The 57072-nt window shown below is 75.0% G+C and carries 49 protein-coding genes, 2 rRNA genes and 5 pseudogenes (2 of these 56 cut by a window edge); 38 read left to right on the plus strand and 18 right to left on the minus strand.

Translation table 11 applies throughout. From position 1 onward, the window contains the following. The 16 genes from AC1VL8_RS12420 to AC1VL8_RS12495 all read left to right on the plus strand — a co-directional run. Window positions 1-1140, plus strand: a 23S ribosomal RNA gene (locus AC1VL8_RS12420) (it extends 1972 nt beyond the left edge of the window). A gap of 101 nt (window positions 1141-1241) precedes the next feature. Beyond that, window positions 1242-1358: ribosomal RNA gene (gene rrf / locus AC1VL8_RS12425) — 5S ribosomal RNA — on the plus strand. 2233 nt (window positions 1359-3591) lie between these two features. Further along, a complete protein-coding gene (locus AC1VL8_RS12430; protein ID WP_483075362.1) occupies window positions 3592-4539 on the plus strand; it encodes a hypothetical protein in 948 nt (315 codons plus the stop codon). Continuing rightward, window positions 4536-5588: an HAD-IIA family hydrolase gene (locus AC1VL8_RS12435; RefSeq protein ID WP_483075363.1), complete on the plus strand. Its 1053-nt coding sequence runs from the start codon at window positions 4536-4538 to the stop codon at window positions 5586-5588. The genes AC1VL8_RS12430 and AC1VL8_RS12435 overlap by 4 nt, the downstream gene beginning before the upstream one ends. A gap of 125 nt (window positions 5589-5713) precedes the next feature. After that, window positions 5714-5857, plus strand: coding sequence for a hypothetical protein (locus tag AC1VL8_RS12440; RefSeq protein ID WP_389227902.1), 144 nt, complete (start codon window positions 5714-5716; stop codon window positions 5855-5857). Between the two features lie 5 nt (window positions 5858-5862). Then, window positions 5863-6675: a TlyA family RNA methyltransferase gene (locus tag AC1VL8_RS12445; protein ID WP_483075364.1), complete on the plus strand. Its 813-nt coding sequence runs from the start codon at window positions 5863-5865 to the stop codon at window positions 6673-6675. Further along, the gene (locus AC1VL8_RS12450) at window positions 6672-7574 is read left to right on the plus strand and encodes an NAD kinase (protein WP_389227908.1); all 903 of its coding nucleotides are present in this window, start codon (window positions 6672-6674) and stop codon (window positions 7572-7574) included. The genes AC1VL8_RS12445 and AC1VL8_RS12450 overlap by 4 nt, the downstream gene beginning before the upstream one ends. A 5-nt stretch (window positions 7575-7579) precedes the next feature. Further along, on the plus strand, window positions 7580-9313 hold the full coding sequence (gene recN, locus AC1VL8_RS12455; protein WP_483075365.1) for a DNA repair protein RecN: 1734 nt from the start codon (window positions 7580-7582) through the stop codon (window positions 9311-9313). Between the two features lie 6 nt (window positions 9314-9319). Next, a complete protein-coding gene (gene steA, locus AC1VL8_RS12460) occupies window positions 9320-10510 on the plus strand; it encodes a putative cytokinetic ring protein SteA (RefSeq protein ID WP_389227914.1) in 1191 nt (396 codons plus the stop codon). Between the two features lie 76 nt (window positions 10511-10586). Then, window positions 10587-11666, plus strand: a complete 1080-nt coding sequence (locus tag AC1VL8_RS12465) for a copper transporter (protein ID WP_483075366.1) — start codon at window positions 10587-10589, stop codon at window positions 11664-11666. Further along, a complete protein-coding gene (locus AC1VL8_RS12470) occupies window positions 11663-12613 on the plus strand; it encodes a hypothetical protein (RefSeq protein ID WP_483075367.1) in 951 nt (316 codons plus the stop codon). The genes AC1VL8_RS12465 and AC1VL8_RS12470 overlap by 4 nt, the downstream gene beginning before the upstream one ends. Continuing rightward, complete coding sequence (gene murJ / locus AC1VL8_RS12475) at window positions 12610-14376, plus strand: murein biosynthesis integral membrane protein MurJ (RefSeq protein ID WP_483075368.1); 1767 nt, start codon at window positions 12610-12612, stop codon at window positions 14374-14376. The genes AC1VL8_RS12470 and murJ overlap by 4 nt, the downstream gene beginning before the upstream one ends. Beyond that, window positions 14373-15470 (plus strand): glycosyltransferase, encoded by a 1098-nt coding sequence (locus tag AC1VL8_RS12480; protein WP_483075369.1) that lies wholly within the window; start codon window positions 14373-14375, stop codon window positions 15468-15470. Before murJ ends, AC1VL8_RS12480 begins: the two co-directional genes overlap by 4 nt. Before the next feature lie 73 nt (window positions 15471-15543). Next, a complete protein-coding gene (locus AC1VL8_RS12485) occupies window positions 15544-17241 on the plus strand; it encodes a CTP synthase (RefSeq protein WP_483075370.1) in 1698 nt (565 codons plus the stop codon). Then, a complete protein-coding gene (locus AC1VL8_RS12490) occupies window positions 17238-17858 on the plus strand; it encodes an NUDIX domain-containing protein (RefSeq protein ID WP_389227934.1) in 621 nt (206 codons plus the stop codon). The genes AC1VL8_RS12485 and AC1VL8_RS12490 overlap by 4 nt, the downstream gene beginning before the upstream one ends. 412 nt (window positions 17859-18270) lie before the next feature. Continuing rightward, window positions 18271-18933 carry a GGDEF domain-containing protein gene (locus AC1VL8_RS12495; RefSeq protein ID WP_483075371.1) on the plus strand — a complete coding sequence of 221 codons (663 nt, stop codon included), beginning with the start codon at window positions 18271-18273 and terminating at the stop codon, window positions 18931-18933. Window positions 18934-18973: 40 nt separating this feature from the next. Here the strand turns inward: AC1VL8_RS12495 and AC1VL8_RS12500 are convergent, their stop codons facing one another. The 3 genes from AC1VL8_RS12500 to AC1VL8_RS12510 form a co-directional block, all read right to left on the minus strand. Beyond that, window positions 18974-19780: an ABC transporter permease gene (locus tag AC1VL8_RS12500; RefSeq protein ID WP_389227940.1), complete on the minus strand. Its 807-nt coding sequence runs from the start codon at window positions 19778-19780 to the stop codon at window positions 18974-18976. Further along, on the minus strand, window positions 19780-20760 hold the full coding sequence (locus tag AC1VL8_RS12505; protein ID WP_389227943.1) for an ATP-binding cassette domain-containing protein: 981 nt from the start codon (window positions 20758-20760) through the stop codon (window positions 19780-19782). Before AC1VL8_RS12505 ends, AC1VL8_RS12500 begins: the two co-directional genes overlap by 1 nt. Before the next feature lie 88 nt (window positions 20761-20848). Continuing rightward, on the minus strand, window positions 20849-21217 hold the full coding sequence (locus AC1VL8_RS12510) for a DUF4406 domain-containing protein (RefSeq protein WP_389227946.1): 369 nt from the start codon (window positions 21215-21217) through the stop codon (window positions 20849-20851). 66 nt (window positions 21218-21283) lie between these two features. Between AC1VL8_RS12510 and AC1VL8_RS12515 the strand changes: the two genes are divergently transcribed. Then, a complete protein-coding gene (locus tag AC1VL8_RS12515; RefSeq protein ID WP_483075372.1) occupies window positions 21284-22042 on the plus strand; it encodes a DeoR/GlpR family DNA-binding transcription regulator in 759 nt (252 codons plus the stop codon). A gap of 24 nt (window positions 22043-22066) precedes the next feature. Here AC1VL8_RS12515 and AC1VL8_RS12520 read toward each other — a convergent pair whose 3' ends face one another. From AC1VL8_RS12520 to AC1VL8_RS12530, 3 genes are all read right to left on the minus strand, one after another. Continuing rightward, entirely contained in the window at window positions 22067-22999 is a 933-nt protein-coding gene (locus tag AC1VL8_RS12520; RefSeq protein WP_389227952.1) for a COX15/CtaA family protein, read from the minus strand. A gap of 79 nt (window positions 23000-23078) precedes the next feature. Next, window positions 23079-23849, minus strand: coding sequence for an ABC transporter permease (locus AC1VL8_RS12525; RefSeq protein WP_483075373.1), 771 nt, complete (start codon window positions 23847-23849; stop codon window positions 23079-23081). Next, window positions 23846-24805: an ABC transporter ATP-binding protein gene (locus AC1VL8_RS12530; RefSeq protein ID WP_483075374.1), complete on the minus strand. Its 960-nt coding sequence runs from the start codon at window positions 24803-24805 to the stop codon at window positions 23846-23848. The genes AC1VL8_RS12525 and AC1VL8_RS12530 overlap by 4 nt, the downstream gene beginning before the upstream one ends. 141 nt (window positions 24806-24946) lie before the next feature. On the opposite strand from AC1VL8_RS12530, the gene AC1VL8_RS12535 reads away from it, so the two are divergent. From AC1VL8_RS12535 to AC1VL8_RS12570, 8 genes and pseudogenes are all read left to right on the plus strand, one after another. Next, on the plus strand, window positions 24947-25708 hold the full coding sequence (locus AC1VL8_RS12535; protein ID WP_483075375.1) for a helix-turn-helix transcriptional regulator: 762 nt from the start codon (window positions 24947-24949) through the stop codon (window positions 25706-25708). Between the two features lie 42 nt (window positions 25709-25750). Continuing rightward, a complete protein-coding gene (gene sufB, locus AC1VL8_RS12540) occupies window positions 25751-27193 on the plus strand; it encodes a Fe-S cluster assembly protein SufB (protein WP_483075376.1) in 1443 nt (480 codons plus the stop codon). Beyond that, window positions 27193-28536, plus strand: a complete 1344-nt coding sequence (gene sufD / locus AC1VL8_RS12545) for a Fe-S cluster assembly protein SufD (RefSeq protein WP_483075377.1) — start codon at window positions 27193-27195, stop codon at window positions 28534-28536. Before sufB ends, sufD begins: the two co-directional genes overlap by 1 nt. After that, a complete protein-coding gene (locus AC1VL8_RS12550; protein WP_389227967.1) occupies window positions 28533-28865 on the plus strand; it encodes a non-heme iron oxygenase ferredoxin subunit in 333 nt (110 codons plus the stop codon). Before sufD ends, AC1VL8_RS12550 begins: the two co-directional genes overlap by 4 nt. A gap of 18 nt (window positions 28866-28883) precedes the next feature. Then, window positions 28884-29649 (plus strand): annotated as a pseudogene (sufC, locus tag AC1VL8_RS12555) (Fe-S cluster assembly ATPase SufC). Between the two features lie 77 nt (window positions 29650-29726). Beyond that, a pseudogene (locus AC1VL8_RS12560) lies at window positions 29727-31039 on the plus strand (SufS family cysteine desulfurase). Between the two features lie 31 nt (window positions 31040-31070). Further along, complete coding sequence (sufU, locus tag AC1VL8_RS12565) at window positions 31071-31571, plus strand: Fe-S cluster assembly sulfur transfer protein SufU (RefSeq protein ID WP_483075378.1); 501 nt, start codon at window positions 31071-31073, stop codon at window positions 31569-31571. Beyond that, a complete protein-coding gene (locus AC1VL8_RS12570; protein WP_389227979.1) occupies window positions 31568-31906 on the plus strand; it encodes a metal-sulfur cluster assembly factor in 339 nt (112 codons plus the stop codon). The genes sufU and AC1VL8_RS12570 overlap by 4 nt, the downstream gene beginning before the upstream one ends. A 141-nt stretch (window positions 31907-32047) precedes the next feature. On the opposite strand, the gene ypfJ is transcribed toward AC1VL8_RS12570, so the two are convergent. From ypfJ to AC1VL8_RS12595, 5 genes are all read right to left on the minus strand, one after another. Beyond that, window positions 32048-32947 carry a KPN_02809 family neutral zinc metallopeptidase gene (gene ypfJ / locus AC1VL8_RS12575; RefSeq protein ID WP_483075379.1) on the minus strand — a complete coding sequence of 300 codons (900 nt, stop codon included), beginning with the start codon at window positions 32945-32947 and terminating at the stop codon, window positions 32048-32050. Between the two features lie 54 nt (window positions 32948-33001). Further along, the gene (locus AC1VL8_RS12580; protein ID WP_483075380.1) at window positions 33002-33811 is read right to left on the minus strand and encodes a hypothetical protein; all 810 of its coding nucleotides are present in this window, start codon (window positions 33809-33811) and stop codon (window positions 33002-33004) included. Between the two features lie 127 nt (window positions 33812-33938). Then, window positions 33939-34541 carry a CbiQ family ECF transporter T component gene (locus tag AC1VL8_RS12585; RefSeq protein ID WP_483075381.1) on the minus strand — a complete coding sequence of 201 codons (603 nt, stop codon included), beginning with the start codon at window positions 34539-34541 and terminating at the stop codon, window positions 33939-33941. Beyond that, window positions 34538-35248: an energy-coupling factor ABC transporter ATP-binding protein gene (locus tag AC1VL8_RS12590; protein WP_483075382.1), complete on the minus strand. Its 711-nt coding sequence runs from the start codon at window positions 35246-35248 to the stop codon at window positions 34538-34540. Before AC1VL8_RS12590 ends, AC1VL8_RS12585 begins: the two co-directional genes overlap by 4 nt. Next, window positions 35245-35868: a biotin transporter BioY gene (locus AC1VL8_RS12595; RefSeq protein WP_389227991.1), complete on the minus strand. Its 624-nt coding sequence runs from the start codon at window positions 35866-35868 to the stop codon at window positions 35245-35247. The genes AC1VL8_RS12590 and AC1VL8_RS12595 overlap by 4 nt, the downstream gene beginning before the upstream one ends. A gap of 266 nt (window positions 35869-36134) precedes the next feature. Between AC1VL8_RS12595 and AC1VL8_RS12600 the strand changes: the two are divergent. Then, window positions 36135-37734 (plus strand): annotated as a pseudogene (locus AC1VL8_RS12600) (ABC-F family ATP-binding cassette domain-containing protein). A 155-nt stretch (window positions 37735-37889) separates the two neighbouring features. Next, window positions 37890-39101 (plus strand): acyltransferase family protein, encoded by a 1212-nt coding sequence (locus AC1VL8_RS12605; RefSeq protein WP_483075383.1) that lies wholly within the window; start codon window positions 37890-37892, stop codon window positions 39099-39101. Between the two features lie 13 nt (window positions 39102-39114). Here AC1VL8_RS12605 and AC1VL8_RS12610 read toward each other — a convergent pair whose 3' ends face one another. From AC1VL8_RS12610 to AC1VL8_RS12620, 3 genes are read right to left on the minus strand one after another with little or no spacing between them, the layout of a single operon-like run. Then, on the minus strand, window positions 39115-40017 hold the full coding sequence (locus AC1VL8_RS12610) for an SURF1 family cytochrome oxidase biogenesis protein (protein WP_483075384.1): 903 nt from the start codon (window positions 40015-40017) through the stop codon (window positions 39115-39117). After that, on the minus strand, window positions 40014-40316 hold the full coding sequence (locus AC1VL8_RS12615; RefSeq protein ID WP_483075385.1) for a hypothetical protein: 303 nt from the start codon (window positions 40314-40316) through the stop codon (window positions 40014-40016). The genes AC1VL8_RS12610 and AC1VL8_RS12615 overlap by 4 nt, the downstream gene beginning before the upstream one ends. Further along, a complete protein-coding gene (locus AC1VL8_RS12620) occupies window positions 40313-40675 on the minus strand; it encodes a DUF3099 domain-containing protein (protein WP_483075386.1) in 363 nt (120 codons plus the stop codon). The genes AC1VL8_RS12615 and AC1VL8_RS12620 overlap by 4 nt, the downstream gene beginning before the upstream one ends. A 140-nt stretch (window positions 40676-40815) precedes the next feature. Between AC1VL8_RS12620 and fabG the strand changes: the two genes are divergently transcribed. The 3 genes from fabG to AC1VL8_RS12635 are packed head-to-tail and all read left to right on the plus strand — an operon-like array spanning window position 40816 to window position 42898. Next, on the plus strand, window positions 40816-41550 hold the full coding sequence (gene fabG, locus AC1VL8_RS12625) for a 3-oxoacyl-ACP reductase FabG (protein ID WP_389228006.1): 735 nt from the start codon (window positions 40816-40818) through the stop codon (window positions 41548-41550). A 39-nt stretch (window positions 41551-41589) separates the two neighbouring features. Continuing rightward, window positions 41590-42357 carry an enoyl-ACP reductase FabI gene (gene fabI / locus AC1VL8_RS12630; RefSeq protein WP_483075387.1) on the plus strand — a complete coding sequence of 256 codons (768 nt, stop codon included), beginning with the start codon at window positions 41590-41592 and terminating at the stop codon, window positions 42355-42357. A gap of 19 nt (window positions 42358-42376) precedes the next feature. Further along, window positions 42377-42898 (plus strand): SixA phosphatase family protein, encoded by a 522-nt coding sequence (locus tag AC1VL8_RS12635; protein ID WP_389228012.1) that lies wholly within the window; start codon window positions 42377-42379, stop codon window positions 42896-42898. Window positions 42899-42913: 15 nt separating this feature from the next. On the opposite strand, the gene serB is transcribed toward AC1VL8_RS12635, so the two are convergent. Both serB and AC1VL8_RS12645 read right to left on the minus strand, forming a co-directional pair. Continuing rightward, a complete protein-coding gene (gene serB / locus AC1VL8_RS12640; RefSeq protein ID WP_483075388.1) occupies window positions 42914-43561 on the minus strand; it encodes a phosphoserine phosphatase SerB in 648 nt (215 codons plus the stop codon). A 55-nt stretch (window positions 43562-43616) separates the two neighbouring features. Beyond that, a complete protein-coding gene (locus AC1VL8_RS12645; RefSeq protein WP_389228018.1) occupies window positions 43617-44858 on the minus strand; it encodes a glucose-1-phosphate adenylyltransferase in 1242 nt (413 codons plus the stop codon). 70 nt (window positions 44859-44928) lie between these two features. Between AC1VL8_RS12645 and glgA the strand changes: the two genes are divergently transcribed. Further along, window positions 44929-46152: a glycogen synthase gene (gene glgA / locus AC1VL8_RS12650; protein ID WP_483075389.1), complete on the plus strand. Its 1224-nt coding sequence runs from the start codon at window positions 44929-44931 to the stop codon at window positions 46150-46152. 54 nt (window positions 46153-46206) lie between these two features. Here the strand turns inward: glgA and AC1VL8_RS12655 are convergent, their stop codons facing one another. Next, on the minus strand, window positions 46207-47022 hold the full coding sequence (locus tag AC1VL8_RS12655; protein WP_483075390.1) for a hypothetical protein: 816 nt from the start codon (window positions 47020-47022) through the stop codon (window positions 46207-46209). A gap of 54 nt (window positions 47023-47076) precedes the next feature. Here AC1VL8_RS12655 and AC1VL8_RS12660 point away from each other — a divergent pair. The 7 genes and pseudogenes from AC1VL8_RS12660 to AC1VL8_RS12690 all read left to right on the plus strand — a co-directional run bounded on the left by AC1VL8_RS12660 (window position 47077) and on the right by AC1VL8_RS12690 (window position 55973). Further along, window positions 47077-47863: pseudogene (locus tag AC1VL8_RS12660) on the plus strand (ABC transporter ATP-binding protein). Between the two features lie 111 nt (window positions 47864-47974). Beyond that, a complete protein-coding gene (locus tag AC1VL8_RS12665) occupies window positions 47975-48460 on the plus strand; it encodes an NfeD family protein (protein WP_483075391.1) in 486 nt (161 codons plus the stop codon). 37 nt (window positions 48461-48497) lie between these two features. Beyond that, window positions 48498-49661: an SPFH domain-containing protein gene (locus tag AC1VL8_RS12670; protein WP_389228033.1), complete on the plus strand. Its 1164-nt coding sequence runs from the start codon at window positions 48498-48500 to the stop codon at window positions 49659-49661. A gap of 325 nt (window positions 49662-49986) precedes the next feature. Next, window positions 49987-50748, plus strand: coding sequence for a TetR/AcrR family transcriptional regulator (locus AC1VL8_RS12675; protein WP_483075392.1), 762 nt, complete (start codon window positions 49987-49989; stop codon window positions 50746-50748). A 154-nt stretch (window positions 50749-50902) separates the two neighbouring features. Beyond that, window positions 50903-52637: pseudogene (locus AC1VL8_RS12680) on the plus strand (ABC transporter ATP-binding protein). Continuing rightward, entirely contained in the window at window positions 52634-54610 is a 1977-nt protein-coding gene (locus AC1VL8_RS12685; RefSeq protein ID WP_483075393.1) for an ABC transporter ATP-binding protein, read from the plus strand. The pseudogene AC1VL8_RS12680 and the gene AC1VL8_RS12685 overlap by 4 nt, the downstream one beginning before the upstream one ends. A 100-nt stretch (window positions 54611-54710) precedes the next feature. Further along, window positions 54711-55973, plus strand: coding sequence for an MFS transporter (locus tag AC1VL8_RS12690; protein WP_483075394.1), 1263 nt, complete (start codon window positions 54711-54713; stop codon window positions 55971-55973). 122 nt (window positions 55974-56095) lie between these two features. On the opposite strand, the gene AC1VL8_RS12695 is transcribed toward AC1VL8_RS12690, so the two are convergent. Further along, a protein-coding gene (locus AC1VL8_RS12695) for an LD-carboxypeptidase (RefSeq protein WP_483075395.1) crosses the window boundary here: on the minus strand, window positions 56096-57072 show its 3' portion. The gene runs 52 nt beyond the window's last position; the window shows 977 of its 1029 coding nt (coding positions 53-1029); the start codon falls outside the window, past its right edge; its stop codon occupies window positions 56096-56098.

The raw sequence follows: 57072 nt of genomic DNA on the forward strand, positions 1-57072 counted from the left end.
GCGACTGTTTACTAAAAACACAGGTCCGTGCGAAGTCGCAAGACGATGTATACGGACTGACGCCTGCCCGGTGCTGGAAGGTTAAGAGGACGGGTCAGCCGCAAGGCGAAGCTGAGAATTTAAGCCCCAGTAAACGGCGGTGGTAACTATAACCATCCTAAGGTAGCGAAATTCCTTGTCGGGTAAGTTCCGACCTGCACGAATGGCGTAACGACTTCCCCGCTGTCTCAACCGCGAACTCGGCGAAATTGCACTACGAGTAAAGATGCTCGTTACGCGCAGCAGGACGGAAAGACCCCGGGACCTTTACTATAGCTTGGTATTGGTGTTCGGTGCGGCTTGTGTAGGATAGGTGGGAGACTGTGAAGCCGGCACGCCAGTGTCGGTGGAGTCAACGTTGAAATACCACTCTGGTCGCTCTGGATATCTAACCTCGGTCCGTAATCCGGATCAGGGACAGTGCCTGGTGGGTAGTTTAACTGGGGCGGTTGCCTCCTAAAATGTAACGGAGGCGCTCAAAGGTTCCCTCAGCCTGGTTGGCAATCAGGTGGCGAGTGCAAGTGCACAAGGGAGCTTGACTGTGAGACTGACAGGTCGAGCAGGGACGAAAGTCGGAACTAGTGATCCGGCGGTGGCTTGTGGAAGCGCCGTCGCTCAACGGATAAAAGGTACCCCGGGGATAACAGGCTGATCTTGCCCAAGAGTCCATATCGACGGCATGGTTTGGCACCTCGATGTCGGCTCGTCGCATCCTGGGGCTGGAGTAGGTCCCAAGGGTTGGGCTGTTCGCCCATTAAAGCGGTACGCGAGCTGGGTTTAGAACGTCGTGAGACAGTTCGGTCCCTATCCGCTGCGCGCGCAGGAAACTTGAGAAGGGCTGTCCCTAGTACGAGAGGACCGGGACGGACGAACCTCTGGTGTGCCAGTTGTTCCGCCAGGAGCACGGCTGGTTGGCTACGTTCGGAAGGGATAACCGCTGAAAGCATCTAAGCGGGAAGCCTGCTTCAAGATGAGGTTTCCATGCCCCCTTGAGGGGTGAGAGGCTCCCGGCTAGACCACCGGGTAGATAGGCCGGATGTGGAAGAGGGGACTAACGACCCTCGCAGCTGACCGGTACTAATAAGCCGACAACTTCACCACAACATCATTGTTGCTACGCGTCCACTGTGCGGTTCCCGAACCGCGAGCACCGTCACCACACCCGTGTGGTGACTCCCGTTGCTCAGCTAGTTCGACCGAGTTACGGCGGTCATAGCGAAGGGGAAACGCCCGGTCCCATTCCGAACCCGGAAGCTAAGCCCTTCAGCGCCGATGGTACTGCACTCGCCAGGGTGTGGGAGAGTAGGACGCCGCCGGACACCATTTCGCGAAGAGCCACCCCGCAAGGGGTGGCTCTTCGTGTTTCCCGACCCATGCACCCGCGCCGTCCCCGCACCCGCCACGGCACCGGACACCGCGTGCCGCGACCGCCGAGATGACAGCGCTCACCTGCACGCCGACACCCGAGCACACCCGGGCACTGCCATCTCGCCACCCCGGGGCCCGGGCGCCGACGAGAGGTCACGACACGCCGGCCCGCGACTCCGCACACCCGCGCGTCGTGACCACTCGCCACCCGCCACACGCCCACGGGGGCCCGCACGTCCGAGATCGGCCGCACCCGGGGGCGCTCATGCACCCATGCGTCCGCGTCACCGCCACCCGGACAGCAGTCCGCGCCGAGATGACAGAGTGCGCCTGCGCGTCGGCACCCGAGCAGACGCGCAGAGTGGCATCTCGCTGCTCCCGGGCCCAGGCCCCGGGCCCCGACGAGAGGTCACGACACGCCGGCCCGCGACGCCGCGCACTCGCGTGTCGTGACCACTCGCCGGGCTTGTCTCTGGTCAAGCGGTCGCTGGCCGCGCGTGCGAGGGCACGAGGGCCTGAACCGCGGGTCTCGCGCGTGCTCGGGACGTGCGGGCTCCTCGTGGGGTGGCACCGGTCCAGGGCGGCGGGTGGCCCTCGCTAGGACCGCCTCGAGGTGTCTGCGTGGGCTGCGCGGTCCCGAGGTCCGGGCAGGACACCCGGTGACGTTCGTCGCAGCACGTGCGGCGGAGCAGGGCGGATCGAGGCGCCGGTGCGCCTGGGGCGGCTCGGGATGCAGGCGCAGGGGCTCGCGGATGAGACGATGGTCAGTGGTCAAATGACGAGGAGAAGCTGGATATGAGCAGCGACGAGCGCGGGACGCGTTCGGCGGACGACGGTGGCCGTCGAGGCACCGGGGGACGCGACGAGGACCGACGGTCCGGCGGTGTCGGACGGTACGGCGCACGCCCGGCGACGGGTGGTGCCCGACCGGTCCGCGGGCCCAAGGTGGCCGGGTCGCGCGGTCGACCGTCGAGCCGTGACGAGCAGGGTGACCGCAGCGCACGGGGCAGCGCCCCGGCAGCGCGCGCGCCCTACGGGGACCGGGGGGCCCAGCGCCCGGAGCGTAACGCCGAGCGCCCGGGCTTCGGCGGCGCTGGTGCACGACCGGCCGGCGACCGTGCGGGCGGCGGCTACCGGTCCGGCGCAGCTCGCGATGACCGCGGCTCCTCGCGTGGGGACAGCTCGGCTGCACGCGGCGGGTACCCGACCCGTGAGCGCGACGACCGCGGCTCCTCGCGTGGGGACAGCTCGGGCGCGCGCGGCGGGTACGCCGCCCGTGACCGCGACGACCGGCGCGGGCCGCGGGACGACTCGCGCGCGGGTGCGTTCCGTGGCGGGTCCGGCGCGCCGCGCGAGTCCTGGGGCGGGCGCTCGGAGTCCGGTCGTGACGACCGTGGTGGTTTCCGCTCTGGCGGGCGTCCTGACGCGCGTGGGGGCCGACCTGACGACCGCGGCGGGTTCCGTCCCGGGGGTCGTCCGGACGAGCGCGGTGGGTACCGAGCCGGTGGGCGCCCTGACGAGCGTGGGGCTCGTGACGACCGTGGCGGCTTCCGTCCGGGGGCCCGTTCGGATGAGCGCGGCGCGTTCCGTCCTGACGGGCGAGGTGCTCGCGACGACCGTGGCGGGTTCCGCACGGGTGGTCGTCCCGACGAGCGTGGGGGCTTCCGTGCCGGTGGGCGTCCCGACGACCGTGCGGGTCGTGACGACCGGGGTGGCTACCGTGCCGGCGGGCGACCTGACGATCGCGGGGGGCGGCCCGATCGCGCTCAGCGTGAGGACCGTCCGCAGCGTGACGGCTTCCGGGCTCCGCGTGACGGCGGACGCGACGAGCAGCGCGGCGGCTACCGCGGTGCCGACGGGGGTCGTCCCGAGCGGGGCGGTTCCCGTGGGGACCGCCGTGACGGCGACCGCGGCGGGTTCGGGCGTCCCGCCGGCGACGACCGGGCGCGCGGGCCGTGGCAGGACCGTGGACCGCGCCGCGACTCCGGTGACCGTCCGGCGTTCCGGCGCGACGAGCGGTCGGGGGGCTTCTCGGGTGAGCGTTCCGGCGGGTTCCGCGACGACCGCGGTGGGCAGCGGGTCGAGCGGGCGGGCGGGTTCCGCCGTGACGACCGGCCGCGTGACGACCGGCCGCGTGACGACCGCCAGCGCGATGGTCGGCCCCGCGAGGACCGGCCCCGCGAGGTGCGTCCCCGCGACGACCGGCAGCGCGACGCCCGCGGCGGGCAGGACGCCTCGCGTCGGCCCCTGCCGCGTGGTGCCCGGCGCGAGCTGGGCGACGAGCGTCGCGAGAGCCGACCGCCCCAGGAGTTCCGCGACCAGGGTCCGTACATCCCGGAAGACGTCGAGTTCAGCGAGCTCGACCGCGACGTCCGTGCTCGGCTCCGGACGCTGAGCAAGGACAACGCCGGCGTGGTCGGTCGGCACCTGGTGATGGCCGGGCGCCTGCTGGAGGACGAGCCCGAGCTCGCCTACGCGCACGCCCAGGCCGCGGTGCGGCGGGGTGGTCGCGTGGACGTGGTGCGGGAGGCTGCCGGGTTGGCGGCGTACCGCACGGGTCGGTTCGCGGAGGCGCTGCGCGAGCTGCGGACCGTCCGCCGGCTGAACGGCTCGTCGGAGCACCTGGCCGTCATGGCCGACTGCGAGCGCGGTCTCGGCCGGCCGGAGCGGGCGATCGCGCTCGCCGCGTCCGAGGAGGCCGAGGGCATCAGCGCGGAGACGCGCGTCGAGCTCGCGATCGTGGTCAGCGGGGCGCGCCTCGACATGGGCGACCCGGACGCGGCGGTCGCGGTGCTCGCCGGCGTCGCGGACGGTCCCGTGAAGACGGTGCTCGCCGCGCGCGTCGCGCAGGCCCGGTCCGACGCGTTGCGCGCCGCGGGGCGGGTCGACGAGGCCGACGCCGCGGTGGCCGCGGTCCCGCCGGCGCTGCTCGCGCAGGTCGTGGGGCCGGTGGACGACGAGGACGTGGTCGTGTTCGACCTGGCCGACGAGGACGACGCTGACGACCTGGACGAGGGCGACGCGTCGGACCTCGACACCCACGACCCGGTCGAGCCAGCCGACGCCGAGCCCGACGCCGAGCCCGATACCGACGACGCGCCCGCGGGCGCCCAGGACACGGAGGACGAGTGACGGACGCACGACTGCTCGGCAGCGACATCCCGCTGGCCGAGCGCTACGACCTCGCCCTCGTGGACCTGGACGGCGTGGCCTACCGCGGCCACGAGCCGATCGACGGTGCCGCGGCGGGTCTCGCCGGGGCGCGCGCGGCGGGGATGCGGCTGGTGTTCGTCACCAACAACGCGTCGCGGGAGCCGGAGTCGGTCGCGGACCAGCTGACGTCGCTGGACATCCCGACGCAGCCCGCCGACGTGCTCACGGCCGCGCAGGCGGCGGCGGCGCTCCTCGGCACGCGGCTGCAGCCGGGCGCGAAGGTGCTCGTCGTCGGCGGCGCGGGCCTGGTGACGGCGGTGCGGGCCGCGGGGTTCACGGTGGTGACCTCGGCGGACGAGCAGCCGGACGCGGTCGCGCAGGGCTTCTCCCCGGACCTCGGCTGGGCGCAGCTCGCGGAGGCCGCGTACGCGGTCGCGGGTGGCGCGTGGTTCGTGGCGAGCAACCTCGACCAGAGCCTGCCCACGGCCCGGGGGTTCGCTCCGGGCAACGGGGCGCTCGTCGGCACGGTCGTCGCGGCGACCGGGGTGGTGCCGGACAGCGCGGGCAAGCCCGCGTCGACGATGTACGAGATCGCCGTCGAGCGGGCGGGTGCCCGCGAGGCGCTCGTCGTCGGCGACCGGCTGGACACGGACCTCGCGGGGGCGCGCACGGGCGGGTTCGACGGGCTGCACGTCCTGACCGGCGTGAGCACGGCCCGCGACGACGTGCTCGCCGCGCCCGGTCTGCGGCCGCACTACATCGCCGCCGACCTCGGCGGCCTGCTGGTGCCGCACCCGGCCCCGGAGGCCGGCGCGCAGGGCTGGTGGACGTGCGGGTCCGCGGCGGCGCGGGTGTCCGCGGGCCGGCTGGAGCTCGCGGGCCCGGGGCCGACCTCGGTCGACCTGGTCCGTGCGGCGTGCGCGGCGGCGTGGGCGTCGGTGGACGCCGGCGAGGAGCTCGACCCGGCGTCGGTGCCGGACCTGGTCGTCACCGGCGAGGGCGACGCCGTCGGCGGCACGGGCCGGTAACCTGTCCGCCAGCACGGGGGCAGCAGGAGCATCGGGCGGGGTCACGGCGTGGTCGCACGCGTCGTGACCCACCCGCGTCCGAGCACGAGCGGACCGCCGGGTGGCGGTGGAGGGAGCAGGGTGTCGTGGAGCCGACGGGTGACCAGGCGGTCGACCAGACGCTGGTGCGTCTGACGGAGGTCACCGAGCTGGGGCTGCGCGAGCAGCTGGCCGTGTTCGACGCCGTGCACGCGGCCCTGCAGGACCGCCTCGCCGACGCGGAGGGCTGAGGCGCGTGCCGACGCGCGTCGACGCGGCTCTCGTGCGGGACGGCCTGGCGCGGTCCCGCAGGCACGCCGCCGAGCTGGTCGCGGCGGGCCGGGTGACCGTCGAGGGCCGCCCGGTGCGCCGTCCGGCGACACCCGTGGACGAGGGGGACCGGCTGCAGGTCGCACCCGACCCGTCGGACGACGACTGGGCGTCCCGCGCGGCGCACAAGCTCCTGGGTGCGCTCGAGGTGTTCGACGGGGTCCGGGTCGAGGGGCGTGACTGCCTGGACGCCGGCGCCAGCACAGGTGGGTTCACCGACGTGCTGCTGCGGCGGGGTGCCGCGCACGTGGTCGCCGTCGACGTGGGCCACGACCAGATGGTGCAGCGGCTGCGCGACGAACCCCGGGTCGAGGTCCGCGAGGGCGTGAACGTGCGGCACCTGGCGGCGGGCGACGTGGACCCGGCGCCGGGTCTGGTGGTCGCGGACCTGTCGTTCATCTCGCTCACGCTGGTGGTGCCGGCGCTGGCCGCCGTGGCCGCGCCGGACGCGGACCTGGTCCTCATGGTCAAGCCGCAGTTCGAGGTCGGCCGGGAGCGGCTGGGCTCGACCGGGGTGGTGCGGTCGGTGGAGCAGCGGCAGGAGGCGGTGCTCGGGGTCGCGACCGTCGCGCAGCAGCACGGGCTGGTGGTCGTCGGCGTGGCGCGCAGCCCGTTGCCGGGTCCGACCGGCAACGTGGAGTACTTCCTGTGGCTGCGCCGCGGGACACCCGCCGCCGGCGACGACCTCGTCGCCCGGGTACGGGCAGCGGTCACCGACGTGGAGGGTGCAGGCAGATGAGCAGCAGGCGGGTCCTGGTCGTCACGCACAGCGGACGGGCCGAGGCGGTGACGGCGGCCGAGGAGGCCGTGGCGGCGCTGACCGCGGCGGGCTTCACGCCGGTGCTCGCGGGCGAGGACGTCCCCGGCATGGCGTTCCACGACATCGAGCTCGCGATGATCCTGGGTGGCGACGGGACGATCCTGCGCGCCGCCGAGCTGGCGCGCGGCGCGGGGGTTCCGCTGCTGGGGATCAACCTCGGGCACGTGGGGTTCCTCGCGGAGAGCGAGCGCGACGACATCCACGAGGCGGTGCGCCGGATCGCGGCGGGCGACTACACGGTCGAGGAGCGCACGACCCTCCAGGTCCAGGTCCAGGTGCCCGGGCGGCGCGACCCGCTGACGGGCTGGGCGCTGAACGAGGCGGCGCTGGAGAAGGCCGAGCCGGCGAAGATGGTCGAGGTGGTCATCGAGGTCGACGACCGGCCGCTGTCGAGCTTCGGCTGCGACGGGGTCGTGCTGGCGACGTCCACGGGCTCGACCGCCCACGCGTTCTCGGCGGGCGGGCCGGTGGTGTGGCCGGAGGTCGACAGCCTGATCGTGGTGCCGCTGTCCGCGCACGCGCTGTTCGCCCGGCCGCTGGTGGTGGGTCCGCGCAGCGTGGTGGCCGTCGAGGTGCTGACCCGGTCCCCGTCCGCGGCGATCCTGGTCTGCGACGGCCGGCGGCGGATCGAGGTGCCCGCGGGCTCGCGGGTCGAGGTGCGCCGGTCGCCGGTGCCCGTCAGGCTGGCACGGCTGACCCCGGCGCCGTTCACGGACCGGCTGGTGAACAAGTTCCGGCTGCCCGTGGTGGGCTGGCGGGGCAAGGCGCAGGACAACCGGCTCGGGCGCGAGCCGGTCGACGAGGCGGACGGGAGCTGACGGGCGTGTTCGAGGAGATCACGATCAGCGACCTGGGCGTCATCACCAGCGCGCAGATCCGGCTGCACCCGGGGCTGACGGTGCTGACGGGGGAGACCGGCGCAGGCAAGACGATGGTGCTGACGGGGCTGAACCTGCTGCTCGGCGGCAAGGCGGACCCGGCGACGGTGCGCACCGGCGCGGGCTCGGCGGTCGTCGAGGGCCGCGTGGTGGTGCCGGAGGGCTCGCCGGTGCGGGCGCGGGCGGAGGAGGCGGGCGCGTCGGTCGACGACGACGGCGGGCTCGTGCTGCTGCGGACGGTCGCGGCCGCGACGGACGGGTCACCGGGGCGTTCACGCGCGCACCTGGGCGGGCGGTCGGTGCCGCAGGCGGTGCTCGGGGACCTCGCCGAGCAGCTCATCACCGTGCACGGCCAGCAGGACCAGGCGCGGCTCCGGTCGCCCGCGCACCAGCGCGAGGCCCTGGACGAGTTCGCCGGTGCGGCGCACGCCGGGCTGCTCGCGGAGTACCGCGACGCCTGGGGCGAGCGCGCCCGGCTGCAGGCGACCATCGACGACCTGACGGCGCGCCGGCAGGACCTGGCCCGTGAGGCCGAGCTGCTGCGCCTCGGGCTGGCCGAGGTCGAGCGGGTAGACCCGCAGCCGGGGGAGGACGTCGAGCTCGGCCGGGAGATCGAGCGGCTGGAGCACGCGGAGGACCTGCGGTCGGCGGCGTCGGGGGCGCACACCGCGCTGGTCGGCGACGAGGACGCGGTCGACGACACGGCGAGCGCGGCGGGCGCGGTGGAGCACGCCCGACGGCTGCTGGACCAGGGCGGCGCGCACGACCCGCGGCTCGCCGAGCTGCGGGACCGGGTCGCGGAGGCGGGGTTCCTGCTCGCGGACGCGGCGCTGGAGCTGTCGTCGTACCTCCAGGACCTGCAGGCCGACCCGCTGCGGCTCGACGCCGCCCAGACGCGCCGCGCGGAGCTGGTCTCGCTGACCCGCTCGTACGGCGAGGACGTCGAGGCGGTGCTCCGCTGGGCCGACGCGAGCGGCCGCCGGCTGCTGGACATCGGCGACGGGGACGGCAAGGTCGGGGCCCTGACCGCGGAGCGGGAGGCCCTCGACGCGCGCCTGGCCGACCTGGCGGCGCGGATCGGCGCGACCCGCCGGGAGGCCGGGGCGCGCCTGGCGGAGACGGTGTCGGCGGAGCTCGCCGGGCTGGCGATGGCGGGCGCGCGGCTCGAGGTCCGCGTCGAGCCTGCGGCCGAGCTGGGCCCGCACGGTGGAGATCTCGTGGAGATGCTCCTGCGCCCGCACGCCGAGGCGCCGGCCCGCCCGCTGGGCAAGGGCGCGTCGGGCGGCGAGCTGTCGCGGGTGATGCTGGCGCTCGAGGTGGCCCTCGCGACGTCCCCGGACCAGGGCGAGCACCGGCCCGGGACGTTCGTGTTCGACGAGGTCGACGCGGGCGTGGGCGGGCGCGCCGCGACGGAGGTCGGGCGCCGTCTGGCCGCGCTGGCACGGGGTTCGCAGGTCCTGGTGGTCACGCACCTCGCGCAGGTCGCGGCGTTCGGGGACCGGCACCTGGTCGTGACGAAGTCCCGGGACGCCGACACCATCACCGCGTCGGGCGTCCGGGAGGTCACGGGGGAGGACCGGGTGCGCGAGCTCGCCCGGATGCTGTCGGGTCAGGAGGAATCCGGTGCGGCGCGCGCGCACGCCGCGGAGCTTCTGGAGCTGGGAAGCGTGGCACGATGAACACCGATGAAACTCCTGCCCTCGCGTAGACGCTCCGCCGCGCCCCACGGGGGCGAGCTCGTCGGCCCCGCCCGGGTCGACCCCCGGACCAAGACGCTGACCAAGCGGCTGCGGCCCGGTGAGATCGCCGTGATCGACCACGTCGACATCGACCGGGTCTCGGCCGAGGCGCTCGTCGCCCGCCGACCCGCCGCGGTGCTCAACGCCGCCCGCTCGACGTCGGGCCGCTACCCGAACCTCGGCCCGGACATCCTCGTGACCGCGGGCATCCCGCTGATCGACGACCTCGGGCCCGACGTGATGACGATCCGCGAGGGCCGGACCCTGCGCATCGAGGGCGGCGCCGTGCACGACGGCGACCGGCTCGTCGCCGAGGGCGTCGTCCAGACCGTCGAGACCGTGGCGACCGACCAGGCCGCCGCGCGCGAGGGCCTGTCGGTCCAGCTGGAGTCGTTCGCGGCCAACACGATGGACTACCTGCGCCGGGAGCGCGACCTGCTGCTCGACGGCGTGGGCGTCCCGGACATCACGACGCAGATCGACGGCCGCCAGGTCCTCATCGTGGTGCGCGGGTACCACTACAAGGAGGACCTGGTCACGCTGCGGTCGTACATCCGCGAGTACCGGCCGGTGCTCGTCGGGGTGGACGGCGGCGCGGACGCGATCCTCGAGGCCGGCTGGACGCCGGACATGATCGTCGGCGACATGGACTCCGTGTCCGACCGCGCGCTGCGCTGCGGCGCCGAGATCGTCGTGCACGCCTACCGCGACGGGCGCGCGCCCGGCCTGGCCCGCGTGGACCAGCTCGGGGTGCCGCACATCGTGTTCCCCGCGACGGGCACCAGCGAGGACGTCGCGATGCTGCTCGCGGACGACAAGGGCGCCGAGCTCATCGTCGCCCTCGGCACGCACGCCACCCTCGTCGAGTTCCTGGACAAGGGCCGCGCGGGCATGGCCAGCACGTTCCTCACCCGGCTGCGCGTCGGCAGCAAGCTCGTGGACGCCAAGGGCGTGTCGCGGCTCTACCGGAACCGGATCTCCAACCTCCAGCTGACGCTGCTGGTCCTCGCGGGTCTGCTCGCCCTGGGGGTCGCGCTCGCGTCGACCACCGCCGGGCAGACGCTGATCGGGCTGACCGGCGCGCGCTGGGACGACTTCGCCTCCTGGCTGGGGTCGCTGTTCGGCGGGACGCCGTGACGTCCGCGGCCGTGCCGCCCCGACCCGCCCCTGACCGTGCCGCCCTCGCGTCGGCACCCGATCGAGAGTCCGCACAGTGATCGACTTCCGTTACCACCTCGTCTCCCTCATCTCGGTGTTCCTGGCGCTGGCCGTCGGCATCGCGCTCGGCGCCGGCCCGCTGAAGGAGACGATCGGCGACACGCTCACCGGTCAGGTCGACCAGCTGCGGGCCGAGAAGGACGCGCTGCGCACCGACCTGGACACCCAGGCCTCCGAGCTCGCGGCGAGCAACGCGTACATCGCCGCGGCCGGGGCCGAGCTCGTGGACGGCACCCTGTCCGACCGCCGCGTGGCCGTCGTGTCGCTGGGCGCCGTGGACGGCGACGCGCTGACCGCGGTCGAGAGCCAGCTCACCGACGCCGGTGCCACGGTCAGCGCGCACGTCACGCTGGACGAGGCGTGGACGTCGACGGACCTGCGGACGTTCCGTCAGGCGCTGTCCGGCAGCATCCTGTCCTACCTGGACCCGCAGCCCGCGGACGACGCCTCCGTCGACACCTCGCTCGCCGAGGCGCTGGTGCAGGGCCTGACGGGCGCCGACCCCGCGCAGCCCGACCGGCTCAGCAGCGCGGCCGGCACGCTGCTGGAGCTGCTGACCTCGGGCGACAGCCCGCTCGTGACGTTCGGCGAGGAGATCACCGCGCCCGCCGACGCCGTCGTGCTCGTGGCGCCGACCGTCGCGCCGGACGCCGTGGCCACCGACGCCACCGCGGACGCCGACGAGCTGCAGGCCGTCCTGGACGCGCAGATCGCCCTGGCCCGCGTCGCGCAGAGCCGGTCCGAGGGCGCGGTGGTCGTCGACGGCCCCGCGACCGAGGGCACGCTCGTCGCCGCGATCCGCGCCGACGAGGACGCGGCGGCCGCGGTCACCACCGTCAGCGGCGCCGACGCGATCGCCGGCCAGGTGTCGGTCCCCCTCGCGCTGAACGCGCGGATCGGCGGCACCAACGGCCACTACGGCTACGGCGAGGACCTCACCACGCTGCCGACCACCACGACGTTGCCGCCCGTGGACCGCACGCCCGCCTCGACCGGCGACGTGGTGGACCCGAGCACCGACGGCACCGTGGACGGCGCCGCCGGTGACGGGGGCGAGGCCGGGGCCGAGGGATGAGCGTCGGACGTCGCGTCGCCGCCGCGGTCACCGCGCGGCTGACCACCACGGTCGTGCGCGGTCTGCTCGACGACGAGCCCCCGGGTGGCGCGCGCCTCTGGGAGCGCACGAACCACCGGGGCGAGCCGGTCAGCATGCTCGGCGGCCCGGCCGTGGCCGCGGGCGTGCTCGCCGGCGGCCTCGTGGGGTCGCCCTCGGGCCGGGACGCCGCCGCGCTGGCGGTGGCGACCACGTCGGCCACCGCGTTCGGGCTGGTCGACGACCTGACCGAGGACCGCGAGGGCACCGTGCGCAAGGGCCTGCGCGGCCACCTCGGTGCGCTGGCCCGCGGCGAGGTCACGACCGGCGGGCTGAAGGTGCTGGGCATCGGCGCGGGCGCGCTCGTCGCCGCCGCGCTGAGCCGGCCGCACGACCGGTTGCCGGCCGGTCGGGGCGGCGCCGCCCTCGTGCGGCTCGCCGACGTCGCGGCGGACGGTGCGCTGGTCGCCGCGTCCGCGAACCTGGTGAACCTGCTCGACCTGCGGCCCGGGCGCGCGCTGAAGGCCGCGGCCCTCGCCGCCGCCCCCGCGGGCGTGCTCGGCGGCCGCGGCGGCGGGACCGCGGCCGCGGTGCTCGGCGCCGTCGTGGCGGAGCTGCCCGACGACCTGGCGGAGCGCGACATGCTCGGCGACTCCGGGGCGAACGCCGTCGGCGCGGTGCTCGGCACCGTCGCCGTGCAGGCGTGCCCGCGGCCGGTGCGGCTCGCGCTGCTGGCCGGCGTCGTGGCGCTGACCGTGGCGTCGGAGAAGGTCAGCTTCACCGCGGTCATCGCGCGTACCCCGGTGCTGCGGGAGATCGACGCGTGGGGCCGCCGCCCGGCGCACGTCCCGCCCGGGCCCGCGGCGGACCGCGACCCGGACCCCGACGCCGACCCAGGGCCGGGCGCGGCCGAGGTGCCCGCGCGGTGAGCCGCCGGGGCGTCCTGTCCGGTCTGGCGGGCGCCGCCGCCCTCATCGCCGTGGTGACGGTCGTCAGCCGGCTGCTCGGCTTCGGCCGCACGCTGGTCTTCACCAACGCGGTCGGCGTCACCACCGTCGGCGACGCGTACAACTGGGCGAACACCCTGCCGAACGTGCTGTTCGAGGTGGCCGCGGGCGGCGCGCTGGCGGGGGCGCTGATCCCGGTGATCGCCGGGCCGATCGCGCGGGGGATGCGCGAGGACGTGTCCCGGATCGCGTCGGCGATGCTCGGCTGGACGCTCGCCGGGCTGACGCTGATCGCGGTCGTGCTGGCCGCCGCCGCCGAGCCGCTCGCCGTGCTCGCCCGGGCGGACTCCGCGGCCGAGCGGGACCTGATCGTGTTCTTCGTCCGCGTGTTCGCGGTCCAGCTGCCGCTGTACGGCCTGGCCGTGGTGCTGTCGGGCGTGCTCCAGGCGCAGCGCCGGTTCTTCTGGCCCGCGTTCGCCCCGGTGCTGTCCAGCCTCGTCGTGATCGCCACCTACGCCGGGTACGGCCGCCTGCTGGGCGACGCACCGGACGCGGGGGCAGGGGCGCTGCTGCCCCCCGGGGCCGCCGCCCTGCTGGCCTGGGGCACGACCGCCGGGGTCGCGGCGATGGGCCTCCCGCTGCTGGTCCCGGTGCACCGGTCCGGCGTCCGGCTGCGGCCCGCGTGGCGGTTCCCGCCCGGCGTGGCGGCGCGGGCCCGCGGCCTCGCGCTCGCCGGCATCGGCGCGCTGGTCGCGCAGCAGCTCGCGGTGCTCGTGACGATCACCCTGGCGCGCACCTACGGCGGCAAGGGCACGCTGACCGCGTGGCAGACCCTGGTCCAGCCCACGTACCTGCTGCCGTACGCGGTGCTCGCCGTGCCGCTCGCGACCAGCACGTTCCCGCGGCTCGCGGCGGCGGCGCAGCGCGACGGCCGCGCCGGGTACGCACCGCTCGCCGCGGTCACCACCCGCGCGGTCCTGGTCGCGGGGGCGGTCGGCGCGGCGATGCTCGCGGCCGTCGCGCCCGCCGCGACCACGGTGTTCCGCCTGATCGGTCGCGGCGACACCGAGGTCATCGACGCCGTCGCGCCGGCGCTGACGCTGGTCGCCCCCGGGCTGCTGGGCTTCGGGCTGGTGTTCCACGTCTCGCGCGCGCTCTACGCCCTCGAGCGCGGCCGCCTCGCCGTGCTCGCGGCGAGCGCCGGCTGGGTGACGGTCGTGGCGGCGTCCTGGACGGCGTGCGCGGTGCTCGTGCCGGGGGCCGACGACGGCGGGGCGACGCTGCGCGCGCTCGCGATCGGCAACACGGTCGGCATGCTCGTCGCGGGGGTCGCGCTGGTGCTGGTGCTGCGGTCCGCCGCCGGGCGGGAGTCCGTCGCCGGGCTGCCGCGCACGCTCGCGGTGGTGCTCGTGGCCGGCGGGCTCGCCGCCGTCGCCGGCCGGTGGACCGTCGACGCCGTGCAGGCGCTGACCGACGGCATCGCCGGTGCCGTCGCGGCGGCCGCGGGCGGTGCCGCACTGGTGGTGGCGGTCGTGGTGGCGCTCGTCGCGCTGCTCGACCGCTCTACGGTGACCGGGCTGCTGCGGCGCGGGGGACCGGCCCCGGGCACGCCGGCGGTCGGGACCCCGGCCGCGGGGATCCCGGCCCCCGACGCCGCGGTACCAGGCACGGACCCGGGCCCCGCCGCACCGCCCGCCACCCCGCTCGCCGCCCCCGACCGACCCCGCCAGGAGGACGACCGATGACCGGACGACGCGTGCTGCAGGTGCTCGGCTCCAGCGCGGGCGGCGTCGCCCGGCACGTGGAGCAGGTCGCCGCTGCCCTGGCCGCCGCGGGGGACCGGGTCGTCGTCGCCGGCCCGTCCGGGCTCGCGGACGTCGTCGCGCCGGGCCGTGGCGTGCCGGACGGGGTGCGGTTCGCGCCGGTGGAGATCGCCGACCGGCCGCACGCGTCCGACCTGCGGGCGGTCGCCCGGATCGCCGCGCTCGCGCGGGACGCCGACGCCGTGCACGCCCACGGACTGCGGGCGGGGGCGTTGACGGTGCTCGCGGTGCGGTCCCGGCCCGGTCGTCGGGCGCGGGTCGTCGTGACGCTGCACAACCTGCCCGTCGGGGGGCGCGCGATCCGCGCGGTCTCGGCGGTGCTCGGCCGGGTGGTCGCGCGCGGCGCCGACGTGGTGCTCGGCGTGTCCGGGGACCTGGTCGCCCTCGCGGCGGCGCAGGGCGCCCGGGTGGCCGAGCGCGCGCTGGTGCCCGCGCCGGGTCGCCCGGCGTCGGCGGCCGACCCCGCCGCGACGCGGGCCGCCCTCGGGCTCGCGGCCGACGCGGACCTGGTGGTGACCGTCGCCCGGCTGGCGCCGCAGAAGGGCCTGGACACGCTCGTGGCCGCCGCGGCGCGTGCGGCCCGGGACCGGCCCGCGCTGGTCTGGCTGGTCGCGGGGGACGGGCCGCTGCACGACGAGCTCGCGGCGCGTGTCGCCGAGGCGGGGGCGCCGGTGCGGCTGCTGGGTCGCCGCGCCGACGTGGCGGACCTGATGGCCGCGGCCGACGTCGTGGCCTCCGCCGCGGTGTGGGAGGGGCAGCCGCTGGCCGTGCAGGAGGCGCTGGCGCTCGGTGCGGCCGTCGTGGCGACCGACGCCGGTGGGACCCGCGAGGTGACCGCGGAGGCGGCGGTGCTGGTGCCGGTCGGGGACGCGGACGCCCTGGGGACCGCGGTCGCGGGGGTGCTGGCCGACGACGCCCGGCGCGCGGACCTGCGGGCGGCCGCGCGGGTGCGGGCGGCGGAGCTGCCGACGCTGCCCGACGTCCTGGACCAGCTCCGGGTGGTCTACACCGCCTGACCGGAGCGCGGGCGCAGGCGTGTCCGCGCGGAGGTGACGCACACCGGCTCCGCGTCCGGTACAGTGGAAGCCCGTGGCAGAGCGCGCAAATCGACTCTCCGGGCGGTCGGATTCCACGACCCGGCACATCTTCGTCACGGGAGGCGTCGCCTCCTCACTGGGCAAGGGCCTGACCGCCTCCAGCCTGGGACGACTCCTGCGGTCCCGCGGTCTGCGGGTGACCATGCAGAAGCTCGACCCCTACCTCAATGTCGACCCCGGCACGATGAACCCGTTCCAGCACGGTGAGGTCTTCGTCACCGAGGACGGCGCCGAGACCGACCTGGACGTGGGGCACTACGAGCGGTTCCTCGACGTCGACCTGGTCGGCTCCGCGAACGTGACGACCGGTCAGGTCTACTCGCACGTCATCGCGAAGGAGCGGCGCGGCGAGTACCTCGGCGACACGGTGCAGGTGATCCCGCACATCACCGACGAGATCAAGTCCCGCATGCGGTCGCAGGCGGCCGACGACGTCGACATCATCATCACCGAGATCGGCGGCACGGTCGGCGACATCGAGTCGCAGCCGTTCCTCGAGGCGGCCCGCCAGGTCCGTCACGAGCTGGGCCGCGACAACGTGTTCTTCCTGCACGTGTCGCTGGTGCCGTACATCGGCCCGTCCGGTGAGCTCAAGACCAAGCCGACCCAGCACTCCGTCGCCGCGCTGCGCAGCATCGGCATCCAGCCCGACGCCATCGTGCTGCGCTCGGACCGCGAGATCCCGGCGTCCATCAAGTCGAAGATCGCGCTGATGTGCGACGTCGACACCCAGGGCGTCATCTCCTGCATCGACGCGCCGTCGATCTACGACATCCCCCGCGTCATCCACGCCGAGGGCCTGGACGCGTACGTCGTGCAGCGCCTCGGCCTGCAGTTCCGCGACGTGGACTGGAGCGGCTGGGACGACCTGCTGCAGCGCGTGCACCAGCCCGCGCACCACGTCGAGGTCGCCCTGGTCGGCAAGTACATCGACCTGCCCGACGCCTACCTGTCGGTGACCGAGGCGCTGCGCGCCGGCGGGTTCCACAACGACGCGAAGGTGAAGATCCGCTGGGTGCCGTCCGACGAGTGCCAGACCCCCGAGGGCGCGAAGCGCGCGCTCGGCGGGGTCGACGCCGTGCTCGTGCCCGGTGGCTTCGGCGTGCGCGGCATCGAGGGCAAGCTCGGCGCCCTGCGCTGGGCGCGCGAGTCGAAGGTGCCGACGCTCGGCATCTGCCTCGGCCTGCAGACCATGGTCATCGAGTACGCCCGCAACGTGCTCGGCCTGGACGGGGCGTCCTCCTCGGAGTTCGACACCGACCCGGCGCACCCCGTCGTCGCGACGATGGCCGAGCAGCTGGCGATCGTCGGCGGCGAGGGCGACCTCGGCGGCACGATGCGGCTCGGCTCGTACGAGGCGGTGCTGACCGAGGGCTCGGTCGCCGCCGAGGCGTACGGGTCGACCCGGGTCACCGAGCGGCACCGGCACCGGTACGAGGTGAACAACGCCTACCGCGAGCAGCTCGAGGCCGCCGGCCTGGTGATCTCGGGCGTCTCGCCCGACTCGTCGCTGGTGGAGTTCGTCGAGCTGCCGCGCGACGTGCACCCGTACTACGTCTCCACGCAGGCGCACCCGGAGTTCAAGTCCCGTCCGACCCGCGCCCACCCGCTGTTCGCCGGCCTGATCGCCGCGGCGCTCGCCGCACGGTCCGCCGCGCCGGCGCGGTCGGGCGCGAAGGCGAAGGCGTGACCGACGCGGGGCAGACGCCGCGGGGCGGGCCGGTCGACCGGCCCGCCCCGCGGCCCGTCCTGGCGCACACCGACCTGCACCACGGCAAGATCTGGGACCTCGTCTCGGAGACCGTCGACCTGGGCGAGTCGCAGGTGGTCCGCGAGTTCGTCGACCACCCCGGCGCGGTCGCGGTGCTCGTGCTCGACGCCCAGGACCGCGTGCTGCTCCTGCAGCAGTACCGGCACCCGGTGCGGCGCGAGCTCTGGGAGCCGCCCGCCGGGCTGCGGGACGTCGACGGCGAGCCGCCGTACCTCACCGCGGCCCGCGAGCTCGCCGAGGAGGCCGACCTGCGCGCGGCCACCTGGCACCTGCTCGCCGAGTTCCACACCTCGCCCGGCGGCTCGGACGAGGAGATCCTCGTCTACCTCGCGCGCGACGTGGTCGAGGTCCCCGAGGCCGAGCGGTTCGCCCGCGAGGACGAGGAGGCCACGATGGTCCCGCTGTGGGTGCCGCTGGACGAGGCGGTCGAGGCCGTCCTCGCCGGGCAGCTGCACAGCCCGAGCGCGGTGGTCGGGATCCTGGCCGCCGCCGCCGCACGGGACCGCGGCTGGCGGACGCTGCGCCCCGTCGACTGACGCGCACGTCACCGCACAGCGCCGCACGCGCACCGCGCACCGGACGCCGCGGGTAGCCCGAACGGGCGACCCGCGGCGTCGTGGCGTCAGCACGGCCCCCGACCGGCCGATGGACGGGACGTGAGCGCGCGCCCGACGTCCGGCGGCGCCGGTGCGCGCCTGCTGCTCGGTGCGACCCACTCCGCGGCGGCGCTGGCGCTGTGCGCGGTGCTCTGCCTGATGAGCGCGGTGTGGCCGCCGTCGCGGGTCGCCCTGGTCGGGGTCTGGTACGGCGCGGCGGCGGTCCTGGCGCTGCTCGCCGGGGGTGTGCTGCTCGTCAGGCACCGGCCGTGGGCGTCGCTGGTCGCGCTCGTCGTCGCGGTGCTGGTCGGCGGCGTGCTGGTCGCGAGCTTGCCGGACCGAGGTCGGGGTGGTGACGACGAGCCTCGGCCTGGTCGTCGCGGGTCAGGCGGCGGCGCTGCTGGGCGGCTACCGGACGGTGCGGCGGGCGCTGGCCCTGGTGCTGGTCACACTCGCGGCCGGGATGCTCGCCTCGCCGGTGCCGTTCCACCCGCTGTCGTGGCTGGTGCTGGCGGCGACGACGGTCGCGATGAGCTCGCTGGTGACGTACCTGGTCACCCGGCTGCGGGTGATCGCGACGACCGACGACCTCACCGGCGCCCTCGGGCGGACCGCGTTCGAGGAGGAGGTGGGTCGGGTGGTCCGGGACGCGGCCCGGCACGGCCGTCCGGCGAGCGTGGTGTGCCTGGACGTCGACGACTTCAAGCGCGTGAACGACACGCGCGGGCACCAGGCCGGTGACACGGTGCTGGTGTCGTTGGTGGCGGGCTGGCGCGCCGGGCTGGACCGCCACGACGCGATCGGGCGGCTCGGCGGGGACGAGTTCGTGGTGGTGCTCGCGGGCCGGGACGCGGCGGCGGCCGAGGACTGGGTGCGCGACGCGGGGGAGCGGCGACGGGCCGACGACCCCACCTGGTCCCACGGGACGGCGCAGGCGCAGGGCGACGAGCCCGTGCGCGACCTGCTGGCGCGCGCGGACGCGGCGATGTACGCCCGGAAGCGGCAGCGCGCCTGAGCCCGGGGGCCTGAGCCCGGGGCCCGCGGCCGCGCGCTGGTCAGCGGCTGGTCGACACCCGGTACTGCGCGTTCGCCAGCGGGACGAACACCAGCAGGATCACCGCCGACCAGATCAGCGTGTACAGCTCGGGGTGCAGCAGGGGCCAGGCGGTCGGCTCGGGGGTGCCCGGCGGGATGTTGCCGAACAGCTCGCGCGCGGCCTGGGTCACCGACGACACGGGGTTCCACTCGGCGAAGGTCTGCAGCGGCCCGGGCAGCGTCTCGAGCGGCACGAACGTGTTGGCGACGAACGTCAGCGGGAAGATGATGACGAACGAGGCGTTGTTCACGACCTCCGGGCTGGGCACGAGCATCCCGACCCAGGCCATGATCCAGCTGATCGCGTAGGCGAACACGAGCAGCAGCCCGACCCCGGCGAGCGCGTCGAGCCAGGACGACCGGATCCGCCACCCGACCACCAGGCCGGTCAGACCCATGACGACGAGCACGATGACGTTGTTGATCACGTCGGAGAAGGTGCGCCCGGTCAGCACCGCCGACGGTGCCATCGGCAGCGACCGGAACCGGTCGAGGATGCCCTTCTTGAGGTCCTCGGCGAGCGCGGCGCCCGTCACCGTCGAGCCGAAGATGACCGTCTGCGCGAAGATCCCCGCGATGAGGAACTCCCGGTAGGCGGCGCCCCCGCCCTCGGTGTCGATCGCCCCGCCGAACACGTACGAGAACAGCAGCACGAACATGATCGGCGAGAGCGTGGTGAAGACCAGGAGGTCGGGGACCCGCTTGATCTTGATGATGTTCCGCTTCGCGACCACCGCCGCGTCCGCGAGCACGTACGGGACGGCCATCACGCACCTCCTGCGTCGCCGCGGCCGGGCTCGTCACCCGGGTCCGTGGCCTTGCCGGTCAGGGACAGGAACACGTCGTCGAGGGTGGGGCGGCGCAGGCCGACGTCCTCGAGCCGGACGGCCTGGTCGTCGAGGCGGCGCAGCGCCTCGCTGAGCACCTCGGGGCCGCCGGAGACGGGCATGACGAACGAGCGCCGGCCCTCGTCCACGGTCGCGCGGGCCACGCCGAGCGGCTCGAGCGCCGCACCGACGAGCGCCAGCTGCGCGGCGTCCGCGACGGTGAGCTCCAGCCGCTCGCCGCCGACCTGCCGCTTGAGCTCGTCGGCGGTGCCCTGCGCGATGATCCTGCCGTGGTCGATGACGACGATCTCGTCGGCGAGGACGTCGGCCTCCTCGAGGTACTGCGTCGTGAGCAGCAGGGTGGTCCCGCCTGCCACCAGGGTCTGGATGACCTCCCACATGTCGGTGCGGCCGCGGGGGTCGAGGCCGGTGGTCGGCTCGTCGAGGAAGATCACCGGCGGGTCCGCCACCAGCGCCCCGGCGAGGTCGAGCCGGCGCCGCATCCCGCCCGAGTAGGTGCGGGTGGGGCGGTCGGCCGCGTCCTCGAGCCGGAACGCGGCGAGCAGCTCGCGCGCCCGCTCCCGGGAGCGTCGGGCGCCGAGGTGGTAGAGCCGGCCGATCATGTCGAGGTTCTCGTACCCGGACAGGTACTCGTCGACGGCCGCGTACTGGCCCGACAGGCCGATCCGGCGCCGGACCTCGGCGGGGCGGGCGAGGACGTCCACCCCCATGACGTGCGCGCTCCCGGCGTCCGGCCGCAGCAGGGTGGTCAGGACGCGCACGATGGTGGTCTTGCCGGCCCCGTTGGGGCCGAGCAGACCGAGCACCGTGCCGGACGGCACGGTGAGGTCGACGCCGTCGAGGGCGGTGACGCCCTTGTAGCGCTTCACGAGCCCGCGGGCCTCGATCGCCTGTTCCATGGGGACGAGCGTAGATGTGACCTGCGACACAGACGAGGGTCCGGGAGTCGTGCCCGCGGAGGCGCAGGTCAGCGCATGCCGTCGGGCGTCAGGCGGTGGCGTGCGGGATCTCGTCCACCGAGGTGTAGACGGGGATGCCGCGGCGCCGCGCGATCGCGACGTCGTTGTCCGCGCCCTGCGACGCGCCGGGCAGCCGGAGCACCGCGTCGCAGTGCTCGAGCAGGCGCTCGGCGGTCGGGTAGAGGACGTCGGCGGCGCGCGGGTCGGTCGGTCCGTCGGCGCCCATGCTGGAGAGCACGGGCAGGGCCACCCACTCGCCGATCATGGGCACGTGCCCGCGCTGGAACACGGGCCAGGCGGCCTCCTCCAGCCGGCGGAGGTTCGCGGCCATCCTCGCGGGGTCGCCGTCGGTGCCCGACTGGTAGGGGCCGGCGATCAGGATCATCTGTGCGGTCATGGTGCCGACAGTAACGTGCAGAACTGTGCAACACTAGGGATCAACATAAATGAGCGAGGAGGCGCCATGCTGCCGGCACAACGACGGGACGAGCTGCTGCGGGTGCTCGGCACCGAGGGGCGGGTGGTGGCCAAGGACGTCGCCGACCGGCTCGGCCTGTCCGAGGACACCGTCCGTCGCGACCTGCGCGACCTCGCCGCCGCGGGGCTCTGCCAGCGGGTCTACGGCGGCGCGCTGCCCGTCTCGCCGGCCGTCGCGGACTACGCCGTCCGCCAGGGGGTCGCCGTCGAGAACAAGGACCGCGTCGCCCGCACCGCCGCGCGGCTGATCCGCCCCGGCAGCACCGCGATCCTGGACGGCGGCACCACCGCGCTCGCGGTCGCCCGCGCCCTGCCGGCCGACCTGCGCGCCACCGTCGTCACGCACAGCCCGACGGTCGCCGCCGCCCTCGCCGAGCACCCGACGGTCGAGGTGCTGGTGCTCGGCGGCCGGCTGTTCAAGCACTCGGTGGTCACGTCCGGGGCGCTGCTGGCCGAGGCCGCCGCGGGGATCGTCGCCGACGTGTTCCTGCTCGGCGTCACCGGCGTGCACGCCGAGGCGGGCCTGACCACGGGCGACGCCGAGGAGGCCGCGACCAAGCGCACGCTGGCGGCCCGCGCGGGCGACACCTACGTGCTGGCGAGCGCGGAGAAGATCGGTGCGGCGTCGCCGTTCCGCGTGCTGCCGCTCGGCGAGGTGACCGGGATCGTCACGGACGCGCCGCTGGACGGCCCGGCCGCGCGGGCGCTGCTCGATGCGGGGGCGCCGCTGGTCGCGGCGTCGTAGGCGAGTCGTCCGGCGGGGCGGGCGTCAGGCCCGCGTGCGGAACGTCAGCAGGTACCGCGTCGTCCCCGCCGCGAGCAGGGCCGCGCCCAGCATGTGCAGCAGCACCATGAGGACCGGCAGGTCGGTCGCCACCTGCACGTAGCCGATCGCCCCCTGCAGCAGCACCAGGACGACCATCACCCAGCCGCGGCGACGCAGCACCGCGGGCCCGCGGCGGTTCAGCCACAGCAGCACCGCCAGCACGCCGAGGAACAGCCAGACCGACGCGGCGTGCGCGCGGGCCATCAGGTACGGGTCGACGGTGAACCGGTAGCCGACCTCCTCGTCGCCCGAGTGCGGGCCGGCGCCGGTGGTGATCGCGCCGAGCACGAGGACGACGGTCAGCAGGACCGCGAGCACGGGCACCAGGCGGCGCGCGGCGGGCCCGACGACCGGCACGCGCGGTCCGTCGCCCTCGCGGCTGCGGTGCACCAGCAGCGTCGAGGCCACCACCAGGAGCATCGAGACCAGCAGGTGCAGGCTCACCCAGGCGGGGTGCAGGTGCAGCAGCACGATGACGCCGCCGATGAGCGCCTGGGCGGCGACGCCGACCAGCGGGGCCGCGCCGAGCCAGCGGTAGGACCGCGTGCGGGTCCGGTCGGTGACGACGACGAGCAGCGTGGCCAGCGCGAGCACGCCGAGCACGCCGGTGAGGGTGCGGTTCCCGAACTCGACGAGCGGGTGGTACGTCATCGCCTCGTGGAACCGCGGGGTGAACTCGCCGGGCTCGCACTGCGGCCAGGTCGAGCAGCCGAGGCCGGAGCCCGTGAGCCGCACGGCGCCGCCGGTGACGATGATCCCGATCTGGCCGACCAGGTTCGCGACCAGCACCGGGTAGGCGAACCGGTCGCGCCAGGCGGCGAGCCGGTCCCTCGTGGACGGGGGTGCGGGGGCGTCGGCGACCTCGGAACGGCTCACGGATCCAGCCTACGGGCCGCCGCGCGCCGCTCGTGACGCCGCGCACGAGGCGTTCATCACCCGGCCGGCGCAGTGGCCGTCAGCTCCAGCGGAACCAGCGGCGGACGGCGGCGCCGAGGACCAGCGTCCACGCCGCCAGCGCACCGAGGTGCGCCGCGGGGAACGCGCCGTCGACCAGCGCGCCGCGCAGGGCCTCGCCGAGGGCGCCCGGCGGCAGCCACTGCGCGACCGACGCCCACCAGCCCGGCAGGTCGGCGACGGGGAGCACGACGCCGCCGACGACCGCCAGCACCACGAGCAGCAGGTTCGCGACCGCCAGCACGGCCTCGGCGCGCAGCGTCCCGGCGAGCAGCAGCGCGAGCGCCGTGAACGCCGCGACGCCGAGCAGCAGCGCGAGGGCGGCGGGTGCGAGCCCGGCCGCGGCGGGCCGCCAGCCGACCGCCAGCGCCACCGCGCCGACGACGACCACCTGGAGCGCCGCGACGACGAGCACCGCGAGGGCCTTGCCGGCGAGCAGCCCGCCCCGGCCGAGCGGCGTGGTGGCGAGCAGCCGCAGCACCCCGTTGCGGCGGTCGAACGCGGTCGCGATGGCCTGCGAGGTCATCGACCCGGCCATGACGGCGAGACCGAGGACGCCGGGGGTGACGACGTCGATCCGCGCGGCGCCGCCGGTGCCGACGTCGACGAACGACGACCGGCCGAGGGCGATCAGCGCGACCACGGGGATGACGAGCGTGACGAGCAGCTGCTCGCCGTTGCGCAGGACCGCGAGGGTCTCGAACCGCGCCTGGGCGCGCACCCGGCGGGCGGTGGGCGCGGCCCGGTCGGGGGCGTGCGCGGGCGCGGTCATCGCAGGTTCCGTCCGGTCAGGTCGAGGAACACGTCCTCGAGGGTGCGCACGCCCACGTCGACCCGGGCGAGCAGGACGTCGCGGTCCGCGCACCAGGTGGCGAGCGCGGCGACGAGCGCGGGGGTGGCGGGGGCGTCGACGGCGTAGGCGCCGGGCCCGGTCTCGCGGACGGCCGTCGCGGCGGGCTCGCCGGCCGGGGTCAGCGCCCGCGCCAGGTCGTCGACCGGCAGCCCGGGGCCGGCGCGGAACGTCAGCGCGGGCCCGGTGCCGTCGTGCGTCCCGGCGAGCAGCTCCGGCACGGTGCCGCGGGCGATGACCCGGCCGTGGTCGACCACGGCGACGTCGTCCGCCAGCGCCTCGGCCTCGTCCATCAGGTGCGTGGTGAGCAGCACGGCGACGCCGTCGGCGCGCAGCTCCTCGACCAGCGACCACACGGCGCGGCGCGCCTGCGGGTCGAGGCCGGCGGACGGCTCGTCCAGGAACACCACGTCGGGGCGGCCGACGACGGCGGTCGCGAGGGCGAGCCGCTGCTTCTGCCCGCCGGACAGCCGGCGGACCGTGGTCCGCGCGAACGGGTGCAGGCCCAGCCGGTCGGCGAGCTCGTCGACGTCGCGGGGGCGGGCGTACATCCGGGCGACGTGCCGCAGCACCCCGAGCGCGGGGACGCCGGTCGGCAGGCCGCCGTCCTGCAGCATCACGCCGACGCGGGGCCGGAGCGCCGCCGCGTCGGCGACGGGGTCGAGCCCCAGGACGCGCACGGTGCCGCCGTCGGGGGACCGCAGCCCCTCGCAGCACTCGACGGTCGTGGTCTTGCCCGCGCCGTTCGGTCCGAGCACCGCCGTCACCCGCCCGGGGGAGGCGTGCAGGTCGAGCCCGTCGACGACGGCGCGGCCGTCGTACCGCTTCACGAGCCCGCGGACCTCGACGGCCGGCGGGGAGGAGGTCTGGCCGAGCACCCCGCGAGTGTAGGGGCCGCGCCGTCGGGTGAGGCGAACCTTGCTTGCCAGGACTTATTTCGGCAACAAGGATGTTGCCGATATCGGGAGCTCCGTCACGGACCCGTCCCGCAGCCGCGCAGCAGCGAACCGGAGGTGTGCATGAGCCCGACGACGCCCGCACCCGAGGCGCCCGCCGCGTCGCGCGACGGCGACTGTCCCCCCGAGGTCGCCCCGGTCCGCCCGGCCGACGTCGACGCGGACGCCGGCACCCGCCGCCGCGTCCTCGACATCGTCGCCGCCGACGGCCCGGTCTCCGCGGCCGAGCTCGCCGCCGACCTCGACCTGACCGCCGCCGCGATCCGCCGCCACCTCGCGGTGCTCGAGGGCGAGCAGCAGATCGCCGTGCACGACGGCGGACCCGTCGGTCCGGCCCGCCGCGGGCGCCCGGCCAAGCGCTACGTGGTCACGGCCGCCGGCCAGGCCGCGCTGTCCCAGCAGTACTCCGAGCTCGCCTCGCAGGCGCTGCGGTTCGTCGCGGAGATCGGCGGCGCCGACGCGGTCCGCAGCTTCGCCGAGCGCCGGGTCCGCGAGCTCGAGGTCCGGCACGCCGACGCGCTCGCCGAGGCCGGCGCCGACACCGCCAGCCGCGTGCGGGTCCTCGCCGAGGGCCTGGCCCTCGAGGGCTTCGCCGCGACCGCCCGCCCGGTGCCCGGCACCGCGGCCATCCAGCTGTGCCAGGGGCACTGCCCCGTGCAGGACGTCGCGAGCGAGTTCCCCGAGCTCTGCGAGGCCGAGGCCCACGCCTTCTCCCGGATGCTGGGCGTGCACGTCCAGCGCCTCGCGACGCTGGCCGGCGGCGGCCACGTCTGCACCACGAACATCCCGATCGTGCCGGTCCGCCGGCCGACCGACCGAACCTGACCGAGCCCCCGACCCCCCGTGCTCCCGCGGAAGGACGACAAGATGACGACGACGGACACCGGCAAGCCCGCCGAGCCGATGACCCAGGACGAGGCCATCGCCTCGATCGGGAACTACGGCTACGGCTGGCACGACGAGGACTCCGCGGGCGCCCTGGCGCAGCGCGGGCTGTCCGAGGACGTGGTGCGCAACATCTCGGCGCTGAAGAACGAGCCCGAGTGGATGCTCAAGACCCGCCTCAAGGCCCTGCGCCTGTTCGACAAGAAGCCGATGCCCTGGTGGGGCGCGGACCTGTCGGGCATCGACTTCGACAACATCAAGTACTTCGTGCGGTCGACGGAGAAGCAGGCGACCTCGTGGGAGGAGCTCCCCGAGGACATCAAGAACACCTACGACCGCCTGGGCATCCCGGAGGCCGAGAAGCAGCGCCTCGTCGCCGGCGTGGCCGCGCAGTACGAGTCCGAGGTCGTCTACCACCAGATCCGCGAGGACCTGGAGGCGCAGGGCGTCATCTTCGTCGACACCGACACGGGGCTGCGGGAGTACCCGGAGCTGTTCGAGCAGTACTTCGGCTCCGTGATCCCCCCGGGCGACAACAAGTTCGCGTCGCTGAACACCGCCGTGTGGTCGGGCGGCTCGTTCGTCTACGTGCCGCCGGGCGTGCACGTCGAGATCCCGCTGCAGGCCTACTTCCGGATTAACACCGAGAACATGGGCCAGTTCGAGCGGACGCTGATCATCGCGGACGAGGGCTCGTACGTGCACTACGTCGAGGGCTGCACCGCCCCGATCTACCAGTCCGACTCGCTGCACTCCGCGGTGGTCGAGATCATCGTGAAGAAGAACGCCCGCGTGCGGTACACGACGATCCAGAACTGGTCGAACAACGTCTACAACCTCGTGACCAAGCGGGCGACCGCGGCCGAGGGCGCGACGATGGAGTGGGTCGACGGCAACATCGGCTCCAAGGTCACCATGAAGTACCCGGCGATCTACCTGCTGGGCGAGCACGCCCGCGGCGAGACGCTGTCCATCGCCTTCGCGGGCGAGGGCCAGCACCAGGACGCCGGCTGCAAGATGGTGCACGCCGCCCCGCACACGTCGTCGTCGATCGTGTCGAAGTCGGTCGCCCGCGGCGGCGGCCGGACGTCGTACCGCGGCCTGGTGCAGGTGCTCGAGGGCGCGTCGCACTCCGCGTCCAACGTGCTCTGCGACGCGCTGCTGGTCGACCAGATCTCCCGCTCGGACACCTACCCGTACGTCGACGTCCGCGAGGACGACGTGTCGATGGGCCACGAGGCCACGGTGTCCCGCGTGAGCGAGGACCAGCTGTTCTACCTGATGTCCCGCGGCATGACCGAGACGGAGGCCATGGCGATGATCGTGCGCGGGTTCGTGGAGCCCATCGCGCGCGAGCTGCCCATGGAGTACGCCCTCGAGCTGAACCGCCTGATCGAGCTGCAGATGGAAGGGGCCGTCGGCTGATGTCGACCACCACACCCGAGACCACCGGTCTGTCCACGGACCACTCCCGCGCGACCGCCGACGGCGCGCACACCCACGGCGTCGGCGGCGTCCCGCAGTCGTCGCGGGCCGCGCGCGCCACCTCGTTCGACGTCGCGGACTTCCCCGTCCCGACCGGGCGCGAGGAGGAGTGGCGGTTCTCGCCCGTCGACCGGATCGCCCCGCTGTTCGCGGCGCAGACCGGCACCCTCACCGGCCACGGCGTCCTCACCACGGTCGTGAACGCGCCCGAGGTCGAGGTCGAGATCGTCGACCGCGGCGACGTGCGCCTCGGCACCGCCGGCGAGCCCGGCGACCGCGCCGCGGCCGTCGCGTGGGCGTCGTTCCCGCGGGCCACGGTCGTGACCGTCCCGCAGGAGGCCGTCGCGTCCACGGTGACGTCCGTGCGGATCGAGGGCGTCGAGGGTCAGCTCGAGCCGAGCGCCAGCCACGTGCTGGTGCACGCCAAGCCGCTGTCCCAGGCCACCGTGCTGCTGGACCACGTCGGCTCGGCGTTGCTCACCGAGACCGTCGAGGTCGTCGCCGAGGACGGCGCGCACCTCACCGTCGTCTCCGTGCACGACTGGGACGCCGGCACCGTGCACACCGCCGCGCACCGCGTGAAGCTCGGTCGCGACGCCACGGTCAAGCACATCGTCGTGACCCTCGGCGGCGACGTGGTCCGCGTCACCCCGGACGCGGAGTTCGCCGGCGAGGGCGGCTCGGTCGAGATGCTCGGCGTGTACTACGCCGACGCCGGGCAGCACCAGGAGCAGCGCCTGTTCGTGGACCACGCGGTCCCGAACTGCACGTCCCGCGTCACGTACAAGGGCGCGCTGCAGGGCGAGGGCGCGCACACTGTGTGGGTCGGCGACGTGCTGATCCGCAAGGAGGCCGAGGGCACCGACACCTACGAGCTCAACCGCAACCTGGTCCTCACGGACGGCGCGCGCGCGGACTCGGTGCCGAACCTCGAGATCGAGACCGGCCTGATCGAGGGCGCGGGCCACGCCAGCGCCACCGGCCGGTTCGACGACGAGCAGCTGTTCTACCTCCAGGCGCGCGGTATCCCCGAGGCCGACGCCCGGCGGCTCGTCGTGCGCGGCTTCTTCGCCGAGCTGATCCACCAGATCGGCGTGCCCGAGGTCGAGGAGCGGCTCATCACCGCGATCGAGCGCGAGCTCGCCCAGTCGATGTCGGAGTTCTCCGGCGCGACGGCCGTCACCGGCGGCGACCTGGCGTCCGACATCACCGACGAGACCGACGCCGAGCGCGCCATCCTCGTCGAGCCCGCGTCGGTCTCCTCGCAGGACGAGCCGGCATGACGGCGCAGCTCGCCTGCCTGACCTCCGACGTCCCCGTGGCCGGCACCCTGCGGGTCGAGCTCGAGGGCGCGTCGGGCCCCGTCGAGGTCGCGGTCGTCCGCGACGAGGACGGCGCGCTGCACGCCATCAGCGACATCTGCTCGCACGGCTCGGTGTCGCTGTCCGACGGCGAGGTCGAGGGCTGCACCGTGGAGTGCTGGCTGCACGGGTCGCGGTTCGACCTGCGCACCGGCGAGCCGCTGGGCCCCCCGGCCGTCCGCCCCGTCCCCGTCTACCCCCTGACCGTCGACGGCGAGCGCGTGCTCGTCGACGTCGACGTCACTGCCTGAGCTTTCGAGGAGAACGACATGTCCACCCTGGAGATCCGCGACCTGCACGTCAGCGTCGAGACGAAGGAGGGCCCCAAGCCCATCCTCCGCGGCGTCGACCTGACCATCAACAGCGGCGAGACCCACGCCATCATGGGCCCGAACGGCTCCGGCAAGTCCACGCTGGCCTACTCGCTGGCCGGTCACCCGAAGTACCAGATCACCTCCGGCACCGTGACGCTCGACGGCGAGGACGTCCTCGCGATGACCGTCGACGAGCGCGCCCGCGCCGGCCTGTTCCTCGCCATGCAGTACCCGGTCGAGGTCCCCGGCGTCTCGGTGTCGAACTTCCTGCGCACCGCCAAGACCGCGATCGACGGCGAGGCCCCGCCGCTGCGCACCTGGGTCAAGGAGATGACCGGCGCGATGGACAAGCTCCGGATGGACGCCACGTTCTCCGAGCGGTCCGTCAACGAGGGCTTCTCCGGCGGCGAGAAGAAGCGTCACGAGATCCTGCAGATGGAGCTTCCTCAAGCCCCGGTTCGCGATCCTCGACGAGACCGACTCCGGCCTGGACGTCGACGCGCTGCGGATCGTGTCCGAGGGCGTGAACCGCGTGAAGGAGTCCACCGAGGTGGGCGTCCTGCTCATCACGCACTACACGCGGATCCTGCGGTACATCACGCCGGACTTCGTGCACGTGTTCGTCGACGGCCGCGTGGCCGAGGAGGGCGGGCCCGAGCTCGCCGAGCGCCTCGAGAACGAGGGCTACGACCGGTTCCTGACCACGGCGCCCAGCGCCTGACACCAGGTCCACCCGGGCCGGGGCGGCGTCCGTCGCCCCGGCCCAGCACCAGCACGACGACGACGAGGACTCCCGAGATGACCGACACGCTGGACCGGCCCGACGGCACGCCGACGCTCGGGGCCACCGAGCTCGCCGCCGTGCGGGCCGACTTCCCGCTGCTGACCCGGACCGTGCGCGGCGGCCGGCCGCTGGTCTACCTCGACTCGGGGGCCACGTCGCAGAAGCCCGAGGTCGTCCTCGACGCCGAGCAGGACTTCTACGCGCAGCGTAACGCCGCCGTGCACCGCGGCGCGCACCAGCTCGCGGAGGAGGCGACCGAGGCGTTCGAGACCGCGCGCACCCAGGTCGCGTCGTTCGTCGGCGTCCGCGACGACGAGCTCGTCTGGACCTCGAACGCGACCGCGGGGCTCAACCTCGTCGCGTACGCGATGTCGAACGCGACGCTCGGGCGCGGGGGAGCGGCGGCGCGGCGGTTCGCGCTCGCCCCCGGGGACGAGATTGTCGTCACCGAGCTCGAGCACCACGCGAACCTCGTGCCCTGGCAGGGCTCGCGGCCCGCACCGGCGCCACGCTGCGCTGGCTCGGGGTCGACGACGACGGACGGATCCGGGCGGACGAGCTCGCGACCGTGGTCGGCGAGCGGACGAAGGTGCTGGCGTTCACGCACGCGTCGAACGTCACCGGCGCCGTCACCGACGTCGCCCCGTTCGTGGCCCGCGCCCGCGAGGTGGGCGCGCTCACCGTGCTGGACGCCTGCCAGAGCGTGCCGCACCTGCCGGTCGACCTCGCCGCGCTCGGCGTCGACTTCGCCGCGTTCTCCGGGCACAAGATGCTCGGGCCCACCGGCGTCGGCGCGCTGTACGGCCGCCGCGAGCTGCTCGAGGCCCTGCCGCCCGTGACCACCGGCGGCTCGATGGTCGAGGTCGTCACGATGGAGCAGACCACCTACGCGCCGCCGCCGCGCCGGTTCGAGGCGGGCACGCAGATGGTGTCCCAGGCCATCGGCATGGGTGCCGCCGCGACCTACCTCGCCGAGCTCGGCATGGACGCGGTCGCCGCGCACGAGACGCACCTCGCCGGGCTGCTGCTCGACGCCGTGGCGTCGGTGCCCGGTGTCCGCCTGATCGGCCCGGCCGAGAACCGCGACCGGCTCGCGACGGTGTCGTTCGTGGTCGACGGCGTGCACGCGCACGACGTGGGCCAGTTCCTCGACGACGCCGGCGTGGCCGTGCGGGTCGGGCACCACTGCGCGCAGCCCCTGCACCGCCGGTTCGGCGTCGCCGCCACCGCCCGCGCGTCCGCGGCCGTGTACACGACGGACGAGGAGGTCGCGGTGTTCCGGGAAGCACTGGCGGGGGTCCGGGCGTTCTTCGGGGTGGAAGACTGATGGCCCGACGACGGAACGAGAGCAGCACCGCATGAGCACCGGTATGGAGCAGCTGTACCAGCAGCTCATCCTCGACCACGCGAAGCACCCCGCCCACCGCGGGGCGCAGGAGCAGTACGACGTCGAGGTGCACCACGTGAACCCCACTTGCGGGGACGAGGTCACGCTGCGCGTGCGCCTCGACGCCGGGGAGACGGGCGCGCCGGTGATCGGCGAGCTCACCTGGAGCGGCCAGGGCTGCTCGATCTCGCAGGCCTCCGCGTCCGTGATGTCGCAGGCCGTCTCCGGCCGCACCGTCGAGGACGCGATGCTGCTGTCCGGCGACTTCCGCGAGCTGATGGACTCCCGCGGGGTGCTGCCCGAGAAGTTCGAGGGCGACGACCTCGACGACGCCCTGGAGGACGCCGTCGCGTTCGTCGGCGTCGCCCGGTACCCCGCCCGGATCAAGTGCGCCCTGCTCGGCTGGGCCGCGATGAAGGACGCCGTGGCGCAGGCCGCTGCGTCGACCACCACCCACGAGGAGACGCGATGAGCGAGAGCACCGCCGCGGACCAGGCCCCGGCCAACGTCGCGGACATCGAGGAGGCGCTGCGGGACGTGATCGACCCGGAGCTCGGCGTGAACGTCGTCGACCTGGGCCTGATCTACGGCATCTCGATCGAGTCCGGCCGTGACGTCACGATCGACATGACGCTGACGTCCGCGGCCTGTCCGCTGACCGACGTGATCGAGGACCAGGCCGGCAGCTCCCTGGAGGGCCTGGTCGACTCGTTCCGGATCAACTGGGTCTGGATGCCGCCGTGGGGCCCCGAGCGCATCACCGAGGACGGCCGCGCGCAGATGCGGGCCATCGGCTTCAACATCTGACCCGCGCCGCACCTCCGACGCCGAGACAGGACCTCCGCGCCGAGACAGGACCCTGGGTGGCCCTGTCTCGGTGCGCCGGACCTGTCTCGGCGTCCGTGTTTCGGGGTGGTGCCAGGCGGGGTGGTGCGGGGCGGGGCGCGGTCAGAGGGTCGCGGCCGCGAAGGTGTCGCAGGCCGCCACCGTGCCCTGCTCGTAGCCGGTGGTGAACCAGCGCTCGCGCTGCTCGCTGGAGCCGTGGGTCCAGCTGTCCCGGTCGACCGTGCCGCCCGCCTGCTGCTGCAGGTGGTCGTCGCCGACCGCGGCGGCGGCGGACAGCGCGTCGGCGAGCTGGGTCCGGCTGATCGGCTCGAGGAACGTCACGCCCGTGTCCGGGTCGACCGTCGTCGCCGCGTCACCCGCCCACAGCCCGGCGTAGCAGTCGGCCTGCAGCTCGACGCGCACGGAGTCGGAGTCGTCGCCGGTGCCGGAGCGGTCGGCGCGGTCGAACACCCCGGTCAGCTGCTGCACGTGGTGCCCGTACTCGTGGGCGACGACGTACATCTCCGCCAGCGGCCCGTCGGTGGCGCCGTACTGCTGGGCGAGCACGTCGTAGAACGTCAGGTCCAGGTAGATCGTGCGGTCCGGCGGGCAGTAGAACGGCCCGGTCGCGGCCGTCGCGTCGCCGCACCCCGTGGACGTCGCGTCCGCGAACTCGACCACGCCCGGCGGGACGTCCGCCGCCGCGACGTCGACGCCCGCCGCCGGCAGCGCCCGCGCCCAGTAGGCGTCCAGCGCCTGCACGGTCGCGGACAGGCGGCACTCCCGCTCGGCGTTGGCCTGCTCCGCGGAGCAGGCGTCGACGGTGCCGACCTGCTCCTGGGTGCCCGCTCCGGAGTCGCCCCCGCCCAGCAGCGACGCGGGGTTGCCGCCGAGCAGCACCACGAGCACGACGAGCACGAGGCCGCCGAGTCCGCCGCCGACCGCGACGCCACGCCCGCGGCCGCCCCCGCGCCGGGACTGCACGCGTCCGCCCTCGAACTGACCACCCTGCTGGAACGTCATGCGCCGGACGCTAGTCGGGGACACGGCGCCCCGCGCGGCGAGCGGCGGCCCGGGTCAACCGGCTGCGGCGACCACCTTGACCTCGGTCCCCGGCGCGGCGGCCCGCGCCACCGCCCCGGCCCGCTCGACGTCCGCGGCGGGGACCCTGAGCCACGCCGTCGTGGCGGTGAGGTCCGCGTCCGTGACGTCCACGCCGGCGGCCTCGACGGCCACCACGGCGGCCACGGCCTGCTCGGACCGGGCCTCGGTCCGCACCATGCCCAGGTCGGAGGCGGCGCGGACGTCGCCGTGCGCCAGGTCGTCGGACGCGAGAGCGCGCACGGCCTGGACGAACGGCAGCGGGTCCGTGCCGGCGGGCAGGACGACGTCCAGGTCCACGAGCCGGCGCGACCCGGCTCCGTCGACGGGACGTTCTCCCGGACTGATCGTGAGCGTCCCGGCGCCCATCAGGTCGGTCACGGCGTCGCGGCGGGCGAGCAGGTCGTCGTCCGCCCAGCCGTACGCGTCGACGTCGAACACCGTCGTGGTGCCGCCGACGACCTGCTCGATGTCGAACCACCGGGAGTGCGCTCCGTCGTCGCACGTGATGACTCGGCGCAGCGCGTCGCGGGTCTCGGCCCGCGTGGCGGAGGGCTCCAGGACCAGGTGCACCCGCACGTCGGCCGTGAACGGCAGGACGCTGGTCCCGTGCACCTCGAGCTGCTCGATGCCCGGCGCGGCGGCCAGGCACCTGCGGGTCTGCTCGGCGGCGTGGTCACCCGCGTTGACGGGGTTCCGTGAGGCGAGGACCAGCAGCAGCACCGCGCCGGCGGTCGCCGCCAGCCCGATGACGACGCCGGTGGTGCGGCTCGGTTCCGCGGGCACGGGTGCTCCTCTGGGGCGCTGGTGGGGGCGACGGGTGCGACCGTAGCGTGCGGGACGTCGGGCCGTGCGCAGCGTCACGGTCAGGTCGGTCGTCCCGGTGACGACCACGGCCGGACTCCAGCGGGCGTCAGTCGACGATGCCGCGGGCCGCCAGCGCCTCGCCCAGGTCGCGGGCCCGCCCGACGACGCGCAGCACCGCGGGGGTCAGCCAGACGCGGGGGTCGCGCTCGAGCCCCCGGGCCCGGGCCGCGTCGCGGACCTCGTGCACCGTGCGGGCGATCTCCGGCACGGTGCGCAGGACCAGCGCGACGGCCAGGGCGAGCAGGTCGGGGGAGACTCCGAGGTGCCGCAGCGGGCGGGCGGCGCGGGCGAGGGCGTCGAGCAGCCGGTCCGCCGGGGTGGTGGCGGTGACGACGGCCGCTGCGAGCACCAGCGTGAGCAGGTCGGCGACGACCTCGACCGCCGGGGCGGGGCCGCGCGCCCACGCCTGGTAGGCGCCGGCCAGCACTGCCGTCACGAGCACCGGGACCATGCCGCGCAGGGTCGCGCGCGGCGGGAGCGCGGCGAGGACCGCTGCGGCGACGACGACGGCGAGCAGCCCCAGCGACCACGGCACGCCCCGGGTCGCCACGACCGCCGCGCCGAGCAGGGCCAGCGCGCTGAGCTTCCCGCCCACCGGGGCCCGGTCCAGCGGCGTCCGCGCCGTCCGGTGCGTCCCGAGCAGGCTCACGCGGACATCAGGGCGCGGTAGGCCGCCAGGGCGGGGGCCGGGAGGCCGTCGTGCACGACCCTGCCGTCGTCGACGACGAGCACCCGGTCGGCCCGGACGGCGGCGTCGAGGTCGTGGGTGACCTGGACGACCTGCTGCGGCAGGTCGGCGAGCAGGGCGTCGACCACGCGGCGCCAGCGCAGGTCCAGCAGGGTCGTCGGCTCGTCGCAGACCAGCACGGCGGGCTCCGTCGCGAGCACCGCGGCGAGCGCGAGGAGCTGCCGCTGCCCGCCGGACAGCGCGCGGACCGGCAGGTCGGCGCGGTCCGCGAGCCCGACGCGGTCCAGCCACGCGCGGGCCCGGGCGTCCCGCTCCCGGCCCGGCACGCCGGTGCGGCGCAGGGACAGGGCGACGTCCTCGGCGGGGGTGGGCATGACGACCTGCGCGTCGGGGTCGGTGAACAGGAACCCGACCCGTCGGCGCACCGCGGCGCCGTCCCGGGCGGTGTCGGTCCCGTCGACCCGCACGGACCCGGACGACGGCAGCGTCAGGCCGTTCAGCAGCCGCGCGAACGTGGACTTGCCCGAGCCGTTGGCGCCGACGACGGCGACCCGCCGCTCGGTCAGGGTGCAGGTGACCGGCCCGAGCAGACGCACGACCTCGGACCCGCCGCGGCGGCCGGACCCGGGGGCGTGCGCGGTGACCAGCGCCGCGTCGAGCTCGATCACCGGCCGCGCAGCAGGTCCGGGAACGCGCGCAGGGCGGCGGCGGCGACCACGGCGGCCAGGGCGTTCTTGACGAGGTCGCCCGGCAGGAACACCGCCCCGGCCGCGACGGCCTCGGACGCCGACAGGCCGAGCCGCCAGCCGAGCACGGCGATGCCGAGCGGGTGCACGGTCAGCAGCGTGGCGGTCGCGGCGGCGGCGAACAGGGCGGGCACCCGCCAGCGCGGCGCCGCGCGCCGGGCGAGCAGCCCGAGCCACCCGGCGAGCGCGGCGGCGAGCGGGAACGCGAGGAGGTAGCCCGCGGACGGCCCGGCGAGCACGCCCAGACCGCCGACGGCGCCCGAGAACACCGGCAGCCCAGCGAGGCCCACGGCCACGTAGAGCAGCAGCGCGAGGGCGCCGCGCCGCGGCCCCAGCACGAGGCCGGTGAGCACGACGCCGAACGTCTGCAGCGTGATCGGCACCGCCCCGCCCGTCGGGATCGCCGGCAGCACGGCGCACACGGCGACGAACGCCGCGAACGTCGCCACCAGGGCCACGTCGGTCGCCACGGAGGACCGCTCGACCGGCAGAGGCAGCGCGGCGTCGCCGGGTGCGGCGTCGGGGCGGGGGAGGTCGGACATCGGGGTGCCTCGCGGGGGTCGGCGGACAGTACGCGGTCACGCTAGCCGCCGCCCGCGGCGCGACGCGCTCACCGACCCCACCAACGCCGTGGCCCCGGTGCTGGAGGTTCCCCCGAGCGGCCCGGCGCGGCCGCCGCGGGAATTCTGGTCGGGGACCGGGCGCTGGGGCTCGTAGACTGGTCGGCGTTTGTGCCGGGGTGGCGACGGGGACGCGCGGCAACCAGTGGGTCCGCGCACGTGCACGGCAGAGGGACGAGGGAACACCAGTGATCACAGCCCAGGGCGTCGAGCTTCCGCGTGGGGGCGCGCGTGCTGCTGTCGGCGGCGACCTTCCGCGTGGCACCGGGGGACCGCATCGGCCTGGTCGGGCGCAACGGCGCCGGCAAGACCACGCTCACCAAGACGCTCGCGGGGGAGGGCCAGCCCAGCGGCGGGTCGATCACGCGCAGCGACGACGTCGGCTACCTGCCGCAGGACCCGCGGTCCGGCGACCTGTCGACGCTCGCCATGCACCGGGTGCTGTCCGCCCGCGGGCTCGACGAGGTCGTCGCGGCGATGCGCGAGACCGAGGGCCAGATGGCGTCCGCGGACGACGACACCCGCGAGGCCGCGATGGAGCGGTACTCGCGGCTCGAGGCGCGGTTCACCGCCGGTGGCGGGTACGCGGCGGAGAGCGAGGCGCACCGGATCACCTCGAACCTCGGCCTGGACGACCGCGTGCTCGGTCAGCCGCTGGGCACGCTGTCCGGCGGTCAGCGGCGGCGCGTCGAGCTTGCGCGGATCCTGTTCTCCGGCTCGGGCACGCTGCTGCTCGACGAGCCCACCAACCACCTCGACGCCGACTCGATCGGCTGGCTGCGGGACTACCTCAAGGTCTACCCGGGCGGGTTCGTGGTCATCAGCCACGACGTCGACCTGCTGCGCGCGACCGTGAACAAGGTGTTCCACCTGGACGCGAACCGCGGCGAGCTCGACCAGTACAACCTCGGCTGGGACGCCTACGTCCAGCAGCGGGAGACGGACGAGAAGAGCCGCCGCCGGGAGCGGGCGAACGCCGAGAAGAAGGCGTCCGTGCTGCTGGCGCAGGCCGACAAGATGCGCGCGAAGGCCACCAAGGCGGTCGCGGCGCAGAACATGGCGCGCCGGGCCGAGCGGATGCTCGCGGGCCTCGACGAGGTGCGGGTGTCCGACAAGGTCGCAAAGCTGCGGTTCCCCGAGCCCGCGCCCTGCGGCAAGACCCCGCTCACCGCGGCGGACCTGTCGAAGTCGTACGGCTCGCAGGAGGTGTTCGCGGGCGTGGACCTGGCGATCGACCGCGGGTCGCGCGTGGTGGTCCTGGGGCTGAACGGCGCGGGCAAGACGACGCTGCTGCGGATGCTCGCGGGCCTGCAGGAGTCGGACACCGGCGAGGTGCGCGCCGGGCACGGGCTCAAGCTCGGCTACTACGCGCAGGAGCACGAGACCCTCGACATGGACCGGACGGTCGTCGAGAACCTGCGCTCGTCCGCGCCGGACCTCACCGACACCCAGGTGCGCTCGGTGCTGGGCTCGTTCCTGTTCTCCGGGGACGACGCCGACAAGCTCGCGGGCGTGCTGTCCGGCGGCGAGAAGACGCGCCTGGCGCTCGCGGCGCTGGTCGTGTCGTCGGCGAACGTGCTGCTGCTCGACGAGCCCACCAACAACTTGGACCCCGCCAGCCGCGAGGAGATCCTCGCCGCGCTGCGCGGGTACACCGGCGCCGTGGTGCTGGTCAGCCACGACGAGGGTGCGGTCGAGGCCCTGCAGCCCGAGCGCGTGGTGCTGCTGCCCGACGGCGACGAGGACCTGTGGAACCCGTCGTACCTGGAGCTGGTGACGCTGGCCTGAGCCGGGGCCGACCCGCGGCCGACGCGGCGCCGGACCGTGACACGTTCGGGCGAAAATCGGACGAACCGGACATGCGCGCAGGATGGGCGGGCTATCAAGGGCGTCCAGGTCACGCGCCGGCGCCGCCGGACGGGCCCCGGACCCCGGAGGCGACGATGGCGACCCCGACCCACCTCGGCGCCCGGCAGGCGTCCGTACCCGGACCCGCCGCCCGGGGCCGGTTCGCCGGTCTCGACGGTCTGCGCGGGGTGGCCGCGCTGGTCGTCCTCGTGCACCACTCGCTGCTGCTCACGCCCGCGCTGATGGCCGCGCACACCGACCCCGGCGCGCCGCGCAGCGCCCTGGTGCAGGCCGTCACCGCCACGCCGCTGCACCTGCTGTGGGAGGGCGAGGTCGCGGTCCAGGTGTTCTTCGTCCTCAGCGGGTTCGTGCTCACCGTCGCGGCGACGCGCGACGGTCACCGCTGGGGCGCGTACTACCCGCAGCGGCTGCTGCGCCTGTACCTGCCGGTGTGGGCGGCCGTCGCGCTCGCCGTCGTGCTGCGGGTCGCCGCGCCCGTCGGCGACACCGCGGGCCTGAGTCCGTGGCTCACGTTCCACGGCGGCCTGGGGCGGTCCGGCGTCCTCGCGGACCTGACGCTGCTGGCCGGCCCGGTCGGGTCGACGATGACCGCGCTGTGGTCGCTGCGCTGGGAGGTGCTGTTCTCCCTGCTGCTGCCGCTGTTCGTCGTCGCGGCGACCCGCCTGCGCCGCTGGGCCGTGGCGTCCGTGCTGGTGCTCGCCGCGCTGATGTGGCTCGGCGCGGCGACCGGCCCGGTCGACCAGCCGTACGCCCTGGGCGCGCTGTTCCAGCTGCCGCTGTTCGCTCTCGGGTGCGTGCTCGCCGCCTCGCGGGACCGCGTGGTAGCGGCGGCCGGGCGCTGGCGGCCGTGGACCTGGGCCGGCGTCCTCACGCTGGCGGTGGTGCTGGCCTGCGGCTACTGGCTGCTCGACCTCGCAGGAGCACGCGCGGACGTGCCCGGGGCCGTGGTGGCGCTGACGCGGGTGCTGCAGGCGGGGGGTGCGGCGCTGCTGGTGGTCGCGGCGCTCGGACCCGCGGCCCGGCCGCTCGGGCACCCGGTCGCCGCCTGGCTGGGGTCGCGCTCGTTCAGCCTGTACCTGGTGCACGAGCCCGTCGTCGTCGCGGTCGGGGCCGTGACCGGGTGGACCTCGCCGCTGGTGCTGCTGCTCACCGTGCCGGTCGCGCTGGCGCTGGCCGAGGGGTTCTTCCGGGTGGTCGAGCGACCCTCGCACCGGCTGGCCCGGCGCGTCGGCGACCGGGTGGCACGCGGCCGGGTGGCGCGCGGCCGGCGGCGGTCGGCCGTCTGACGCCCCGCGCGGCTCAGCCCAGCTGGGCGTCGATCAGCGCGTCCTCGGTGTCCTCGTCCGACGTGCGCCGGCGGCGGGACGGCGCCGCGGCCGGCTCGGGGCCGCCGGGTCCGGCCGGACCGGCGGGCTCCGCGCCGCCCTCCAGCAGCTCGCGCCGTGCCATCCAGCCGAACGCCGCGAGCGACCCCACCGCGAACGTCCACCACTGGAACGCGTACGACAGGTGCGAGCCCGGGTCGGTGCTCGGCATCGGCAGCCCGCCGAGCGCGGTCGCCGCGGCAGGGGACTCGGCCACCGCCGCGCCGTAGCCGCCGAACGACGGCGCGTCGACGTTGCCGGCCGCGAGGACCTGGTCGACGTGGATCGCCTGCACCTGGCCGGCGGGGGCGGACCGCGCGCTCGCGGGCTCGTCGGGGCGCAGGTGCACGGTCACCTCGACCTCGCCGGACGGGGGCGCGGGCACGGAGACCTCGCTGCTCGCGTCGGCGTCCCACGCGACCCAGCCCCGGTCGACCACCAGCACGGTCCCCGCGTCGAACCCCGCACCCTCGTCGAGCACCAGCGGCACGAGCACGTGGAACCCCGGCTGGCTGTCCACCGGCCGGTTCCGCAGCAGCACCGTAGCGTCCTCGTCGTAGGTGCCGGTGACGGTGGCCTCGCGCCAGACGTCGTCCGGGTCGAGCACCGCCCCGGTCGTGGGCAGCAGGGCGTCTAGCGGCGCAGGGTCCGCGGAGTAGTTCTGCTCGACCAGGCGGATCGCGGCGTCGCGGTCGACGTGGCGGTGCCACTGCCACCGGCCGAGGAACACGCAGGTGACCGACACGACGACGGCGAGCAGCACGAGGCCGACCGCCCGCCGCAGCGCGGGGTTGCCCCGCAGGACGAGACGGCCGGACGTGGGGGGAGCCTCGGTCATCGCGGGCCCAGCAGGTCCGGCAGCCCGGTCAGCCCGCCGCCGCCGGGCCGCTCGCCCAGGTCGATCCGCGGCAGGTCGGCGACCGGCACGGTCTCCTTCCAGAACGCCCGGACCCGCAGGTACTCCTCGAGGTGCTCCCGGTGCTCGTCGCACGCGAGCCACACCTTGCGGCGCACCGGGGTGTGCAGCCGCGGGTTGTTCCACAGCACGCCCCACGTCGCCTCGGCGCGGCAGCCGCGCGCGGAGCAGTCGAGCTCGGCGACGGCGTCGGGCGTGGCGGGCGGGGTGGGGGCGGTCATCGGGGTCCTCGGGCGGGGTCGTCGTCGGGGGTCGGGGCGGGCGCGTCGCCGTCGAGCGGGCGCACGGGCGGCGCGGGCCCGAGCGTCGGCGGCAGCACGACCTGCGGCCCGACGTCGCGGCGCTCGCGGCCCGCGTTGGCGAACAGCACGGCGGTGTACGGCAGCACGACGGCGCCCACGACGAACACGATGCTCAGCCACATCGGCACCCGGCCCCAGAGCAGCACCGCGGCCAGGAAGCACACCACCCGCACGCTCATCTGCTGCAGGTAGCGGCGCGCGCGGCGCGACTGGTCGGCGCCGAGGGGTTCGGGCGCGCTGGTGATGCTCTGCGCCGCGTCGGGGGTCCGCCTGCTCACACCTGATCGTAGGCGCCCCGCGGGGATGCCGCCGGTGCGGGTGCGGTCACGCCGTTGTGCGAACCGGACAACCCGGACCCGTCAACGTGTGCCGCGCCGGTGCACCGCAGCCCCGGACGTGTCGGATAGCGTCGACTTCCGTGTCCGAGAACCCCCAGACCCCACGCCCGGAGCCGCGCAGCGTGCTCGTGACGGGTGCCAACCGCGGCATCGGCCGCGCCATCGCCGAGCGGTTCCTCGCGAACGGCGACAAGGTCGCGACGCTGGCCCGCAGCGGCGGCGCCCCCGACGGCGTCCTCACCGTGACCGGCGACGTCACCGACACCGCGTCCGTCGAGGCCGCGTTCGCCGAGGTCGAGGCCCAGCACGGGCCGGTCGAGGTGCTGGTCGCCAACGCGGGGGTCACCCGTGACGGCCTCCTGATGCGGATGACCGACGAGGACTTCGAGCAGGTGCTCGACGTGAACCTCACCGGCGTCTTCCGGTGCGTGCGGCGCGCGTCCAAGGGCATGATCCGGCTGCGCCGCGGGCGCATCGTCATGATCGGCTCGGTCGTCGGCCTCTACGGCAACGCCGGCCAGGTCAACTACACGGCGACGAAGGCCGGCCTCGTCGGCATGGCCCGCTCGATCACCCGCGAGCTCGGCGGGCGCGGGATCACCGCGAACGTCGTCGCCCCCGGGTTCATCGAGACGTCGATGACCGCCGAGCTGCCGCAGGACCGCCAGGACGCGTACCTCGCGTCGATCCCCGCGGGCCGGTTCGGCGCGGTCGACGAGATCGCCGCCGCCGTGGAGTTCCTCGCCTCGCCCGCCGCCGGGTACATCTCGGGTGCCGTGCTGCCGGTCGACGGCGGCCTCGGCATGGGCCACTAAGACCTCTCCTCCCGCACCGACTCGCAGAACGGAACCACCATGGGTCTCCTCGACGGCAAGAAGCTCCTCGTCACCGGTGTCCTCACCGACGGCTCGATCGCCTTCCACGTGGCGCGCCTCGCGCAGGAGGAGGGTGCCGAGGTCGTGCTGAGCTCGTTCGGCCGCCAGGCCCGCCTCACGCAGGCCATCGCCCGCCGGCTGCCGAAGGAGGCGCCCGTCGTGCAGCTCGACGTCACGGACACGCAAGATCTGGCGGATCTCGACCGCCGGGTCCGCGAGCACGTCGACCACCTCGACGGGGTCGTGCACTCCATCGGCTTCGCACCCCAGTCCGTGATGGGCGGCAACTTCCTCGCCGCCGAGTGGGCCGACGTCGCCACCGCGCTCGAGGTCTCGGCGTTCTCGCTGAAGTCCCTCGCGACCGCCACGCGGCCGCTGCTCACCGGCGGCGGCTCGATCGTCGGCCTCACGTTCGACGCGCGGTTCGCCTGGCCGGTCTACGACTGGATGGGCGTCGCCAAGGCCGCCTTCGAGTCGACCTCCCGCTACCTGGCCCGCGACCTCGGCCCGTCCGGCATCCGCGTCAACGTGGTGTCGGCCGGCCCGATCCGCACCACCGCCGCGAAGTCGATCCCCGGCTTCGAGTCGATGGAGGGCGGCTGGGACGGCCGCGCGCCCCTCGGCTGGGACGTGCACGACCCGGAGCCCACGGCGCGTGCGGTCGCGGCGCTGCTGTCCGACTGGTTCCCGAAGACCACGGGGGAGATGGTGCACGTCGACGGCGGCGTGCACGCGATGGGTCAGTAGTCGTGCGACGCTGGTGCGCGTGAACCACGGCTCCGCGCACCAGCTCGTCCTGCTCCGCCACGCGAAGGCGGAGCCCGCGGGCTCCCTCGACGACCAGCTCCGGCCGCTCGCCCTGCCCGGGCGCAAGCAGGCGTCCGAGGTCGGCGCCGGGCTGCGCGCCGCCGGGATCGTGCCCGATCTGGTGCTGGTGTCCACGGCGGTCCGCACCCGGCAGACGTGGGACCTGGTCCGCACCGCGCTGGACCTGCCCGCCGACGTGGCGCGCCTCAGCGACGAGGTCTACACCGCGGGCGTCCGCTCGCTGCTGGCGCTGGTCGCCGCCGTCGAGGAGTCCGTCGGGACGGTCCTGGTCGTCGGGCACGAGCCCACGGTCTCGCAGACCGCCGCCGCGCTCGCCGGCCCGGGGTCGGACGACGCCGCCGTCGCGCGCGTCCGGGTGGGCGTGCCGACCGCCGCGTACTCGGTGCTCGAGCTCGACACCCCGTGGGCGTCGCTCCAGCCCGACGCCGCCCGCCTGCTCCGCGTGGTCGCCCCGGCCTGACGCCGGGCGCCGAGGCTACCCGGCGAACGGGGGGAGTGTCAGGACCGCGTCCAGGCGGTCGTCGACCGCGGCGTCGGCCTGCGCGCGGACCACCGGCTTGGCGTTGAACGCGATGCCGTAGCCCGCGGCAGCCAGCATGTCGAGGTCGTTGGCGCCGTCGCCGATGGCGACCGTCCGGTCCAGCGGCACCCCGAGCGCGGCGGCGTGCTCCCGCAGGGTGCGGGCCTTCACCGCCCGGTCCACGACCTCGCCCGCGACCCGGCCGGTCAGCGCCCCGTGCTCCACCTCGAGCCGGTTCGCCAGGAACCGGGTGATCCCGAGCCGCCGGGCCAGGGGCGCGACGACCTCCTCGAACCCGCCGGACACCAGGGCGACCGGCCAGCCGCGTCGGTCCATCTCGGCCAGCAGCTCGACGGCGCCGGGGGTGACGACGACCTCGTCCAGCACCTCGGCGAACACCGACACCGGCAGCCCCGCCAGCGTCGCGACCCGCGCGCGCAGCGAGGCGGCGAAGTCGAGCTCGCCGCGCATGGCCCGGTCGGTGATCTCCGCGACCTCGGCCCGCGACCCGGCGTGGTCGGCCAGCAGCTCGACGACCTCCTGGGTGATGAGCGTCGAGTCGACGTCCATGACGACGAGGCGGGGCGGCGTGGGCTGGCTCACCCGCCCGAGGCTACCGAGCCCGGCGGGAGTCCGCCGGGCCCGTCCACCCGGTGGCTCAGAGCTCGACGACCGCGCCCTTCGGCACGACGGTGATGCCCGACTCCGTGACGGTGAACCCGCGGGCCAGGTCCTGCTCGCGGTCGATGCCGACCCGCGCGCGCTCCTGCACGACGACGTTCTTGTCGAGGATCGCCCGGTGCACCTGCGCGTACCGGTTGACGATCACGCCGTCCATCAGCACCGAGTCGGTGACCTGCGCCCACGAGTGCAGGTACGTCCCGGGGGACAGCACCGACCCCGACACGGTCGCGCCCGAGACGATCACGCCGGGGGAGACGATCGAGTCGGCGGCGTGCCCGAGGCGCCCGGCGCCCGCGTGCACGAACTTCGCCGGCGGCAGCCCGGTGTAGCCGGTGTAGACCGGCCACGCGTCGTTGTAGAGGTTGAACACCGGCTCGATGGAGATGAGGTCCTGGTTCGCGTCGTAGTACGAGTCCAGGGTCCCGACGTCGCGCCAGTACTGCCGGTCGCGGTCCGTCGACCCGGGGACGTCGTTGTTGATGAAGTCGTAGACCGCCGCCGTGCCGCGCTCGACGAACGCGGGCACGAGGTCGCCGCCCATGTCGTGCCGGGAGGTCGGGTTCTCGGCGTCCTCGGTGACCGCGCGGATCAGCGCGTCGGTGTTGACGACGTAGTTGCCCATCGACGCCAGGATCTCGCCGGGGGAGTCGGCCAGGCCGACCGGGTCCTCGGGCTTCTCGCGGAACGCGGTGATCTTCGTCGGGTCGGTCGGGTCGGTCTCGATGACGCCGAACTGGTCGGCCATCGAGATCGGCTGCCGGATGCCCGCGACGGTCATCTCGGCGCCGGTCGCGATGTGCTGGTCGACCATCTGCGAGAAGTCCATCCGGTACACGTGGTCGGCACCGACGACGACCACGATGTCCGGACGCTCGTCGTCCAGGATGTTGAGGCACTGGTAGATCGCGTCGGCGCTGCCGAGGTACCAGTGCTTGCCGACCCGCTGCTGCGCCGGCACCGGGGAGACGTAGTTGCCCAGCAGGGTCGACATGCGCCACGTCTTCGAGACGTGCCGGTCGAGGCTGTGGGACTTGTACTGCGTCAGCACGATGATGTGCAGGTACCGGGAGTTCACCAGGTTCGACAGGGCGAAGTCGACGAGTCGGTAGATGCCCCCGAACGGGACGGCCGGCTTGGCGCGGGCGGCGGTCAGCGGCATGAGCCGCTTGCCCTCTCCACCTGCGAGGACGATTGCCAGGATGCGCGGCGCTGCCATGCCCTGACCCTAGAGGCACGGGGGGCTCCACGGCGAGGCGAACGGACCGATCCGCGCTAGCGTGTCGCGCGTGAGAGTCGACCTGCTGACCCGGGAGTACCCGCCGCACGTCTACGGAGGCGCGGGGGTGCACGTCGCGGAGCTCGCCGCGGTGCTGCGGCGCAGCACCGACGTGCGGGTGCACTGCTTCGACGGCGAGCGCGACGAGCCGGGCGTGACGGGGTACGACGTGCCCGGCGGGCTGGGCGACGCGAACCCCGCGCTGCGCACCTTCGGCGTCGACCTCGCGGTCGTGGACGGCATCGGCCGGGCCGACGACGGCACCACCACCGACCTCGTGCACTCGCACACCTGGTACGCGAACCTCGCGGGCCACCTCGCGTCGCTGTTGCACGGCGTCCCGCACGTGGTGTCCGCGCACAGCCTGGAGCCGCTGCGTCCGTGGAAGGCCGAGCAGCTCGGCGGCGGGTACGCGCTGTCGTCCTGGGCGGAGCGGACGGCCTTCGAGTCGGCCGCCGCCGTGATCGCGGTCAGCGGGGGCATGCGCGCCGACATCCTGCGCTGCTACCCGGCCATCGACCCCGACCGGGTGCACGTCGTGCACAACGGCATCGACCTCGCCGGGTGGCGGCGGCCGGAGACCGACGACGAGTGGGCCGCCGCCCGCGGCGTCGCGCGCGCCAACGGCATCGACCCCGACCGGCCCGCCGTCGTGTTCGTCGGCCGGATCACCCGGCAGAAGGGCCTGCCGTACCTGCTGCGGGCCGCCGAGTCCCTGCCGCCCGAGGTGCAGCTGGTGCTGTGCGCCGGCGCGCCCGACACCCCCGAGATCCTGACCGAGGTCACCGCCCTGGTCGAGCAGCTGCGCGCGCAGCGCGACGGGGTCGTGTGGATCGACCGGATGCTGCCCCGCGACGAGCTGGTCGCGGTGCTCGCGACCGGCACGGTGTTCGCGTGCCCGTCCGTCTACGAGCCGCTCGGCATCGTCAACCTCGAGGCGATGGCCGTCGGCCTGCCGGTCGTCGGCACCGCGACCGGGGGGATCCCCGAGGTCGTCGACGCGGGCACCACCGGCTGGCTGGTGCCGATCGACCAGGTCCAGGACGGCACCGGCACGCCGGTCGACCCGGACCGGTTCGTCGCCGACCTGGGCGCGGCGCTCACCGAGGCCGTGCGCGACGCCGACCGGGCCCGGGCGTGGGGAGTCGCCGCACGCACCCGCGTCGAGGACCACTTCTCCTGGGACGCGATCGCCGAGCGCACGCTCGAGGTGTACCGCTCCGTGCTGCGCTGAGCGCGGCCGGGCGCGGAGGCCCGCGCCGCGGACGGGGCGCCGCGGCCCGCGGCGTCAGAGCCGGCGCGGGTCGGGGTCGTCCGGGCCGGGGTGGGTCGCGGCCGCCAGCGCACGCCGTGCGGCGCGGTCCACGTCCCGCAGCGCCGTGGTGCGCTGGTCCGCCTGCCACAGGTTCACCGCCGCGCCGTCGTCCGCGGTCGCCAGGTCGACGATCGTGCGCAGGCGCAGCGCCGACCCGATCACCCGCACCCGCCGCGGGTCCAGGCCGGGCGGCAGCACGCCGCGCGCGTCCGGCGTTGACCGCAGCGCCGCGATCCGCTCGGCGGCGTCCGGGCGCCAGCGCGCCACGTCCAGGGTGGTCAGGGCCTCGGTCGCGCGGGCGAGCGCCGTGGTGAGCTCGCGCTCCGCCTCGGCGAGCGTCCCCACCTGGCCGACCAGCGGCGTGCGCCAGTCCGGGACGGCGTGCACGTGCCAGGTCACCTGGTGGCCGGGCTCGTAGACGCTGCCGAACCGCGTCACCACCGGCACCGCCGCGAAGTCGCCGTCGGCGGTGGTCACGAGGACGGCCTCGCCCGCCTCCTGCGCGGGACCGGCGACGACCGCCGGCGCACCGGCCGGGTCGCCGGGAGCGGGGAGCACCGCCGCGACCGTCCGCGGCCCGCTCGCCCACGCGGCGACCAGGTCCGCCAGGGTCGCGGTGCCGTCGGCGAGCCCCGCGAGGCGCGAGGCCGGCACCACCACCCTGTGCGGCTCGTCCTCGCCCTGCACGGCGTCGAGGGTGCGCTGCACCGGCCCGGAGCCGGCGCCGGGCTCGGCGAGCCACAGGGCGAGCAGCACGGAGCGCGGGAGATCGAGGGGAGTGCGGTCCACGCCACCAACGTACGTCCCCGTCCCCGGTGCTCCGGACGGCTAGGGTCGGTGACCATGACCGACGTGCTCGACCTGCAGGACGTGACCATCCGCCGCGGCACCACGACGATCCTCGACGGGCTGTCCTGGACGGTCCGCGAGGGCGAGCGCTGGGTGGTGCTGGGCCGCAACGGCGCCGGCAAGACGACCGTGCTCCAGGTGGCCGCCGGGCGGATGCACCCGACGTCCGGCACCGCCGACCTGCTCGGCTCCCGGCTCGGTCGGGTCGACGTGTTCGAGCCTGCGGCCCCGGATCGGCCTGGCCAGCGCGGCGCTCGCGGACCGGATCCCCGCCGCCGAGGTCGTCCGCGACGTCGTGCTGACCGCGGCGTACGGGGTCACCGGCCGCTGGCGCGAGGCCTACGAGGCGGTCGACGAGGACCGCGCGGAGGACCTGATGGCCGCTTTCGGGGTGTCGCGGTTCGCGGACCGCCGGTTCGGCACGCTCAGCGAGGGCGAGCGCAAGCGGGTGCAGATCGCCCGGGCGCTGATGAGCGACCCCGAGCTGCTGCTGCTCGACGAGCCGGCCGCCGGGCTGGACCTCGGCGGGCGCGAGGAGCTGGTGGCCGCGCTGGCCGAGCTCGCGTCCGACAAGCGGTCGCCGGCCCTGGTGCTGGTCACGCACCACGTCGAGGAGATCCCGCCGGGCTTCACGCACCTGCTGCTGCTCGCCGACGGCCGGGTGCACGCCGCGGGGCCCGTCGACGAGGTGCTGACCGCCGAGAACCTCTCCGGTGCGTTCGGCACGCCGCTGGCCGTCGAGCGCGTCGGTGACCGCTGGACGGCCCGCGGCGCCCGCTGACCCGGTACCGGCGTTCCCTCACAGGTCGGTCAAGGGATCGTCTAGGATCGGTGGGGAGCGGCTGCGGTCCCGCCGCTCGACGACGACGGCGTCCGCGCGACGGGCGCCCCGGTGGAGGGGGTCGACATGGGCTGGCTCTGGTGGCTCGGCGGCGCGATGCTGCTCGGCGTGCTCGAGATGTTCTCGCTCGACCTGATCTTCCTCATGCTCGCCAGCGGGGCCCTGGTCGGCGCCGGGGCGAACGCGCTCGGCGCACCCCTGCCCGTGCAGATCATCGCCGCGGCCGTCGCGTCGCTGCTCATGCTCTTCGCGCTGCGGCCGTTCCTGCTCCGGCAGCTGCGGGCCCGCACCGCCCTGGTCGAGACCAACTCCGCCGCCCTCGTCGGGCGCGCGGCCGTCGTGGTCGCACCGACCGACCTCACCGGCGGCCGCGTGAAGCTCGCGGGCGAGGTCTGGTCGGCCCGCACCGCGGACGAGCGCAGCACGTTCCCGGCCGGCGCCGAGGTGCGCGTGGCCCGGATCGACGGGGCGACCGCGGTGGTCGAGCCCGTCGAGCGACGGACGAACGGCGACGACCGACCGGTCGACGCCGCGTGACCCGGCCCTCGCGGGCCGCAGCAGACAGGAGACGCGCGTGAACGAACCCGACGTCGGCGCGATCGTGGGATGGGTGTTCCTCGCCGTCCTGGCGATCTTCGTCGTGGTGACGCTGGCCCGGGCGGTGCGGATCGTCCCGCAGACGGTCGCCCTCCTGGTCGAGCGGCTCGGCCGGTACAACCGCACGATGGATGCCGGCCTGCACCTCATCATCCCGTTCGTCGACCGGGTCCGGGCGGGGGTCGACCTGCGCGAGCAGGTGGTGTCCTTCCCGCCGCAGCCCGTGATCACCTCCGACAACCTCGTGGTGAGCATCGACACCGTCATCTACTTCCAGGTCACCGAGCCGAAGTCCGCGGTCTACGAGATCGCGAACTACATCACCGGCATCGAGCAGCTCACCGTCACCACCCTGCGCAACGTCATCGGCTCGATGGACCTCGAGCAGACGCTGACCAGCCGCGACCAGATCAACGGCCAGCTGCGCGGGGTCCTCGACGAGGCGACCGGCAAGTGGGGCATCCGCGTCAACCGCGTCGAGCTCAAGAGCATCGACCCGCCGCAGTCCGTGCAGGGCGCGATGGAGCAGCAGATGCGCGCCGAGCGTGACCGACGTGCCGCGATCCTCACCGCGGAGGGCGTCAAGCAGTCGCAGATCCTCACCGCCGAGGGCGAGAAGCAGGCCGCGATCCTCCGGGCCGAGGGTGCCGCGCAGGCCGCGATCCTCACCGCCGAGGGCGAGTCCCGCGCGATCCTGCAGGTGTTCGACGCCGTGCACCGCGGCGACGCCGACCCCAAGCTGCTCGCCTACCAGTACCTCCAGGCGCTGCCGAAGCTCGCCGCGACGCCCGCGAACAAGGTCTGGATCGTCCCGTCCGAGCTGACCGGTGCCCTCGGTCAGTTCACCCAGGGCTTCGCCGGCGCGTTCGGCGGCGGCAGCGGCGACGGTGCAGCGGCTCCCGCGCCCACGCGCCCGCCCGGGTCCTCGCCGCTCGGCCCGGGGGACCTCCCGCCGGTCGCGCTGACCGACCCGAAGGAGGCGCTCGCCGAGGCCCGCCGCGAGTCCGAGGCCGCCGCCGCCGACGCCACCAGCGCCGGCACGTTCAGCGGCCGCCCGTTCGACCCGGTCGCGGAGGCCGGTCAGCGGCCCCGCCCCGGCCACGCCTCGCCGCCCACGGAGCCGGAGCCCCCGACCCCCTGACGCACGGGACCGGTTCCCGGCCCCCGACGCCCGCCGCGCCCCTGGCCCGGCGGGCGTCGCCGTGCCCGGCCGCGGTGTCCACCCGGCCCTGGTCCCCACCCGGTCCCGTGTCCACCCGGCCACGTGTCCACCCGGCACCGTGTCCACCCGGCCCCTGTGCCGCAGAGTGGATCCATCCGGCCCGACACGCCGGCGTGTCGCGCGCGATCGTTCCACTCCACTCCGCGGGGCGGGGCGGGGCGGGGCGGGGCCGGGAGGGTGGTGTGCGCGGAGCGTGGCGTGCATGGCTAGACGAGTGAGTGCTCACTCACTTACAGTGGGCGGCATGAGCGCGGGGCGCGGCAGCGGGCGGGCGCGGGCGATGAGCCGGGAGGACCGGCGGGCCGCCATCGCGGTCGCCACCGTTCCGCTGCTCGAGCAGCACGGCGCGCAGGTGTCGACGCGGCAGATCGCCCTGGCCGCCGGGGTCGCCGAGGGCACGCTGTTCCGGGCGTTCGACGACAAGGTCGAGATCCTCACCACCGCCGCCGAGCACGCGCTGGACCCCACGTCCTCGGTCGCGCAGATCGACGACCTGCCGCGCGCCGCCGACCTCGCCGCGGAGCTCGCGCAGGTGGTGGAGCTGCTCGCCGACCGTGGTCGCCGGGTCCGGCAGGTGATGCTGGCCGTGCACGGGATCCTCGCCTCGGAGGAGGGGCGCCGGGCCGCCGCCGTGCGCGCCGCCCGCGGGGCCGACGTGTTCGGTCGGCCCGTGCCGGGCCCTGTCACGCACGAGCCGGCCTCGCGTCGCGGGGACGCCACCCCCGGCACGCCGCACCCGCCCCCGCCGCACCCCGGGCCGCACGGGCACGGGCGCCAGGCGCACCTGCGGGCCATGACCGAGACCCGGTCCGCGATCGCGCGCCGGCTCGAGCCGTACCGCCAGGACCTGCGGGTGGACCCCGAGCGGGTCGCCCACCTGCTGCTCGCCGCGGTGATGGGCCAGGGCCCGCCCGGCCTGCTCGACGAGGCCGAGATCCCCGCGGCGGACCTGGTCGACGTGCTGCTGCACGGCGCCGCGCGGCCCACCGCCACGCCCGACCCCTGACCCGACCCCGAACGACGACCGCCGACGCCCGACCGCCGACGCACCCCGCGTACTCCCGACGCCCGCTCGCCCGGACGCCGCACCCCGGCCCCGCCGCTGCCCCCGTGCACGCCCGCGCCGAGCCCCCACCCGCACCACCCGGACCGGGAGTCCCATGCTTCTCCGCCTGCTCCGCGAGCACCTGCGGCCCTACCGGCCGCAGGTCGTCTACGTGCTGCTGCTGCAGCTCGCGCAGACCGTCGCCACCCTCTACCTGCCGAGCCTGAACGCCGACATCATCGACAAGGGCGTCGCCGTGGGCGACACCGGCTACATCATGCGGATCGGCGCGCTGATGCTCGGCATCAGCCTGCTGCAGGTCGCGTGCTCCGTCCTGGCCGTCTACTTCGGCGCGCGCGTCGCGATGGCGTTCGGCCGGGACCTGCGCGAGGCGCTGTTCGCGCACGTGCAGGAGTTCTCCGCGCGGGAGGTCGGCCAGTTCGGCGCCCCGTCGCTCATCACCCGCACCACCAACGACGTCCAGCAGGTCCAGATGGTCGTGCTGCTGACGTTCACCATCATGGTGATGGCGCCGATCATGCTGGTCGGCGGCGTGGTGCTGGCCCTGCAGGAGGACGTCGCCCTGTCCGGGCTGCTGCTCGTCGCGGTGCCCGTGCTCGGGCTCGTCGTCGGGCTGATCGTGTCGCGGATGGTGCCGTACTTCCGGCAGATGCAGCTGCGCGTCGACGCGATCAACCGGGTGCTGCGCGAGCAGATCACGGGCCTGCGGGTGATCCGGGCGTTCGTGCGCGAGCGCCGCGAGTCCCGCCGGTTCGGGGTCGCGAACGACGCGCTGTTCGACACGTCGCTGCGGGCCGGGCGCCTGATGTCGCTGATGTTCCCGTCGGTGATGCTCATCATGAACCTCACGAGCGTCGGCGTGCTGTGGTTCGGCGCCCGCCGGATCGACGCGGGGGACATGCAGATCGGCGCCCTGACGGCGTTCCTGTCCTACATCATGTACATCCTCATGGCCGTGATGATGGCCTCGATGATGTTCGTGATGGTGCCGCGGGCCGTCGTGTCCGCGGAGCGCATCACCGAGGTGATCGACACCCAGAAGCTCGGTCGTCCCGCCCGCGGCGCCCGTGCGGCTGCCCCGACCGCGGGGTCGCCTCGAGCTGCGGGGCGTCGAGTTCCGCTACCCGGGTGCGGAGCGCCCGGTGCTGCACGGCGTGGACCTGGTGGCCGAGCCCGGTCGCACGACCGCCGTGATCGGGTCGACCGGCTCCGGCAAGACGACGCTGGTCAACCTGGTGCCGCGGCTCTTCGACGCGACGGGCGGCACGGTCACGATCGACGGCGTCGACGTGCGGGACCTGGCGCCCGAGGACCTGTGGTCGACGATCGGCCTGGTCCCGCAGCGCCCCTACCTGTTCAGCGGGACCGTGGCGAGCAACCTGCGCTACGGCAACCCCGACGCGACCGACGACGACCTGTGGCACGCCCTCGAGGTCGCGCAGGCGCGGTCGTTCGTCGAGGAGATGCCCGAGGGCCTCGAGGCGCCGATCGCCCAGGGCGGCACCAACGTCTCCGGCGGTCAGCGGCAGCGGCTCGCGATCGCGCGGGCGCTCGTCCGCAAGCCGGCGGTGTACCTGTTCGACGACTCGTTCTCCGCACTGGACTTCGCCACCGACGCCGCCCTGCGCGCCGCCCTGGTGCCGGAGACGCGGCACTCGGCGGTGGTCGTGGTCGCGCAGCGGGTGGCGACCATCCGCGACGCGGACCGGATCGTCGTGCTCGACGAGGGGTTGGTGGTCGGCACCGGCACGCACGCCGAGCTGCTCGAGACCTGCGGGACCTACCGGGAGATCGTGCTCTCCCAGATCAGCGCGGAGGAGGCGGCATGAGCGGCGAGCAGCGGACGGCGGCGCCCGCGCGGCGGATGCCCCGGCCCGGACACGGTCCGATGGGCGGCGGCGCGGGGATGCCGGGGGAGAAGTCGCTCGACTTCCGGGGGTCGCTGCGGCGGCTGCTGGGCGTGCTGCGCCCGGAGCGGCTGCGCCTCGCCGGGGTGGTGCTGCTCGGCATCGTCTCGGTGGCGCTCGCGGTGACCGGCCCGAAGGTGCTGGGCAACGCCACCAACGTCATCTTCAACGGCATCATCGGCGCGCAGCTGCCCGCGGGGGTGTCGAAGGAGCAGGCGGTCGAGGGGCTGCGGGCCGACGGCCGGGACACGTTCGCGGACCTGCTGTCCGGGACGGACGTCGTCCCCGGTCAGGGCGTGGACTTCACGCGGCTGCGGGACCTGCTGCTCGCGGTCGTCGCGATCTACGTCGCGTCCGCGGTGTTCAGCTGGCTGCAGGGCCTCATCACGACCGGTGTCGTGCAGCGGGTGGTCCGCGGGCTGCGGGCGCAGGTCGAGGCGAAGCTCGGTCGGCTGCCGCTGCGGTACTTCGACGGCCAGCCGCGCGGCGAGGTGCTCAGCCGCGTCACGAACGACATCGACAACGTCGCCCAGACGCTCCAGCAGACGCTGTCCCAGCTCATCACCTCGGTGCTGACGGTGGTCGGCGTGCTCGCGATGATGTTCTGGATCTCCCCGCTGCTGGCCCTCGTCGCCCTGGTGACCGTGCCGCTGTCGGTCGTCGTCACCGCGGCGATCGCCAAGCGGTCCCAGCCGCAGTTCATGGCGCAGTGGAAGGTCACCGGCACCCTGAACGCCCACATCGAGGAGATGTACACCGGCCACGCCCTGGTCAAGGTGTTCGGACGCCAGGAGCAGGCCGTGCGCCAGTTCCACGACCAGAACGCCGAGCTGTACGCCGCGTCGTTCAAGGCGCAGTTCATCTCCGGGATCATCCAGCCGGCGATGGGGTTCATCGCGAACCTTAACTACGTCATCGTCGCGGTGGTCGGCGGCCTGCGGGTCGCGTCCGGCACGCTCACGCTCGGCGACGTGCAGGCGTTCATCCAGTACTCGCGGCAGTTCACGCAGCCGATCACGCAGATCGCCTCGATGATGAACCTGCTGCAGTCCGGGGTCGCGTCGGCGGAGCGGGTGTTCGAGCTGCTCGACGCGGACGAGCAGCAGCCCGACCCCGCCGACCCCGCGCGGTTGCCGGCCCGGGTCGAGGGGCGCGTGGTGTTCGAGGACGTCGCGTTCCGGTACGTGCCGGACTCCCCGCTGATCGACGGGCTGTCGCTCGTCGCCGAGCCCGGGCAGACCGTGGCGATCGTGGGGCCGACCGGAGCCGGGAAGACCACCCTGGTCAACCTGCTGATGCGGTTCTACGAGATCGACGGGGGCCGGATCACCCTCGACGGCGTCGACACCCGGGACCTGACGCGCGACGACCTGCGCTCGCGGGTCGGCATGGTGCTGCAGGACACCTGGCTGTTCGGCGGGACCATCCGGGAGAACGTCGCGTACGGCGTCGAGGACGTCGACGAAGAGCGGATGCGCGAGGCGGCCGTCGCCACGCACGTCGACCAGTTCGTTCGGGCGCTGCCCGACGGCTACGACACCGTGATCGACGACGAGGCCGCGAACCTGTCGGCGGGGGAGAAGCAGCTGCTGACCATCGCCCGCGCGTTCCTCGCGGACCCGGCGATCCTCGTGCTCGACGAGGCGACGTCGTCCGTGGACACCCGCACCGAGGTGCTCGTGCAGCAGGCGATGAACGCGCTGCGGTCCGGCCGGACGTCGTTCGTCATCGCGCACCGGCTCTCGACGATCCGCGACGCCGACGTGATCCTCGTGATGGAGCACGGCTCGATCGTGGAGCAGGGCTCGCACGAGGAGCTGCTCGCGGCCGGCGGCGCCTACGCACGGCTGTACGCGAGCCAGTTCGCGGCGGCGGCGGTCACCGTCACCGACTGAGCCGCGGGGTCCGGCGTCCGGCGCTCCCGGGCGCCGGGACCCCCCGTCCCCGGGCCGGACGGCCCACCCCGCGTCGGGCGGCGGGGCCTAGGGTCGTCGCGTGAGGACGCGCACCGCGGCGACGACGCCGCGGCTCCACCGGGACCGGTACACCGTGACGCTCTACGGGTCGTTCGTGACCTGGGGGTGGCTGCTCTACTCGTTCAACCCGAGCGTGCCGCTGCTCGCCGACGAGCTCGGCATCACGAACGCCCAGGCCGGTCTGCACGGGACCGCGATGGCCGTCGGTGCGGTGCTCGCCGCCGCCGTGACGCCGCGTGCGGTGCGCCGCCTGGGACGGCGGGACGCGCTGGCGGCGGCCTGCGTGCTGCTCGCCGCCGGGGTGGTGCTGCTCGCCACGGGGACCGCGCTGCCGGTCACGCTCGCCGGGATGGCGGTGGTCGCGGTCGGCGGGAACGCGGCGATCAGCGCGGCGCAGGCCGGTCTCGCCGACCACCACGGCCGCGCCGCGTCAGCCGCGGTCACCGAGGCGAACGGGGTGGGCTCCGGCATCGGGCTGCTCGGTCCGCTGGCCGTCGGGGCGTGCGTCGCGCTCGGGTGGGGCTGGCGGCCCGCCGTCGCGGTGACGGCGGTGCTCGCGCTCGGGACCGCGGTGGCGGTGCGGATCCTGCCGCAGGGTGGCGGTCCCGGCCGGACCCGCCGGGCGGGTGCGTCCGCCGGGCGGGGACGCGACGCCGGGCGGGGACGCGACGCAGGACCCGAGCGCGACGCCGGGCACCAGCGCGACGGGCGGCGCGCGGTCCGGGCCTCGCGGTGGTTCCTGGTCACGGTCGTGGTCGCGCTCGCGGTGGAGAACGCGACGACCTACTGGGCGACCGACCTGGTCCGGGACCGCACCGGCGCTGGCGCGGGCATCGCGACCGCCACCACCGCGGGCCTGGTCGCCGGGATGACGCTCGTGCGGTTCGTCGTGGGCCCGCTGTCGCTGCGCGTGTCGCCGGCGCGGCTGCTCGCGGGCGCGTACGGCGTCGCGATCGCCGGGTGGGCGGTGCTGTGGACCGCGACCTCCGCGCCGGTCGCGCTGGCCGGCCTGGTGCTGGCCGGCCTGGGCTACGGGGCGCACTACCCGCTGGGCATCGCGCTGCTGCTCGGCGCGTCCGGCGGCGCGACCGACGCGGCCCAGGCCCGCGCCACCGTGGCCGGAGGGCTGGCGATCGGGGTCGCGCCGTTCGTGCTCGGGGCGCTCGCCGACGCCGCCGGCCCGCACACGGCGTTCCTGGTGGTGCCGGTGCTGGCGGTCGTCGGCGGCGTCGCGGCGCTCGCGGGCGCCCGCGCGTGGCGGACGGAGCGCCCGGCGCCGTAGCCCCGCCGTCGCGTCCGCCCGCATGCAGCCGAGGTCGCCCCTCCCGGCCGAGGTCGCTGGTTGCAGGCGGCGACCTGGGCCACGCGGTGCGACCTCAATGGCGCGGCGGGCGGTGACCGGGGTCAGCGCAGCGTCTGGGTGAGGACCGACCCGGCGCCGGAGTGCTCGACGGTCGCCAGCGCGCCGTTCACCAGCGCGAGGTGCGGGGGGACGTGCCCGCAGTCGACGTCGACCAGCACGGGGACGCCGAGGTCCCCGAGCGCGTGCCGGACGGCGTCGTGCTGCGTGAAGCCGGGGAGGTCCGCGCCGCGGGTGCGGCCGACGAGCACCGCGCGGGCGGCCTCGAACCACCCCGCGTGCCGCAGCCCCAGCAGCCGTCGCGCGACGTCCGCGGCGTCCGCCGCGGCGGCCTCCAGGTAGACGACCGTCCCCTCGGGCGCGTGCTCGGCCACGAACCGGCCGATGTCGCCCGAGGGCGTCCCGGCCAGGTGCGCGACGGTCTCGAGGCAGCCGCCGACGAGCCGGCCGGTCGCGTGCACGTCCTCGCTCTCGTCGGCGTCGACCCGGGTCCACCCGCCTGGCGCGTCGAGTGGGTAGTCCCGGACACCGGGGTCCGCGGCGTAGTCCGCGAGCCGTCCGGACGCGACCCGTGGTGCGGCGCCCTGCACGAGCGTGGACCCGGGTGCGAGCCGCACGACGTCGAGCCACCGTGCCATCGGCGCCGGGACCCGGTAGGGGGTGTCCATGAGGTTCTGCCCGTGCAGCGTCGCGACGCCGGTGGTGAGCGTCAGCGGCAGCAGCAGCGTCGAGATGTCGGAGTACCCGACGAACCAGGTCGGGTCCTCGGCGAGCGCCCGGAGGTCGAGCCGACCAAGCAGGTCGAGCGCGATCTCCCCGCCCCACGGGGGGACCACGGCCCGCACGTCGGGGTCGCGGAACATGCCGGTCAGCTCGTCGACGCGGTCGTCCGCCGGGCCGCTCGCGATGCCCGCGCCGTGCACCAGCGCGCCGAGCCGGACGCGCAGACCGGCGTCCTCGACGTGCCGCACCGCGAGGTCCAGCCGGGCGGCGTGCTGCGGTGCGACGCCGGCGGACGGGC

The organism is Cellulomonas sp. KU4C, assembly GCF_056868065.1.

Bases quoted from the DNA above. Each gene is read 5' to 3' on its own strand.
- AC1VL8_RS12450 (WP_389227908.1), top strand. From the start codon at position 6,672: ATGAGCAGCAGGCGGGTCCTGGTCGTCACGCACAGCGGACGGGCCGAG.
- steA (WP_389227914.1), top strand. From the start codon at position 9,320: ATGAAACTCCTGCCCTCGCGTAGACGCTCCGCCGCGCCCCACGGGGGC.
- AC1VL8_RS12470 (WP_483075367.1), top strand. From the start codon at position 11,663: ATGAGCGTCGGACGTCGCGTCGCCGCCGCGGTCACCGCGCGGCTGACC.
- AC1VL8_RS12480 (WP_483075369.1), top strand. From the start codon at position 14,373: ATGACCGGACGACGCGTGCTGCAGGTGCTCGGCTCCAGCGCGGGCGGC.
- AC1VL8_RS12500 (WP_389227940.1), bottom strand. From the start codon at position 19,780: ATGGCCGTCCCGTACGTGCTCGCGGACGCGGCGGTGGTCGCGAAGCGG.
- AC1VL8_RS12505 (WP_389227943.1), bottom strand. From the start codon at position 20,760: ATGGAACAGGCGATCGAGGCCCGCGGGCTCGTGAAGCGCTACAAGGGC.
- AC1VL8_RS12510 (WP_389227946.1), bottom strand. From the start codon at position 21,217: ATGACCGCACAGATGATCCTGATCGCCGGCCCCTACCAGTCGGGCACC.
- AC1VL8_RS12515 (WP_483075372.1), top strand. From the start codon at position 21,284: ATGCTGCCGGCACAACGACGGGACGAGCTGCTGCGGGTGCTCGGCACC.
- AC1VL8_RS12525 (WP_483075373.1), bottom strand. From the start codon at position 23,849: ATGACCGCGCCCGCGCACGCCCCCGACCGGGCCGCGCCCACCGCCCGC.
- AC1VL8_RS12535 (WP_483075375.1), top strand. From the start codon at position 24,947: ATGAGCCCGACGACGCCCGCACCCGAGGCGCCCGCCGCGTCGCGCGAC.
- sufB (WP_483075376.1), top strand. From the start codon at position 25,751: ATGACGACGACGGACACCGGCAAGCCCGCCGAGCCGATGACCCAGGAC.
- sufD (WP_483075377.1), top strand. From the start codon at position 27,193: ATGTCGACCACCACACCCGAGACCACCGGTCTGTCCACGGACCACTCC.
- AC1VL8_RS12550 (WP_389227967.1), top strand. From the start codon at position 28,533: ATGACGGCGCAGCTCGCCTGCCTGACCTCCGACGTCCCCGTGGCCGGC.
- sufU (WP_483075378.1), top strand. From the start codon at position 31,071: ATGAGCACCGGTATGGAGCAGCTGTACCAGCAGCTCATCCTCGACCAC.
- AC1VL8_RS12570 (WP_389227979.1), top strand. From the start codon at position 31,568: ATGAGCGAGAGCACCGCCGCGGACCAGGCCCCGGCCAACGTCGCGGAC.
- ypfJ (WP_483075379.1), bottom strand. From the start codon at position 32,947: ATGACGTTCCAGCAGGGTGGTCAGTTCGAGGGCGGACGCGTGCAGTCC.
- AC1VL8_RS12595 (WP_389227991.1), bottom strand. From the start codon at position 35,868: ATGTCCGACCTCCCCCGCCCCGACGCCGCACCCGGCGACGCCGCGCTG.
- AC1VL8_RS12605 (WP_483075383.1), top strand. From the start codon at position 37,890: ATGGCGACCCCGACCCACCTCGGCGCCCGGCAGGCGTCCGTACCCGGA.
- AC1VL8_RS12610 (WP_483075384.1), bottom strand. From the start codon at position 40,017: ATGACCGAGGCTCCCCCCACGTCCGGCCGTCTCGTCCTGCGGGGCAAC.
- AC1VL8_RS12615 (WP_483075385.1), bottom strand. From the start codon at position 40,316: ATGACCGCCCCCACCCCGCCCGCCACGCCCGACGCCGTCGCCGAGCTC.
- fabI (WP_483075387.1), top strand. From the start codon at position 41,590: ATGGGTCTCCTCGACGGCAAGAAGCTCCTCGTCACCGGTGTCCTCACC.
- AC1VL8_RS12645 (WP_389228018.1), bottom strand. From the start codon at position 44,858: ATGGCAGCGCCGCGCATCCTGGCAATCGTCCTCGCAGGTGGAGAGGGC.
- AC1VL8_RS12675 (WP_483075392.1), top strand. From the start codon at position 49,987: ATGAGCGCGGGGCGCGGCAGCGGGCGGGCGCGGGCGATGAGCCGGGAG.
- AC1VL8_RS12685 (WP_483075393.1), top strand. From the start codon at position 52,634: ATGAGCGGCGAGCAGCGGACGGCGGCGCCCGCGCGGCGGATGCCCCGG.